Annotated in this window: 43 protein-coding genes and 1 riboswitch (1 of these 44 running past the window's edge); of the genes, 6 read left to right on the top strand and 37 right to left on the bottom strand. The window is 54.0% G+C overall.

Going from position 1 to position 57,671, the window contains the following annotated elements; genetic code table 11:
- A protein-coding gene (locus C5O23_RS05685) for a DMT family transporter (protein ID WP_107031983.1) crosses the window boundary here: on the top strand, positions 1-473 show its 3' end. It extends 484 nt beyond the left edge of the window; only the last 473 of its 957 coding nucleotides appear in the window; the start codon falls outside the window, past its left edge; it ends in the stop codon at positions 471-473.
- 12 nt (positions 474-485) lie between these two features.
- Here the strand turns inward: C5O23_RS05685 and C5O23_RS05680 are convergent, their stop codons facing one another.
- Positions 486-1,682, bottom strand: coding sequence for a C1 family peptidase (locus C5O23_RS05680; RefSeq protein WP_107031982.1), 1,197 nt, complete (start codon positions 1,680-1,682; stop codon positions 486-488).
- A 158-nt stretch (positions 1,683-1,840) separates the two neighbouring features.
- Between C5O23_RS05680 and C5O23_RS05675 the strand changes: the two genes are divergently transcribed.
- A complete protein-coding gene (locus tag C5O23_RS05675; RefSeq protein WP_107031981.1) occupies positions 1,841-2,458 on the top strand; it encodes an outer membrane beta-barrel protein in 618 nt (205 codons plus the stop codon).
- Positions 2,459-2,640: 182 nt separating this feature from the next.
- Here C5O23_RS05675 and C5O23_RS05670 read toward each other — a convergent pair whose 3' ends face one another.
- From C5O23_RS05670 to C5O23_RS05610, 13 genes are all read right to left on the bottom strand, one after another.
- A complete protein-coding gene (locus C5O23_RS05670; RefSeq protein WP_370528414.1) occupies positions 2,641-4,635 on the bottom strand; it encodes a TonB-dependent receptor in 1,995 nt (664 codons plus the stop codon).
- Between the two features lie 65 nt (positions 4,636-4,700).
- Positions 4,701-5,765 carry a glutaminyl-peptide cyclotransferase gene (locus C5O23_RS05665; RefSeq protein WP_107031979.1) on the bottom strand — a complete coding sequence of 355 codons (1,065 nt, stop codon included), beginning with the start codon at positions 5,763-5,765 and terminating at the stop codon, positions 4,701-4,703.
- Positions 5,766-6,059: 294 nt separating this feature from the next.
- Complete coding sequence (locus tag C5O23_RS05660) at positions 6,060-7,832, bottom strand: PKD-like domain-containing protein (protein ID WP_240597699.1); 1,773 nt, start codon at positions 7,830-7,832, stop codon at positions 6,060-6,062.
- A gap of 15 nt (positions 7,833-7,847) precedes the next feature.
- Positions 7,848-8,981 (bottom strand): DUF4465 domain-containing protein, encoded by a 1,134-nt coding sequence (locus tag C5O23_RS05655; protein WP_107031978.1) that lies wholly within the window; start codon positions 8,979-8,981, stop codon positions 7,848-7,850.
- Between the two features lie 223 nt (positions 8,982-9,204).
- Positions 9,205-9,452, bottom strand: a riboswitch (cobalamin riboswitch).
- A gap of 94 nt (positions 9,453-9,546) precedes the next feature.
- On the bottom strand, positions 9,547-11,982 hold the full coding sequence (locus C5O23_RS05650) for a transglycosylase domain-containing protein (RefSeq protein WP_107031977.1): 2,436 nt from the start codon (positions 11,980-11,982) through the stop codon (positions 9,547-9,549).
- 329 nt (positions 11,983-12,311) lie between these two features.
- Complete coding sequence (locus C5O23_RS05645; protein ID WP_107031976.1) at positions 12,312-12,626, bottom strand: helix-turn-helix domain-containing protein; 315 nt, start codon at positions 12,624-12,626, stop codon at positions 12,312-12,314.
- A gap of 166 nt (positions 12,627-12,792) precedes the next feature.
- Positions 12,793-13,380 carry a DUF4230 domain-containing protein gene (locus tag C5O23_RS05640; RefSeq protein WP_107031975.1) on the bottom strand — a complete coding sequence of 196 codons (588 nt, stop codon included), beginning with the start codon at positions 13,378-13,380 and terminating at the stop codon, positions 12,793-12,795.
- A gap of 68 nt (positions 13,381-13,448) precedes the next feature.
- Entirely contained in the window at positions 13,449-14,078 is a 630-nt protein-coding gene (locus C5O23_RS05635) for a DUF4230 domain-containing protein (protein ID WP_107031974.1), read from the bottom strand.
- Between the two features lie 107 nt (positions 14,079-14,185).
- Positions 14,186-15,325, bottom strand: coding sequence for a galactokinase (gene galK / locus C5O23_RS05630; RefSeq protein WP_107031973.1), 1,140 nt, complete (start codon positions 15,323-15,325; stop codon positions 14,186-14,188).
- Positions 15,326-15,366: 41 nt separating this feature from the next.
- Positions 15,367-16,272: a sugar phosphate nucleotidyltransferase gene (locus tag C5O23_RS05625; RefSeq protein WP_107031972.1), complete on the bottom strand. Its 906-nt coding sequence runs from the start codon at positions 16,270-16,272 to the stop codon at positions 15,367-15,369.
- A 3-nt stretch (positions 16,273-16,275) separates the two neighbouring features.
- On the bottom strand, positions 16,276-17,406 hold the full coding sequence (locus tag C5O23_RS05620; protein ID WP_240597697.1) for an aldose epimerase family protein: 1,131 nt from the start codon (positions 17,404-17,406) through the stop codon (positions 16,276-16,278).
- Positions 17,407-17,555: 149 nt separating this feature from the next.
- Positions 17,556-18,737, bottom strand: coding sequence for a MalY/PatB family protein (locus C5O23_RS05615; RefSeq protein WP_107031971.1), 1,182 nt, complete (start codon positions 18,735-18,737; stop codon positions 17,556-17,558).
- A 55-nt stretch (positions 18,738-18,792) separates the two neighbouring features.
- A complete protein-coding gene (locus C5O23_RS05610; RefSeq protein WP_107031970.1) occupies positions 18,793-19,971 on the bottom strand; it encodes a trans-sulfuration enzyme family protein in 1,179 nt (392 codons plus the stop codon).
- A 223-nt stretch (positions 19,972-20,194) separates the two neighbouring features.
- On the opposite strand from C5O23_RS05610, the gene C5O23_RS05605 reads away from it, so the two are divergent.
- Complete coding sequence (locus C5O23_RS05605; RefSeq protein WP_107031969.1) at positions 20,195-21,817, top strand: ABC-F family ATP-binding cassette domain-containing protein; 1,623 nt, start codon at positions 20,195-20,197, stop codon at positions 21,815-21,817.
- Positions 21,818-22,035: 218 nt separating this feature from the next.
- Here the strand turns inward: C5O23_RS05605 and alaS are convergent, their stop codons facing one another.
- Entirely contained in the window at positions 22,036-24,657 is a 2,622-nt protein-coding gene (gene alaS / locus C5O23_RS05600) for an alanine--tRNA ligase (protein ID WP_107031968.1), read from the bottom strand.
- Between the two features lie 177 nt (positions 24,658-24,834).
- Between alaS and C5O23_RS05595 the strand changes: the two genes are divergently transcribed.
- Positions 24,835-25,422 carry a hypothetical protein gene (locus C5O23_RS05595; protein WP_107031967.1) on the top strand — a complete coding sequence of 196 codons (588 nt, stop codon included), beginning with the start codon at positions 24,835-24,837 and terminating at the stop codon, positions 25,420-25,422.
- 71 nt (positions 25,423-25,493) lie between these two features.
- Complete coding sequence (locus tag C5O23_RS05590) at positions 25,494-25,844, top strand: PAS domain-containing protein (protein ID WP_205743428.1); 351 nt, start codon at positions 25,494-25,496, stop codon at positions 25,842-25,844.
- Between the two features lie 6 nt (positions 25,845-25,850).
- Here the strand turns inward: C5O23_RS05590 and C5O23_RS05585 are convergent, their stop codons facing one another.
- Positions 25,851-26,543, bottom strand: coding sequence for an SIMPL domain-containing protein (locus C5O23_RS05585; protein WP_107031966.1), 693 nt, complete (start codon positions 26,541-26,543; stop codon positions 25,851-25,853).
- Between the two features lie 203 nt (positions 26,544-26,746).
- On the opposite strand from C5O23_RS05585, the gene mutS reads away from it, so the two are divergent.
- Positions 26,747-29,365, top strand: a complete 2,619-nt coding sequence (gene mutS, locus C5O23_RS05580) for a DNA mismatch repair protein MutS (RefSeq protein WP_107032018.1) — start codon at positions 26,747-26,749, stop codon at positions 29,363-29,365.
- A gap of 181 nt (positions 29,366-29,546) precedes the next feature.
- On the opposite strand, the gene C5O23_RS05575 is transcribed toward mutS, so the two are convergent.
- From C5O23_RS05575 to C5O23_RS14445, 21 genes are all read right to left on the bottom strand, one after another.
- A complete protein-coding gene (locus tag C5O23_RS05575; protein WP_107031965.1) occupies positions 29,547-32,267 on the bottom strand; it encodes a two-component regulator propeller domain-containing protein in 2,721 nt (906 codons plus the stop codon).
- A gap of 137 nt (positions 32,268-32,404) precedes the next feature.
- Positions 32,405-36,310, bottom strand: coding sequence for a pectinesterase family protein (locus C5O23_RS05570; protein ID WP_107031964.1), 3,906 nt, complete (start codon positions 36,308-36,310; stop codon positions 32,405-32,407).
- Positions 36,311-36,342: 32 nt separating this feature from the next.
- Positions 36,343-38,250 carry a GDSL-type esterase/lipase family protein gene (locus C5O23_RS05565; protein WP_107031963.1) on the bottom strand — a complete coding sequence of 636 codons (1,908 nt, stop codon included), beginning with the start codon at positions 38,248-38,250 and terminating at the stop codon, positions 36,343-36,345.
- A 224-nt stretch (positions 38,251-38,474) separates the two neighbouring features.
- Positions 38,475-41,327, bottom strand: coding sequence for a TonB-dependent receptor (locus C5O23_RS05560; RefSeq protein WP_107031962.1), 2,853 nt, complete (start codon positions 41,325-41,327; stop codon positions 38,475-38,477).
- Positions 41,328-41,665: 338 nt separating this feature from the next.
- Entirely contained in the window at positions 41,666-42,106 is a 441-nt protein-coding gene (gene rplI, locus C5O23_RS05555) for a 50S ribosomal protein L9 (protein WP_107031961.1), read from the bottom strand.
- A gap of 21 nt (positions 42,107-42,127) precedes the next feature.
- Positions 42,128-42,397 (bottom strand): 30S ribosomal protein S18, encoded by a 270-nt coding sequence (gene rpsR / locus C5O23_RS05550; RefSeq protein ID WP_172480316.1) that lies wholly within the window; start codon positions 42,395-42,397, stop codon positions 42,128-42,130.
- Positions 42,398-42,763, bottom strand: a complete 366-nt coding sequence (gene rpsF, locus C5O23_RS05545; protein WP_107031959.1) for a 30S ribosomal protein S6 — start codon at positions 42,761-42,763, stop codon at positions 42,398-42,400.
- A 245-nt stretch (positions 42,764-43,008) separates the two neighbouring features.
- Positions 43,009-44,166, bottom strand: coding sequence for a hypothetical protein (locus tag C5O23_RS05540; RefSeq protein ID WP_107031958.1), 1,158 nt, complete (start codon positions 44,164-44,166; stop codon positions 43,009-43,011).
- 24 nt (positions 44,167-44,190) lie between these two features.
- On the bottom strand, positions 44,191-44,865 hold the full coding sequence (locus tag C5O23_RS05535; protein WP_107031957.1) for an SH3 domain-containing protein: 675 nt from the start codon (positions 44,863-44,865) through the stop codon (positions 44,191-44,193).
- Between the two features lie 211 nt (positions 44,866-45,076).
- On the bottom strand, positions 45,077-45,469 hold the full coding sequence (locus C5O23_RS05530) for a hypothetical protein (protein ID WP_107031956.1): 393 nt from the start codon (positions 45,467-45,469) through the stop codon (positions 45,077-45,079).
- Positions 45,470-45,527: 58 nt separating this feature from the next.
- On the bottom strand, positions 45,528-46,151 hold the full coding sequence (locus C5O23_RS05525) for a response regulator (protein WP_161553555.1): 624 nt from the start codon (positions 46,149-46,151) through the stop codon (positions 45,528-45,530).
- 111 nt (positions 46,152-46,262) lie between these two features.
- Complete coding sequence (locus C5O23_RS05520; protein ID WP_107031954.1) at positions 46,263-48,056, bottom strand: tetratricopeptide repeat protein; 1,794 nt, start codon at positions 48,054-48,056, stop codon at positions 46,263-46,265.
- Positions 48,057-48,058: 2 nt separating this feature from the next.
- Positions 48,059-50,470, bottom strand: coding sequence for a TonB-dependent receptor (locus C5O23_RS05515; RefSeq protein ID WP_107031953.1), 2,412 nt, complete (start codon positions 50,468-50,470; stop codon positions 48,059-48,061).
- Between the two features lie 75 nt (positions 50,471-50,545).
- Positions 50,546-50,872: a hypothetical protein gene (locus C5O23_RS05510; protein ID WP_107031952.1), complete on the bottom strand. Its 327-nt coding sequence runs from the start codon at positions 50,870-50,872 to the stop codon at positions 50,546-50,548.
- A 19-nt stretch (positions 50,873-50,891) separates the two neighbouring features.
- Positions 50,892-51,683, bottom strand: coding sequence for a DUF4296 domain-containing protein (locus tag C5O23_RS05505; RefSeq protein ID WP_107031951.1), 792 nt, complete (start codon positions 51,681-51,683; stop codon positions 50,892-50,894).
- A 47-nt stretch (positions 51,684-51,730) separates the two neighbouring features.
- Positions 51,731-52,366, bottom strand: coding sequence for a lipoprotein signal peptidase (locus tag C5O23_RS05500; RefSeq protein ID WP_107031950.1), 636 nt, complete (start codon positions 52,364-52,366; stop codon positions 51,731-51,733).
- Between the two features lie 42 nt (positions 52,367-52,408).
- Entirely contained in the window at positions 52,409-52,792 is a 384-nt protein-coding gene (locus C5O23_RS05495) for a TraR/DksA family transcriptional regulator (protein ID WP_107031949.1), read from the bottom strand.
- Between the two features lie 55 nt (positions 52,793-52,847).
- Positions 52,848-56,294, bottom strand: coding sequence for an isoleucine--tRNA ligase (gene ileS / locus C5O23_RS05490; protein ID WP_107031948.1), 3,447 nt, complete (start codon positions 56,292-56,294; stop codon positions 52,848-52,850).
- Positions 56,295-56,404: 110 nt separating this feature from the next.
- Entirely contained in the window at positions 56,405-57,019 is a 615-nt protein-coding gene (locus C5O23_RS05485; protein ID WP_107031947.1) for a nitroreductase family protein, read from the bottom strand.
- 28 nt (positions 57,020-57,047) lie between these two features.
- The gene (locus C5O23_RS05480) at positions 57,048-57,485 is read right to left on the bottom strand and encodes a TIGR04076 family protein (protein WP_107031946.1); all 438 of its coding nucleotides are present in this window, start codon (positions 57,483-57,485) and stop codon (positions 57,048-57,050) included.
- On the bottom strand, positions 57,458-57,671 hold a 214-nt coding region (locus tag C5O23_RS14445; protein WP_205743427.1), incomplete at its 5' end, for a hypothetical protein. The genes C5O23_RS05480 and C5O23_RS14445, both read right to left, overlap by 28 nt.

Genomic DNA, 57,671 nt, shown 5'->3' with positions numbered 1-57,671 from the left:
GCTCCGACAGACTGCTCGGCGATCTTCTCGCTTTCGCCTCAACTCTCTGCTATGCTTTCTATCTCGTCATTCTCGAACGCCCCATGCAGACCTATCGTCCGGTCTCCATGCTCCGCTGGGTTTTCCTGATGTCATGTATTCCGGCCCTGTTCCTGCTTCCGTCATTGCCTCACGCCGCAATATTCCATTCCACATCATGGCTGCCCTGGGCCTGCATCACCTTCGTGTTGCTCTGCCCCACATTCCTGTCTTACTTCCTGATCAACCCCGCAGAGAAACTCATTGGCAGTGAACTGGTTTCGATGTATCAGTATTTCCTCCCGGTCGTGGCTACAATCGCCTCGGTGATAATGAAAGTGGCCACAATCCGTTGGTTCCAGATTGTGGCCATGTTGCTTATAATCGCCGGAATGGTGATGACTGAACTTGCTAAACGCCGTCAGCGCCTCCGCTCAGGCTCCTGCAAGCCGTAAGATTTCAAAAAATCAGATTTTCATCTTCTTGGCGATGCTCTTTGGAATAGCCTCGCGGTTCACGAGAATGTCAAGAGTCTTTGCAAGGAAGTAAGGTTCTGACACGTAGAAGAAACCGTCATAAACGTGGTTGGTATCCCAGGAGTTCTTCACCTTGTAGTATTTGTTGCCTTCCTGGTCAACGGCCTTTCCCACTATCACCATGCCGTGGTCATCGGTAGTCTCCTGCTTGTCAAACATTTCCTGACGGAGTTCCTGGGTCACTGTGATTTCCTCGCGCGGACCGGAGATCTTGTTGCTTTCCTTCTCCCGGTCTCTGTCGCTGAGCTTCACCCAGCGGGCGAGTTCGGTTCCGTTCATGTCTTTCTCGGTTTTCTTTTTGGGAATCACAGCGTAGCCGTCGGTCCAGTTGAAGCCGGGTTCGCTGACATCGGCAGCCCAGGCTACGGAATAGCCGTTGTCAAGAGCGTTATCAACTATGGCTTTCATCTCTTCCATAGGCACATTGTGATATTTCTCCCAGAGCCAGTTGTCAGCCACTTCGATAGCGAATGACTGATAGAACGGATGGTGGGTGAATGAGGTTACGGGGATATAGTCGGCCGCGTTGATGCCGAGTGACTGTGCGAAACTCTGCGGAGTGTAGGTCTTGCCTTCATACTCGAATGTTTCGGGCAGTTCGCCGAAATATGCGTCGAGCGCTCCCTTGAATGCCTTTTTCCATACTGGAGACTTGGTTTTGGCTCTGTTCACGGAATTGACCATAGAGGTGAGCACCGAACTGAGTTCGGCGTGCTCGTGCTTCTCGGTCCCATATTGCAGACCGGTGTATGCTTCTTCAGGCACAAGTCCGTAGTTGACCATCACATAAGGCACATCGAGAGTACTGCCGCCTTGGGCGAAGTTGATGGTGCCGTTCATGCGGATATACTTGTCAGCTTTGTCATTGTAGCAGTGGCGCACAATGAACATCTCGCTGAGATCCACTTCCTTGCCTGTCTTGCGGAGGATTTCATCCTCAAGGAAAGAGATTCCGGAGAAACTCCAGCAGGTTCCTGACTTGTTCTGGTCTTTGACCGGAGTGGTCTTGACTAACTTCACATCGGTGAATTTGAAGCCGCCGACGGTGTCGTTTTTCGCCTTGCTTTCATCTGCGAAAGCACCGAAAGCGAGCGAGAGAGCTACTGTGCCTAAAATGTATTTTTTCATGTGTATCCGGTAGTTGGTATTACTGAATTACGTTGTTGGGATGTGATGAATGATTGATGCAAAGTTATGATAAAATTATGTCATATCAAGAAATTTAAAGAAAAAGTTGTAACTTTGCGTTCGTGTTTTACAAAAAAGTCAATTTACTTATAAAGTTTATGAACAGGACACCCCTTAGATTCATTATATTTCTTCTGGCTCTTCTCGGAGCGTTCGGTGCATCGGCCCAGTTCCGCTGGGGTCCTACCGTCGGAGTCAATTTCAACAGCTTCAAGTTCAAGCAGAAAATCCTGACCGTTGATCAGGGCTTTGGAGAATCTGCCGGTATCAACGGCGAAATGATGTTTCCGGGCATCGGCTTCGGCATTGACCTCGGCCTGCGCTATGAACAGCTGGGAGCCTCGCTCAATATGGGCGATTTTCCTATGTGGGAAGACTCTTATGGCAAGGAACGCATCTATATCCACAACATCCAGATCCCCTTCCATCTGAAATTCAAATACACCCGCTTTCAGGGATTCGAGGACTATCTGGCTCCCTTCGTCTTTGGCGGACCGACCTTTGACATCCAGGTGGCATACGGCAAATGTGACGCCATGAAATTCTCCGGCGGAGACCTCGGTCTGACAGCCGGTATCGGAGCCGAAATCCTGAAAAACTGGCAGCTCTCAGCCTCCTACACATGGGGCATGACTTATGCGCTGAAGGCAAAAGTCCTGACAGACTACAGCGCCAAAAACCGCACCTGGGACATACGCGTCACCTACTTCTTCTGATCTCCGACCGGTAAAGCATACTGCTTTTCTCCCATAAAAGTTCTTAAAATATTTCGCACCCTGACGAATGTCGCGACATTCGTCAGGGTGCGTTGCATTTTGGTAATTTCAATCAGAGGTGCTAAGAATCTGGCTGACAGACAGCGATGCCTCGGACTGGCCGGATAACATAGCCGGCCGGATCACTTTTTCTTTCCGAACTTCGGCGTTATGCCGATGAAAAATTCGAAGTTGATGCCGGGCATAGGGCGCGAAAGCACCGAAAGATAGTCTTCGTTGAAAAGATTGTTGACTGCAAGTTTCAGCGACAGATCGACAGGCTTGAACGACAGCCCTTTTTCGAGAGAGATATTGCTCATGAAATACTCAGGAAGATGTCCGGTGAGGGTATAGTCGTTGCTCGACATGGTGAACCGCTCGGAATACCAGCACCATTTATAAAGAAATCCCCACGAACGCCATGACAGCCGCCCCGTCAGCGATGCCGAATGCTTCGGCACGTATGGCAGCTGCTTGCCAACCGACTGGTCGGCAGGTGACATCTTTTCTCCCTCATTGATCGACGGGGTCCACGAATATGACCCGTTCAGATCGAGAAACCATCCCTTGAACGGCTGAACGCCGAGATTGCCGGTGACCTCAACGCCATAGGCATGCACCTCCTTGACATTGCGGGGTGAGAAAAATCCCTTGGTGGTCGGCAGCCATATTATCCAGTCGTCGATACGAGAGTCAAACCAGGTGACACTTCCGCTCAGGCTGTAGACTTCCTTCTTGCCTATCTCGAAGCTTGCGCCAAGATCATAGGTGAAACCGTGCTCATTGCGCAGGTCAGGATTACCACCCGGCAGGAAATAGAGGTCGTTGAGAGTCGGAACGCGGTAGTTGCGTGAAATGGAGCCCTTGAGAGTGACGTTGCCTTCAGGCAGCACAACCCCGTCAATGAAAAATGCCGGAATCAGAGGCGACCAGTCGGAGCCGAACATCTCTTCGCGCACCACCACTGACATGCCCAGCCTGTCAATGGGCTGCCATTTGGCTGAGGCAGATCCCGAAAGCTCTATGCGCCCTTTGTCATAGCCTACTATCGCCTTGTCGCCGTCCTGGAGTATGATGTTTTTGTCCTGACTGCGCACAAAGTGCTGGTGAGCCGAGAGATTGGCGGTGAAAAACCACTTGCGGCTCGGAGTGTATTCACCCTCGGCCTGCCCGTAGATGGTGTTGACCTTGCTGCGTGAGCGGGTCATCGAGGCCCAGTTGCCCTCGGAGACTTCCCGCCGGTAGTCATAGGCCATCCATGTGTGGATATAGCCACCTTTCAGCCCGGCTTTCCATTTGGAGCGGGTGTGGTCCCATGACAGCACACTGCGGAATGTCTGTTCCCGCTGGCGGTTTTCAAAGTCTGCCTCGTTGCCGTAGTCGGTGGTCAGCATCGGCAGTTCGCGGTTCGAGTCGATATACCACGCATTCAGTCCCAGACGGTCACCTTTGAGCGTATTGTAGTAGACCTCTTGCAGAATGTGGGTGTCTCTGAACGCTCCGCTGCGGTTGCGCTCCTTAGGGTGATACTGGCCTATTATGTTGTGGTCATCGTCATAGATATTGACCTTTTTGTCGTGGTTGATATATTTGTAGTCGTTTGGCGACGAGGAGTGGACTGCGCGGGTCGACACATGCCATTTGTCGCTCCCGTAGGTCAGGCGCGCGAATTCATCGAAGGTGCTGAACGAACCGATGCCCTGTACATACTGCACGTTGAAGCCCTCAGGAGTGTCAGGCTCGGTGGCGAGTTTCACCAGACCGCCCAGACCGCCGCCGGTTTCGTTGACCGACGATGTGCCGTGGAGCAGCGATGCCTGGTCTATGAAATAGGAGGGTATGGTCGAAAAGTCGGTCATGCCGAGCATCGGATTGTTGATGCGCATACCGTTCCATGTCACCTGTGTATGGCTCGGAGAGGTGCCTCTGAACGCCACCGTCGAAAGGGTGGCGCGGCCGTAGCTTTTGACGAATATTGAGGAGTTGAACGCAAGAATGTCGGCCATCGAAAGGGCTATGTTCTCTTTGAGCATGGCGCTGTCGAATGTGGTCTTGGTCACGCCGATCTCTTTCATAGGACGTTTGGCTCTGACCACCACCTCGCCGAGCTTATAGGAACGCTGCGCGAAACCGGGCATGATTCCGGCGAGCAGCAGAAACAATATCAGAATTTTTTTCATAGATGCAATCCGGTAAGTAACTGTCATTTCCAGCAGAAGGCACCCGGTGTTATGCCTACATAGAATTCATCGATAAGCTCACCCTGCGGACTGTAGCGGTAGATCATTCCTTGTTGCTGATAGTCTATGGCATCCGCCACATAGACTTCGCCGTTGAAGGGATTGACTGTAAGTCCGTAGTATTTTGTGTCGCGGTATTCCAGAAACGGTCTCACCGGCAGACGGTCTGCGGTGACATCCATCCTCCAGATGTCATTGTTGATCCAGTAGAGCGTATCGCCTGTGCCGTTGAGCTGCACCTCCGAAGGCCAGTCGCCGAATTTGAACTTGAACTGCTTCTCGATGGTGAACGTCGCGGCATCGATGCGGTAGAGCGACGGTGCCTCATGGCCGTAGGGGCTGCCTTCATAGCCGCCGTCAGTCACGGTCCACATCTTGTCATATCTGTCAAGCACCAGTGATGTAGGCTGGATGCCTACGGTCAGCTGGTCGACCACCTGATCAGTTTCGGTGTCGATCTTTATGATGCGGTTCTGGTAGCTCCAGCAGTTGCAGTACACATATTTGCCGTACTGCACCATCTGTTCGGTCGATCCGCTTTCCATAGTCATGTCAGGCACCGTGATATAGCCGGTGATTTCATATGTCTTCGGGTTGACGATGAAGATACGGTTGTCCCACAGCTGTGTGACATAGGCCTTCTCATCGCTCAGAAAGTGGATATAGCGCGGTGATGTCAGATTCTCTATGCGTCCGGCCTCTTTGAAGGTGTTGAGGTCTATGGCGAAGATGACGTGTGAGTTGTTGACCACTATCCACCCCTTGTTGTCATAGATGCTCATCGACTGGGCCACATCGCCGAGTTTCATGCCGTTGGCTCTGAAAAATACCTCGTTCTGCACGGTGTTTGTGGCCGGATCGTAGTAGCTCAGAGTGGCGTTTCCGTACTGGAAGTTTCCTTCATTGGTTATGAAAAGGCCCGATCCGGTGACATCGAAGTCTTCCGTTTCGCCGTAGTCCCACTCCATACACCCGCCCAGGGCCAGAGAAGAGAGTACCAGAATGAATATTGAGAATGGTTTCAGCATTGATTTCACTGTCATTTGTCTTGTGTGCGTTTAAGCGCCGCAAAATTACTTCTTTTATGCGAGAATGCCAACTGCCTGCTGTCTGCGGCGCGGATGATCGGAGGTCCCGCCGGGCTGACGGATGCAAGGGAATCTTTTTTGTCTGGTCGTTTTCAGGCCAGAGTATCCTGAAAGTCTCAGACGGCGGGAACACTGTCATTCCCTTGCGTCCGTCAGCCCGGCAGGGCCTGCCGGTCGGCAGAAAAAAGAGTAAAGTTTGGAGTTATGGTCTAATGGTTCAGGCTTCTGTCATGCCTACTGAGGCATCAGCGAGAGGTCCTGAAAATTGAACACTTCGGTAGAGACTTCTCCGAGCCATCCGGATTTGGAATTGACTCCGGTCTGTACCTTTATGAAGTCGATATACTGGAGATTTATATGCGTCAGGTCCGGATACATCGCGTTTTCGATCAGGAATCCGTTGCGCTGTCCTTCGCCGCCTGAGCCGTTCGGGCCGCCGAGGTCGTCACTGCCTTTGTTGTCGGCATAACCCCAGCCGAATGCGCTGTTGTCCCAGAAACCGGAACTTGGGTCCTGAGAGGTCCGGGCTGCCAGGCAGGTGCCGTGGAGGGTATATGAATCAGCTTCGATCCAGGCCGGATAGTAGTAGTCCTGACGGTGGAAGGCGCTTAGATAGTCCACACAGCCGTCGCCACCGTAGTTGTCGGTCCACTGCACATTCATCTTCGGCCCGGCAGGGCGGTAATAGGTCACTGCATAGTCCTGACGTGTGCCGGCGTTTCCGGTCTCCGATCCGCGCAGTTCATACCATTCATCATCGGGAAGTCCGTTGCCGTTGACATCCTGCATGACATAGATCACACCGGGCTCGTTGGAGCCTCCCGATCCGGTTGTAGCGTTGAAAAACGCATTACCCATGACGGCGAAATCAAACTGCCCGTCTCTCTTGCTGATACTGTGGTCGAAACCGACTATTATATAGCCTCCGAACCCTCCGAGAGAGACAAAGGCTTTCTTGGCAAGTCGCTCCGAGGCCCACGCGTTTGCCTGGGCAAGTGTTGTCTCATTGCCGGTCATTCCTCCGGTTGAAGTCTCGCCTATGAACTGGCCAGGAGCCGGAACCCATTCAAACACCTTGGTGCTCTCGGCCGAACTTCCGGCTGAAGCTCTGCGGCAGCGCTGCGCCTCTGTGGCATCCACGCAGACCACTTTGACCGATGCGCTTGCCGTCTCGTCGACCGTCAGGCTGACAATATATTCGCCCGGCGCATCGGGGGTGAAGGGGAAGGTCCGCGCAGTGCATTCGCTTGCCACTCCGTCAACCGTCCATGAGAATTTCCGGGCCGCAAGATTTTCGATTAGCGGACTCAGAAACACGGGGCGTCCGGCAAACGTGTAGCGTGTGGTTGATGTCTGGAAATATGACGGTGTAGGGAATGATAGGCTGTAAGGCAGCTTGTCGGCCACACATATGCTGATCTCCACCGAATCTTCGCCATCGGCGTTCCAGGCTCTGACTGTCAGCTTGTAATCACCCGTCTCCCCGGCTTCGAAGCGGTAGTCCATATCCGAGCCGACTTCCACACCGTCGAGTGTCCAGCTGATCTTGAAATCCGGGCTGTCACTGTTGCTGATCTCCGGGCGGAACACATATTCCGATCCCACGGCGAGCGTCAGAGAGTTGCCTGCAAGAGGAAGTGAAATTATCGGAGCGGCCGGATCGACCACGTCCACTCTCAGGTCTTCGCTGGAACTCCCGGCCTTGTTGCTCACGGTGACGGTCACGTAATATTCGCCCGTCTCGGTCCACTGCCGGGTGAATTCCGCAGTGGTCGCGGCCTCGGTGCCGTCTACAGTCCAGAGATACGAGGCACCCTCGGCATTGCGGTAGGCCGGAGCTATCGTCAGTTCGTCGCCCGCATTCACCGTATAGATTCCGCTCTCGCTGTCAAGGATGATATGCGGTTTCGCCGCGTTGTCATTCTCGATCACCTCGTCGCGGTTGCATGAAAAGAGCATAGCCCCCGCCAGAAGTATGGCGGTGGCTGTGCCCGTTCTTTCTATCATTCTGTCCATATTATTTTATTCTTCGAAGCGTACTGCCACGTCATCATAGGCGAAATAGGCAGGCTGGCTGAAGCCGTAGCCGTTGTCCGATGATCCGGTCACGTTGAACTCAACTTTAGCCACTTTGCCTAACTCGGAAAGGTCCCAGCGGGTCCAGTCGCGGACAATGTAGTCAGGCCCGTTACACATATAGAACTTGCTTTCGCCTGCCTTGCTGCCATCGGCTGCATATCCTGTAGCTACGATCTGCACCCAGTCGTCAGGACCGATCTTGGCGGTGAGGCCGTTGCCGGAGATATAGCAGTTCATGGCATATGTGGAGTTCATTACCCACATATGATCTATGATGCGGGCTTTGCCGTCGGCAAACTCAATGGCCGGGAGTCCCTCGTTCATATTGAACTGCGAGCCGTCAAGATATCCGTAGTGCATGGCGAAGTTGCTTGATCCGTTGTGGCCTCCGGCACCATAGACTGAGAGCTGGTGTGAGAAATCGCCGTGGCTCAGATCTGTGTCGGCATAATTCGAGATGGCGTGGCCGCCGCTCCAGTAGCAGTACATGTCGAAAGCCGGCGGCATGGAGTGGCGCAGTTCGGTATTGTTCTGGTCATACCAGCTGTATGGATCGTCCATGCCATAGCCGTCAGAGCCGTAGAGCAGCTCGCCTCCATACTGCTTGCTGTCAATGAGGTCGCTCCAGGTCGAGATTGTCTTGTTGCAGTATGGGAGTGTGAAAGAATTGAAGTGCGCGTCTGCGTCCTCGAAAGTCAGGAAGCGCAGTTCGTAGGTCGACACCTCGATCGCTGCCTCTGCCTCGATTTCGTCTTCTGACATGGTCGAGATGATGATGTTGCCTTTGCAGGTAACGTCGCGCTCTTCGTCAGAAGGTGCGGTGACGGTCAGAATGCCATCCGAGTAGTCAGCCGTCCAGCCGGTCGGAGCCGAGATGGTGATTTGGGCGATGTTGCTGGCATCCACGCTGTAGGTCTTGCTTTCGCCACGGTTGAAATCCTGGACTCCTTCGCAGCCGGTGATGACAAATTCCGGAACCAGGGGTTCGGGTGCGTCTTTGTCGTCAGAGCAGCTGGTCATCGGAAGCATACAGGCCAGTGCGACGATGCACGGCAGGTAGAAAAACTTTGTAGTCATGTTATCATTTATTGGTTAAAAATGCCGAAAAGAAAAATCCGCGTCTTTTCTGCGGTTTTGCGCGCGAAAAGATGCGGATAGGATGATGCAATTGATTACATTGTTTTTCTCTTTCCTGCCTTCGGCTCTGATCATGGTGCCGTGTTCTGACTCCCTGCCTTGTAGCCGCCGATGGTTGCTGAAAGAGTGGATTCCTGTCTGTAAATTCCCGCAGACGCAAAATTCATATGTCAGGAAAATGGCAGGTCTTCTGACTTGTTCCGGCCTGTCTGCGCCTTCTCGTCCTCCCTCGGAGCCTTTCAGCTCTGTCAGGTGTGGGGCAATGGCTTTTGCAGCAGACCTTTCCATCCGGATTGAATGGAGTGGAACTTACAGCAGCGGGTACTGTTCCGGATTTGCACCGGATTCCCTTTTGTGCTCGTTGTCTGCGTGACTCTTCACGTCCGAGCAACCATTTTCGCCGACAAAGGTAACGAATTTCGTCAACTTTGCAAAATTATTTGACAAAGGGCCGCATTTTCATGCAGCCCTCTGTCAAATATACTCGGATTGTCAGTCGAAGTAATCAGTCAAAGACTCCTTCCATCGAGGTGTCTTCGGCATTGTTGTCGGCATCCACTTCCTCGTCATAATAGCCGTAGAACTCTTTTTCACAGAGATCCACTCCGGCCGGGAAGTCGAAGCGGGCGCTCTGACTGTAGTTCAGGCTCTTGTCGGCATAGACTTTTTTCATGAAGCGGCCATAGATCGGGAGGGCCATAGCGGCACCCTGGCCGTAGGCCATAGTGTTGAAGTGGATGAAGCGTTCCTCGCCGCCGACCCAGGTGCCGGCCACAAGCTGCGGGGTGAAGCCCATGAACCAGCCGTCGGCATTGTAGTTGGTAGTTCCGGTCTTGCCTCCCATTTCGGCGGTCAGTCCGTAGCGTGAGCGCACTCGGTGGGCTGTTCCCTCGTTGACCACATTGAGGAGCATCGAGAGTATGCGGTAATAGGCTTTCTCGCTGATCACTTCGGTGTGGCGCGGAGAAAATTCCGAAATTATATTGCCGTTGTTGTCGGCTATGGCGGTCACAAACATCGGGTCGACTCTCATGCCGTTGTTGGCAAAGGCCGAGTAGGCGGTGACCATTTCCTTGACCGAGACATCGGCCGGACCGAGACAGAGCGACATCACCGGAGGCAGGTCGGCAGTGATACCGAAATTGTGCATTGTTCTGACGAGCGATGGGGGAGAGAGCTGAGAGATCAGGCGTGCCGAAATCCAGTTGTTGGAGTTGGTGAGCGCCCAGCGGAGATTGACCATCTCGCCGACGCGCGCCGATCCGGCGTTTCGCGGAGCCCAGACGCGGCCGCTTTCGTCAGTGATCACCGGCTGGGTGTTGGAAAATTCATCGCAGGGGGTGAAACCTTCTTCCATCGCATAGGTGTAGAGGAAGGGCTTGACAGTAGAACCGATCTGGCGGCGTCCGGTCGACACCATGTCATACTGGAAGTAGCCGAAATCAGGACCTCCCACATATGCTTTGATGTGGCCGTTGAGCGGATCCATTGCCATGAATCCGGTGCGCAGGAACATCTTCTGGTAGAGCACTGAGTCGAGCGGTGTCATCACCGTGTCAACAGAACCGTGATAGGTGAACACCTTCATTTCGCGGGCCGTGTTGAACGCCCTGTCTATCTCCTCGCGCGAGGCGCCGGCCTTTACCATTGTGCGGTAGCGGTCGGTGTTTTTCATCGCGTTGCGGATCAGGTGGTTGCGGCGTATTTCCGACAGCTCGGCGCGGTCAGAGGTGTAAGGCGCTCCGCGTGTTCCGCGCTTTTCGCGGAAGAATGCCGGCTGGAGGTAGCCGCCGAGGTGTTCGGCCACAGCCTCTTCGGCATAAGCCTGCATGCGGGTATCGATTGTGGTGTAGATTTTCAGACCGTCTGTATAGATGTCATATTTCGAGCCGTCAGGCTTGGGATTTTTCTCGATCCAGCCGAAAAGCGGATTGGTTTCCCAGGCAATCGAGTCATCTACGTATTTCTGGGTTTCCCATGATCGGTAGTTCTGCCGTTCGGGCTTGTGGGCGCGCAGCATGCGGCGGAGTTCTTCGCGGAAATAGGGCGCGATTCCGTCTTTGGCATCCACGCGGTTGAAGTCGAGGGTCAGCGGGAGCGCCGACAGAGAGTCAAGCTCGGCTTTGGTGATCTTGCCGGCTTTTTCCATCTGTGCCAGAACCACGTTGCGGCGCTGCCGGGTGCGCTCGTTCTGCCTCACGGGGTTGTAATACGATGGATTTTTCACCATACCTACCAGTGTGGCGGCTTCTTCTATCTTAAGATCCTTAGGGGCCTTGCCGAAGTAGACGTGTGCGGCTGATTTGATGCCCACAGCGTTGTAAAGGAAGTCAAACTGATTGAGATACATCTTGATGATCTCCTCCTTCGAATAGTAGCGTTCGAGTTTGACGGCGATCATCCATTCGATGGGTTTCTGCATGGCGCGCGACAGGAATCCGCTGCTTGACGGCGAGTAGAGCTGCTTGGCAAGCTGCTGGGTCAGAGTCGATCCGCCGCCTGCGTTCTTGTTGCCCATGAGCACGGTTTTGAACAGAACTCGTCCCAGGCCTCGCATGTCGATGCCCGAATGTTCCTCGAAGCGCACGTCTTCAGTCGAGATAAGCGCATCGATTACGTGTGGCGACACCTCATCGAAGTCAGCATAGACGCGGTTGCCGGTGCCTACGAAATAGCGCCCGATCTCTTTGCCGTCAGCCGAGTAAAGCACCGAGGCAAAGCGGTCAGTCGGATTTTTAAGCTCTTCAACGGGAGGCATGTAGCCTATCACTCCGTTGTAGACAAGGAAGAGGAAGAAAAAGACTCCGATAACGCCGAGAGCGAAGACAGTCCAAAGCGTGGCTATCAGTCCGCGGTGGCTTTTCGCTTTCTTGGCCTTGCCGTTTCCGGCTCCGTTTTCGTTTTTTCTTTCGTGGAGAGTATTCTGATCAGTCTGTTGCATGGAGATTTTGTAGAGGGGCGGGAAGATCCCGATGACTGGTTGTTGAGTGTAATATATTAATAAATATATGTACGCGCGCGTAAGAGAATCCGGCTCTTGCTTGACTTCGCTGTACTTCAGTCTGCAAAATTAATAATAATTCGGCGAAATGCAAAGCAGCTTTTCAGTCTCTTCAGCCATCACTGCCCGCAGGCCGTCAGATATTTTTACACCGGCAGCATAAAAATCAAGGCTGGCTCCTTGATTCCCGTTCCCTCCGACGTGCTCTAAGTCACAATTTAATATGAGAGGTGAGCAAAAATCACGCACAGCAAAGTCAAATAATCAAATCAGTTCACAAAAGTTGGTATGAACTGGATACCGAGAACGGCTGCGATGCGGAAGAAGCTCGACAGTTGAATGTCGGCTTTGCCGTTCTCGACGCGGGCGATGTAGCTCTGCTCGCGACCGAGTTTTTCGGCGAGCTGCTTCTGTGTGAGGTTGAGTTCCTTGCGACGTTCACGGAGCATATTACCATAGAACCACGCGAGAGATTCCTCGTTGAATTGCTCGCGCGAGGGAGTGCCGGGTGCGCCATATTTCTCATCAAGCATTGAGTTGGCGGTTGAGAGTTTGGCTAACTTTTCGGGGTTTATCTGTCTCATAATTCCAGGCGTTTTATATACGATGCGGACATATTGCCCGTTGCGTTCCTCAGAATTCATGGCGCAAAGATAACTAATTAGTAATAATTAGACAAATGAAATGAGCGGAAAGTTCACGGTGAGCGAATTATACTACCGCACCGCAGGCCGTCATGTTTTCGGCTGTTCAGGGCTTGAAATAGCCTCCGGGGGCAGGATCAGAGATCTCAACCGGAGATGCCGACATGGCCGAGAGCATCTGTGAGAGCGTTGCGGCGGCATCGGCCCGCGCCTGGCGCACATAGCCTTTGGCGTAGATTTTCCGGCGGAAGTTGTCGATGACCTTGCGCTTGATGTCGTTTTCTTCGGCGGTGGTGAATCTTGTCGAGCCGAGAAGTTTTTCGTTCCAGGTGTCTATCACCTCATATGATCCGGGCAGTGTCGATTCGTGGATCTCGACAGTTTCCGGCGGCAGTGTCACTATTATGGTGTCGCCTTTCATCCGGGTGGCGGCGCTGTCGAGGTCAAAGGAGATGAAGCCGCTGAGAGTGGTGCGGGCAAAAATATGGCGGGTTCCGATGTGGGCTTTTATGGGCACGTCTTCAATAAATTCGACTGTGCATAGCTCCATTGCTGGCTTTATTTCGGTGACAAGGGCCTGCTGTATCTTGTGGGTCGAGGCCTCAGGGGAGTTTTTGAATCGGATGGCGAGAAAAATTACGGTGGCTGTGAGCGCCAGAAGTACGGTCCAGCGCAGTATGCTGAGTAGTTTCATAATATCAGTGTCTGTCAGTCTTTTGATGAGTGGCTAAAAGATTGAACCTAAAATTGTTTCTGAAATATCTAATCTTTGAAACGGATGCTGACATCTATGCCCTGGCTCCGGCCCCATTGGGTGAAGTAGGTCACGGCCTTGGTTTTGGCAAGTTCGGTCAGACGTGAGGTGAACGCCGGGTTCTGTCTGACCTCTTCTTTGAGCAGACGGTTCATTTCTTCTTTCAGCGCTGCGCGTTCGTCTGCATTGATTTCGGAGCGCAGTCCGGTGACTCGATAGTGCTCTTCGCGTATCTCGGCATCGCGGCCTGTGAATTCGATTTCGATGGCCGGAAGTGTGAGCTGCATGCTTTTGCCGTCGGCGCTAAGGCTGATGTCGGCCGGCGTGAGTTTTTCAAGATCAATGTAGGCGCGCAGATATGTGTCATATGAATAGGCGGCTTTGCGTGATCCGGGTTTGATGGCGGCAAGCAGTGCTGAGGCGGTCTGTTTCAGGCCTTGGGCTTCGCTCAGCCGGATGTCATCTATGGTGGCCATCTTTGAGAGAGTCATGCGGCCTACAACGAGTTTCTTTACTGCACGGAGTTCTGAATAGTAGGTGCGGTCCGGATCTGACGGTTTCTCGCGGCAGCCGCTGAGGCTTGTGGCAAGAAGGGCCGACAGGAGCATTAAAGTCAGTGTTATTCGGGCTTTAATCATTTTGCTTGGTTCTTCAGTGTGTGTCTGTTATTAAGATCGGGTTGTATAAAGGTCCCGCATCAGTGTGCACACCGGGCACACTGATGCGGGGACCGGTTTGGGGGTGCTTATTCCACGCGGCGGGCACCGTCGGAGATTACTACGTCGTAGATCTTCGGCTGGTGGCCGTAGCGGGCGTTGAATTTTTCAGTGACTGTGGCAATGAAGTTGTCATAGATGCCGTCGGCCACGAGGTTGATGGTGCAGCCTCCGAAGCCGCCTCCCATGATCCGGGAGCCGGTCACTCCACATTCTTTTGCTATATCGTTGAGATAGTCGAGTTCCTCGCATGAAACTTCATAGTCTTTCGAGAGGCCGTGGTGGGTGGCATACATGAGTTTGCCCACGGTCTCGATGTCGCCGCGGTTGAGGGCTTCGCAGACGTCGAGCACTCGCTCCTTTTCTTCGATGACGAATTTTGCGCGCATGTAGTCTTCGGCCGAGATGTCGGCCTTGACAGCATCAAGCATCTCCATGTCGGCGTCGCGGAGGGTGTCGATGTCCAGACGGCGGGCCACGTTCTCGCATGACTGGCGTCGCTTGTTGTAGGGTGAGTCAACGAGCTCATGCTTGACCACTGAGTCGACAAGCACCAGGCGGTAGCCGTCGAGTTTGAAGGGGAAATATTCGAATTCGAGCGAACGGCAGTCGAGGCGGATCAGGCAGTCTTTCTTGCCGAACACCGAAGCGAACTGGTCCATGATGCCGCAGTTGACACCGCAGTAGTTGTGTTCGGTCGACTGGCCGATCTTGGCGAGTTCGAATTTGTCGATAGTGTTGCCGTTGAAGAGGTCGTTGAGTGCGAATGCGAAGCATGATTCAAGTGCTGCTGACGATGAGAGGCCTGCGCCGAGGGGCACGTTTCCCGCAAACACCGCGTCGAAGCCTTTGACCGAACCGCCGCGCTTGATGGTCTCGCGGCATACGCCGAACACGTAGCGGGCCCACTGCTGCGAGGGGGCATCGGCTTCGTTGAGTCCGAACGATGCTGACTCGTCGAGGTCTATCGAGTAGAGGTTGACCTTGTCAGTGCCGTTGGGACGGATGTCGGCCATGATGGCTTTGTCGATGGCTCCGGGGAATACGAAGCCGCCGTTGTAGTCAGTGTGCTCGCCGATGAGGTTGATGCGTCCGGCTGAGGCATAGAGAGAGCCTTCGCCTCCGAAATGCGATGCGAAAGCCTCGCTGACTTTGGTTTTGAGTTCCATGATGGTGTTGAATGTGTATTGGGTTTGTGAGAGATTTTTGATCAGAACATTTTGTCCGGATAGATGCCTTCGGCGTGGAGCTGGGCGAATTTCTCGACCACTCCGGGACGGTCGGCGGCATAGGTTACGCCAAACCAGCGCGAGTCTGTGTCAAGCACTTTGACGGTGGCTTCGCCTGAATGGATGAGAGTGTCGATCACGAGCGGAATGAAGAACTCGGCCTTCGGAGTGTTGAGATCCTTGTCAAGGAAGGTGCGGAATTCGCGCTCGGAGTAGTCGAAATAGTCGGATGTGAATCCCCAGAGGTTCATTGACACGGGGGTCATCGGGTCGAGGGTCTGCTCGATGCCGTTTTCGTCAGTGAAGACGATGTCGCCGTTGGGGGCGTAGGAGATGGCGGTGCGTTCTACCACTCCGGTCAGATTGCCGTCAGCGCCTTTGGAGCATACGCCGCGGGCCACGGAGCCGTTTTCTGTCATGGTGTTGCCTACGCGGAAGCCTACCATCGAGTAGTCGCCCTTGCGGTCGCGGGGACGCATGAGGTCTTCGGCCATCACGCGGAAGGCATCGCGGCCGTAGAAGTCATCGGCATTGATCACGGCAAAAGGTTCGCTGATGACCTCGCTGCCCATCATCACGGCGTGGTTTGTACCCCAGGGCTTGGTACGGTCAGCCGGACATACATAGCCTTCGGGAAGCTTGTCTGTTGCCTGGAATACCACTTCGACCGGAATGTGGCCTTCATATTTTGAGAGAATCTTCTCGCGGAAATCTTTTTCGAAATCTTTACGGATTACAAAGACAACTTTGCCGAAGCCGGCCTGGATCGCGTCATAGATTGAGTAGTCCATGATGGTCTGGCCCTGGGGGCCGAGCGGATCAAGCTGTTTGAGACCGCCGTAGCGGCTGCCCATGCCGGCAGCAAGTACAAAAAGGGTTGGTTTCATGACTCAGAGAGTTGTGAATTTAAAGATTATTGTTTCGTTATATTTTTCGTTGGGATTGAGGCGTGAAGTGGGGAATTTGGGATGGTTGGGGGCATCAGGGAAGTTCTGACATTCGATGGCCACGCCGTCATAGTCGCTGTAGGCGCCTGATGAGATGCTTTCGGGGCAGCCTGCGAGCCAGTTGCCGGTGTAGACCTGCATGCCGGGCTGAGTGGTGGAGATGCGGAGTTCGCGGCCCGAACGGTCGGAGCGCAACACGGCAGTCTCCTGAAGCCGGCCCTTGGAATATCCGTCACACACCCAGCAGTGGTCATAGCCTTTGCCTACTTTGAGGGGGTGGAAGTCGGCGTCGATGTCGCGCCCTATGGCTTTGAATTCTGTGAAGTCCATCGGAGTGTCCCTGACGGGCGCGAGTTCTCCGGTGGGAATCTGGGTGTCGTCGGTGGGCAGATAGCGGGAGGCCTTGAGCCTGAGCTGATGGTCAAGCACTGAGCCTGCATTCTCACCATCGAGGTTGAAATAGGCGTGGTTGGTGAGATTTATGACTGTCGGCGCGTCAGTATCGGCCTGGAGCTGGAGGGTGAGTTGATTGTCATCGCTCCAGGTGTAGGTTGCTTTGACGTCAAGATTGCCTGGGTAGCCTTCTTCGCCGTCGGCAGCGCGATAGGTGAATTCCACACTGTTGCCGTCGGCGCGGCTTTCCCAGATGCGGTTCATGAAGCCTGTCGGACCGCCGTGGAGGGCGTTGGGGCCGTTGTTGACGGCCAGTGTGTAGTCTTTCCCGTCAAGCGAGAAACGGCCGAGGGCTATGCGGTTGGCGAACCGGCCGGGTACCTTGCCGGCGCAGGGGCCGTCGGCGAGATATGATGCGGGATTCTTGTAGCCGAGCGCCACGTTGGCCAGACGGCCTTCGGCGTCGGGAACATTGATTGCCAAAATGCCTGCTCCGAGTGACGACAGTGTCACCGAAGCGCCTGATTTGTTCGTAAGAGTGTAGAGTGTGATTTCTCCTGCGGGAGAGTTTGCTTTTGAGATCTGGATATTCATGTAATAGGAATTGATGAAGCCGCTGACGGCATGCCCTGAGGGTTGTTTGTCTGTTTCTTTACGGCGGTCTCCGGCAAGGAGAACCACCTATTTATAGTTATTAAATGCAAATATAGTAAATATTCATCGTCCTGCCAATACCGCAATCCCAAAAAACCGGCCCCGGCTGTTAAAAATAGTTCATCCGGCCTCGGTATGGAGCCGGGCCGGATGAGTTGTGATGTGAAGAGGGGTGTTCAGGCTTTTTCCATGATCGCGTTGCGGAGGCGGTCAAGGGCTTCGCGGATCACGGAGCGGGGTGAGGCTACATTGAGGCGCATGAAGCCGCGGCCCTCGCGGCCGAACATCTCGCCGTCGTTGAGCGCAAGACGTGCGCGGCGCACAAATAGGTCTGTCAGGCCGTCGTGGTCAAGTCCGAGACTGCGGCAGTCAAGCCATACAAGGAAACTGGCCTGCGGGCGCAGTGGCCTGATCTGAGGCATGTTGGCCTTGCAATAGTCAATGACGAAGTCGATGTTGCCCTCGATGTAGCGTAGCATTTCTTGCCTCCATTCCTCGCCCTGGCTGAAGGCCGCTATGGTGGCTATTGGGGCGAAAAGGGTCGGTTCGTTCAGTTCGTTGGCTGTCAGCCAGCTGAAGAAGCGCTGGCGGATCTGCGGGTCGGGCACTATGGCGTAGGAACTGACGATACCTGCTATATTGAAGGTTTTTGACGGGGCGCCGAATGTGATGCTGCAGGCTGCTGCTTCGGGGCTTACGGATGCAAAAGGAATGTGGCGGTTGTCCCAGAGCGCCATGTCGGAGTGGATTTCGTCGGATATGACGAGTATGCCGCGGCGGTGACAGAAGGCGGCGAGGCGGCGGAGGGTCTCGCGGTCCCAGGTGATGCCGGCAGGGTTGTGGGGGTTGGAGAGGATGAGCAGACGGCATTTTTCGTCAGCGACTTTTTCGAGATTGTCGAAGTCCATGCTGTAGCTGCCGTCGGGGTTTTCCTTGAGCGGGTTGAAGACCACTTCGCGGCGGTTGCCTTCGGGCGTGAGGCGGAATGGGTGGTAGACCGGGGGCTGGATGATCACTTTCTCATCTTCCCTGACGAAGACGTTGATCACCATGCCGATGCCTTTCACTATGCCGGGTATGTAGGTGATCCAGTCGCGTTCCACCTCCCAGCCGTGATGGTCGGCGATCCAGCGGATCACGGTGGGCCAGTATTCGGCGGGTTCTACGGTGTAGCCGAAAAGTGAGTGGTCGAGTCTCCGGCGCAGGGCGTCGGTGATGAAGCCGGGGGTCTCGAAATCCATGTCGGCCACCCAGAGCGGCAGGAGATCGGGGTCGCCGTAGCGCTCTTCAAGTACGTCGAATTTCAGTGCTCCGGTGCCTTTGCGGTCAACCGGGCTGTCAAAATTATATTTTCCCATTGTTGAGTATGTGCGTGAAGTCAGAGGGCGTTTTTTACAACCTTTTTTATTTCGGTTATGACTCCTGCAGGGCCTGGCGGATGTCATCGAAGAGGTCGTCGACATCTTCGAGACCTATTGAGAGGCGGATTGTGGTGTCGAGAATGTCCATGTCGCGGCGTTGCTCGTCGGTGAACGGTCCGAAGATGGTGCTCGCCGGGTGGATGGCGAGAGAGCGGTTGTCAAAGAGGTTTGTGGCGCGGCGTATGAGACGGAGATTGTTGATGAAGCTGAAGCAGGCATCGCGGTCGGCGAGGTCGATGGTGAGCATTGCGCCGGCTGTGGGACCGAACTGGCTGCGGGCAAGATCGTGATAAGGGTTGTCGGGCAGCCCTACATAGTTGACGCGCCTGATGGCCGGAAGTGTGCGGAGACGTTCGGCGAGGGCCTGGGTATTGGCCGACTGTATGCGGTAGCGGGCGTCGAGATTTTCCAGTCCGAGAGTCTGCATGTAGGCCGCATGAGGGGTCATGTATGCGCCGAGGTTCAGAAGCATTTCCGAACGCATTCGTTTACCGAAACCCTCGCAGGTGCCGTAGTCGATCACCAGACCGCCTATTGATGTCGCGCCTCCGGAGAGATATTTGGTGCTTGAGACTATCTCGATGTCGACGCCGAGCGCGTGGGAGTCGAATTCTGTGAACGGTATGGCGGTGGTGTCAGCTATAAGCGGAATGTTGTGGCGATGGGCAATCTCGGCCAGCGCGCGGAGATCAGCCACCTCCATCTGCGGATTGGTGATGATTTCGAGATAGATGCAGCAGGAGTTTTCATCGACAGTCTTCTCCACTTCGGCAAGATCGGTCAGGTCGCAGAGGCGGGCTCCTACACCGAAGCGGCTGAGTGTCGAGGTGATCAGCGCGTAAGTGTTGCCGAACATGTGGCGCGATGTGACGATGTTTTTGCCTGCTCCGGCCACGGCCATCAGCGAGTTGCTGATAGCGGCCATCCCGGAGCTGAATGCAATGACATCTTTGGCTCCGGTGAGATCCTTGATCTTGTTTTCGAAATATATGACGGTCGGATTGGTAACTCTCGAATAGTCCGGGGCCGAACTGCGGCCGCAGAAAGCATCGGCCATCACGTTGGCGTTGTCAAACTCATAGGCGGCGGTGTGGTAGACCGGCATGCTCAGAGAATTGTAAGCGTCAGGGCTCTGGAAACGTGTGTGGATTGCTCGTGTCTGTTTTTTCATGACATATGTGTGATGAATTTGTCGCAAAGATAAATATAAAAAATGAAAAAACCTGCAAACAAAGTTCACTGCGACAGCCGTTACTTTGACACTTTTTGCCATATCGGCAGACGCTATCGCATACCCGGTGGAAAATCATTAGTTTATGTGGAGAAAAATTCGTAACTTTGCACCCCGAAAAATCAGAATCAATCATTCTCGAAGAGTTTATATAAAAAATTAGATGATAGCTGTTAACAATTTAGGAATCCAATTCGGCAAGCGTGTGCTCTTTCAGGATGTGAATCTCAAGTTCACTCCGGGCAACTGCTATGGTATAATCGGTGCGAACGGAGCCGGCAAATCGACTCTTATGCGCATTCTCAGCGATCAGCTTTCGCCCACTCACGGCACTGTGAGCCAGGGTCCAGGCGAGCGCATGAGCGTCCTTGAACAGGACCACTTCAAGTTTGACGACTGCACGGTGATGGAAACCGTGCTCCGCGGCCACACTGTGCTCTGGGATATCATGCAGGAGAAAGACGCTCTCTATGCCAAGGAAGATTTCTCTGATGCCGACGGCATCCGCGCCTCTGAACTGGAGGAGAAATTCGCCGAACTCGAAGGCTGGAATGCCGAAAGCGACGCTGCGGCCCTCCTTAGCGGTCTCGGCATCAAGGAAGACAAGCACTATACTCTCATGCGCGACATGAGCGGTAACGAGAAAGTCCGCGTGCTTCTCGCCAAGGCTCTTTTCGGAAATCCTGACAACCTGCTGCTTGACGAACCTACCAACGACCTTGATCTTGACACCGTGGCATGGCTCGAAGACTATCTGTCGAAATTCGAAAACACTGTGCTTGTGGTCAGCCACGACCGTCACTTCCTTGACTCCGTCTGCACCCACACTCTCGATATCGACTACAACAAACTCACCCTCTTTGCCGGAAACTACAGCTTCTGGTATGAGTCATCACAGCTTGCCCTGCGCCAGCAGCAGCAAGCCAACAAGAAGGCCGAGGAAAAACGCAAGGAACTTCTTGAATTCATCCAGCGCTTCAGCGCCAACGTGGCCAAGTCGAAGCAGACCACCTCGCGCAAGAAAATGCTCGAAAAACTCAATGTCGAGGAGATCCAGCCCTCATCGCGCCGCTATCCCGGCATCATCTTCACCCCCAACCGTGAGCCCGGCAACAAGATTCTTGAAGTCAAGGGTCTCACAGCATCGATCGACGGCGAGATCCTTTTCAAGGATGTCAATTTCCAGGTGGAGAAGGGCGACAAGATCGCTTTCCTCAGCCACGACCCGCGTGCGATGACTGCCCTCTTTGAGATCATAACCGGCAACCGCAAGGCTGACGAGGGCACCTATGAATGGGGCCAGACTATCACTACCGCCTATCTGCCGCTCGACAACTCTGCCTTCTTCAACTGCGACCTCAACCTCGTTGACTGGCTTTCGCAGTTCTCCAATGACAGCTCAGAGATCTATCTCAAAGGCTTCCTCGGCAAGATGCTGTTCTCAGGCGAGGAGGTGCTCAAGAAAGCATCTGTGCTTTCCGGTGGAGAGAAGATGCGCTGTATGATAGCCCGCATGATGATGGCCGATGCCAACACTCTCGTACTCGACTCGCCAACCAACCATCTTGACCTTGAGTCGATCCAGGCCTTCAACAATACGCTTCAGGCCTTCAAGGGCAATCTGCTTCTGTCAAGCCATGACCATGAGTTTATCCAGACTGTCTGCAACCGCATCATCGAGCTTACTCCAGGCGGTACGATCGACAAGATGATGGACTATGATGACTATATCACCGACGAGAAGGTGCTCGCCGCCCGCGAAAAGCTCTACCCGCAGAAAGCCTGATCATCTCTTCCGCAGGCCGTCACTGACAAAATAGAAAACCCGCAAGCGTGATCTGAATCCGATACACGTTTGCGGGTCTTTTTTTCTGCCTTCATGCAAGGATATGAATTGTTTCCCGGCAAGTCTGTAGATAGCGGTCAGGCAGTAGAAAAAACGCTTCGGACCACAGTCGGTCCGAAGCGTTTTTTGTGATTTTTATCTGCTGATGCAGGATGTGCTTATTTGCAGATGGCCTGGTGCATTGCCTGGAATGCCTGGGCTATGCCGTCTTTGTCTTTGCCGCCTGCCTGGGCGAATCCGGGCTGGCCGCCGCCGCCACCCTTGATGGCTTTGGCTGCCTCACGTACAATCGCTGAGGCGTTGAGGCCTTCCTTGACAAGGTCATCGGTGAAAGCCACGGTGAGCAGTGGCTTGCCTCCCATGTCGACTGTGGCTGCGATAAACGCAGTCTTTTCAGGTGACTGCTGGCGCACTCCGAAGGCAATTCCTTTGACCACATCGGGCATACGGACACCGGTGATCGACACGAGTCTGATGTCATTGACGGTCTCGGCTTTGGCAATGGCATCGGCTGTGAGGTTGCGGATGCGTTCCTGGAAATATTCTTCGGCCTGCTTGCGCAGTTCGGCATTTTCCTCGATAGACTTGCGGAGAGCCTGGAGCACGTCAGGGGCATTGTGGAGCAGTTCGCCGACTTCACGCATGTTGTCTGAAAGCTGGTCGATCATGTCTTCGGCCACATCGCCGGTCACTGCCTCGATACGGCGGATGCCGGCGGCGATGCTCGATTCGGAAATGATGCGGATCATGCCGATATTGCCGGTGTTGGGCACGTGGGTGCCGCCGCAGAGTTCTACTGAGTCACCGTATCTTACCACACGCACTTCTTCGCCGTATTTCTCGCCGAAGAGAGCCATTGCGCCCATTTCAAGAGCTTCGGCTATCGGCATGTGGCGGTGTTCGTCAAGCGCGATGGCCTTGCGCACGTTGGCGTTGGCTATACGCTCTGCCTTGCGGAGTTCTTCAGGAGTGACTTTCTGGAAGTGAGAGAAGTCGAAGCGGAGCATTCCGGGCGACACGTAAGAACCTTTCTGTTCCACGTGTGAGCCGAGCACTTCGCGGAGTGCGGCATGGAGCAGGTGGGTGGCGGTGTGGTTACACTCGGTAGCGCGGCGGTTGGCTTCGTTGATGCGGGCGGTGAATTCGGCTTCCACGTTGGCAGGGAGTTTCTTGCTCAGGTGAACTGCCTGGCCGTTTTCGCGCTTCGTGTCGTAGATCTCGATCTTTTCGTCGGCCGATTCGAGCCATCCGCTGTCGCCTACCTGTCCGCCCATTTCGGCATAGAACGGAGTGGTGGAGAGCACTATCTGATAGAACTCCTTGTTTTTCTGAGTCACCTTGCGGTAGCGGAGTATGCGGGTGGGTGCTGAGGTCACATCGTAGCCCACGAATTCGGTTTCGCCTTCGCTGACGGTCACCCAGTCTGTGGCTTCTACAGCAGCTGCGTTGCGGGCACGGGTCTTCTGGGCTTCCATCTCGACGTCGAATTCCTTTTTGTCGAGAGTCATGCCGTTTTCCTTGAGTATCAACTCGGTGAGGTCGAGCGGGAAGCCGTAGGTGTCATAAAGCACAAAGGCTTCTTTGCCCGAAATCTCGTTCTTGCCCTGCTTGCGGGCGTTTTTGATGGCCTCGTCGAGAATGGCGATACCCTTGTCGAGAGTGCGGAGGAAAGAGTCTTCCTCTTCTTTGATCACCTTCATGATGAGCTCTCGCTGGGCTGCGATTTCAGGGTAGGCTTCGCCCATCGAGTCGATGAGGGTGTTGACAAGCTTGTACATGAACGCCTGCTTCTGGTCAAGGAAGGTGTAGGCATAGCGGACGGCACGGCGCAGGATTCGGCGGATCACATAGCCGGCCTTGGCGTTGCCGGGGAGCTGGCTGTCGGCAATCGAGAATGCGATTGTGCGGACGTGGTCGGCAATCACGCGCATGGCCACGTCGATCTTGACGTCTTTGCCGTATTCCTTGCCTGAGAGCTGCGCAATGCGGCTGATCAGCGGAGTGAACACGTCTGTGTCATAGTTTGATTTCTTGCCCTGGAGAGCCATGCAGAGACGTTCGAAGCCCATGCCGGTGTCGATCACCTTGGCTGGGAGCGATTCGAGAGAACCATCGGCCTTGCGGTTGAACTGCATGAACACGAGGTTCCAGATTTCGATCACCAGAGGATTGTCTTTGTTGACAAGCGATGCGCCGTCAGTCTGAGCGCGTTCTTCATCGCTGCGGAGGTCGATGTGGATTTCCGAGCAGGGACCGCAGGGGCCTGTGTCGCCCATTTCCCAGAAGTTGTCGTGTTTGTTGCCGTTGATGATGTGAGATGCGGGGAGATGCTTTTCCCAATATCCGGCAGCCTCGTCGTCGCGAGAGAGTCCTTCGTCAGGCGCGCCTTCAAACACAGTGGCATAGAGGCGGGCCGGGTCGAGCTTGAGCACGTCCACGAGATATTCCCAGGCCCAGTCTATGGCTTCCTGTTTGAAATAGTCGCCGAACGACCAGTTGCCGAGCATTTCAAACATTGTGTGGTGGTAGGTGTCCATACCCACTTCCTCAAGGTCATTGTGCTTGCCTGAAACGCGGAGGCATTTCTGCGAGTCGGCCACTCGCTGGTATTTCGCGGCTTTATTGCCCAGAATGATATCTTTGAACTGGTTCATGCCGGCGTTGGTGAACATCAGGGTGGGGTCATCCTTGATCACCATCGGGGCGGAGGGCACGATGTGATGGCCCTTTGAGCGGAAAAACTCTTTGAAAGATTCGCGTATTTCCTTAGCTGTAAGCATAATTTATGGTGGTTTATTTGATATTTTCAGATATTTTCGGGCCTTCCGGCCAAACAACCTGCAAAGATACGAAATTTTTTTGCTTGTCTCCGCATTATCGCACTAAATACGGGCGGGGCGGGTGTAACTTTGTGCGTAAATTTAACCGTACAAGTGTACAACCTCTTATAATGCGCTATGAAAATACCTGCTTCTGCCACAAAGGGCAAAAAATGTGCGGCCGCCCACCGCCTCCCTGTCTCGCAAAAATTTTATAATGAGATTTCAGCCCGCATCAGATCGTCATTCGCATCTGTAAGCCCGTCAGATGCTCTCGCTGAGTCGGCGATATGCTGCGTGGAGTCATATCTGCGCGAGGGTTTGTTGCCCTCCGGCGCGGTGGTTGAATCCGTGCGGCTGATGTTTGCACTGCTTCGGCCGGAGATAGACAAAGCTATGGCCCGTTCGGCGGCGGCCCGCAGGCGCAGGCGCAAGCCGCAGACTGACGCGACTGTCACTGGCGGTGCTGAAAATGAGCCGTCATCTGAGTCAATATCCGATGCCATTCCTGAGTCTGTCAGGGAAATGGCTGGCTCTGATTATGATCCTGAAAAACTTGCAAATATTTTCAAAGCCCTTTCGCGCCCCTTTGATGAAGACGAGGAGCATGAAGACGATGAGGAGGCCGGAGATGCCGCTCCGGCCGTCATGCTCAACCGCCGCCAGCGTCGCCGTCAGGAGCGCCTTCAGCGTAGGGATGCCCGCAGGTTGGCAAAGAGACGATGAAAAAAACATCGGCAGTGCCGGGCTATATATTCGCGGCAAATCACTACTTTTGCGGTAAAGTAAGAAATGTCATGGAAAATATTGAAAAATCGCTGCCCGACTGGGCTTTTCAGATGAACTGTGCCGTTACCGTGTGTGATGCCGACGGAGTGGTGGTCTATATGAATGAAAAGGCACTCGAAACATTTTCGAAACACGGAGATATGCGTGGCCGCAATCTCATTCCGTGTCATAATGAAAAATCAGTAAGCATGATCCGTCATATGCTTGCCACCGGTGAGTCAAACGCATATACGATTACAAAAAACGGTGTCCGGAAGATGATCTACCAGACACCGTGGCGCGTTGAGGGACGGATTGCCGGACTTGTCGAGATCTCGATGGTGATTCCGGCTGAAATGCCCCATTATGACAGAGGCTGAATCTGATCAGTCCTCAAGATAATAGACAATCGTAGAGACTACGCGGACTTTCTTGATGAAGGGAGTCGAGGAGTCGCTGTCGTCAATCGAGAACTGTCCCTGCGATGCAGTCTTGATTTTTCCCACACGGCTGTCGCTGTCGGCTGCAAACTGGTCGGCTGCCGAGCGAGCGTTTTTGGTGGCCTCGGCTATCATTTCAGGCTTTATGGAGTTCAAGCCTGTGAACTGATAGTTGATATAGGAATTGGAGAATGCTATTCCCTCTTTGAGCAGTTCAGACTGGCGGTTGAGCAGCTCGCGCACCTTTGCCACCTTGGTGGTAGTGACGGTCACCGTGCAGTTGATCGAATAGTTGTAGCTGAACGAGTCGGAGCGGTAGCGGTTCGAGGTGGCGTCATAAGCGTCAGGCGGATTGACTGAAATTTCGTCATCGCTGATACCGTTTGAGGTCAGGAATTTCACGATTTTGGCATTGTTGCTGCTGACCTGGTCATAGATGGTCTGAAGATTGTTGCCTGCCAGTGAATAGGTGATGGGCCAGGTGACGAGATTGGCTTCGACCTCACGTTCGGCGAGTCCGCGCACTGTCACTTCGCGGTCGCGGAAAGCGATGTTGTCAATGCCTGCTTTCAGGCAGAAACCGGAAATCACCATGCCGAGGGCTATGATGCCGGCTGAGATAACAGAAGATGATTTCATAAATGCAGATGAGTTAAATGTTAAGTTGATAATATTGATGTTTGAATTTGTGAGGATGGCAAAATTAGCATTATTTGCCGGATCACGCCAATAAAGAATGGAAAAATTTGTAAATTTGTAGTTCGATTTTCCTCTATACTGATTTCAAAATAAACGGACGCGAGGGTTATAAGAAAAAATCCTTGCGCCTGACAACTGATGATATGGCAAAAAAAATAGCTGAGACCCCGCTGATGAAGCAATACATGGAGATGAAGAAGAAACATCCCGATGCCATTCTGCTTTTCAGGGTCGGTGACTTTTATGAGACTTTTTCCGAAGATGCGATAGCCGCGTCAGAAATTCTCGGCATAACCCTTACGCGAAGGGCCAACGGGTCGGCCCAGTATGTGGAGCTTGCCGGATTTCCGCACCACGCTCTTGACACCTATCTGCCGAAACTCGTCAGGGCCGGCAAGCGGGTGGCCATATGCGAGCAGCTGGAAGATCCGAAGACCACAAAGAAGCTTGTCAAGCGCGGCATCACCGAACTGGTCACCCCCGGAGTATCGATCAACGACACTCTGCTTGACCATCGCGAAAACAACTTCCTCGCGGCTCTCAACTTCGGTAAGCAGACCATCGGGGTGGCCTTTCTCGACATTTCGACCGGCGAATTTCTCGCAGCCGAAGGTTCGGCTGACTATATAGAAAAACTTCTCGGCAATTTCGCTCCGAAAGAAGTGCTCGTGGAGCGCGGCAACAAGAAACTGCTGGCCGACAGCTTCCCGGAACACTATCTTGCCTTCGAGCTCGACGACTGGATTTTTACCGAAGACGCCGCAATGGACCGTCTGCTCAAACAGTTCGAGACAAGTTCGCTCAAGGGCTTCGGAATCAACGCTATGCCATCGGCTGTCGTTGCCGCCGGTGCCATTCTCCACTATCTTGACATCACACAGCACACCCACATATCACACATAACCTCGATAGCCCGCGTGGAAGAGGAAAAAGCCGTCAGGCTCGACCGGTTCACAGTGCGGAATCTCGAACTCGTCCAGTCGATGAGCGATGACGGCAAAAGCCTCCTTGACGTGATTGACCGCACTGTAAGCCCTATGGGGGCGCGACTGCTGCGCCGGTGGGTGCTCTTCCCGCTGAAAGACGCGAGAGAGATAAACCGGCGCCTCGATATCGTGGAATATTTCTTCCGGGAGCCTTCAGAGCGTGATGATCTTAAAGACGCTCTCGCCCAGATAGGCGATCTGGAACGCCTGATCGGAAAAGTCTCGGCCGGGCGCGTCAATCCCCGCGAACTGATCCAGATGCACCATGCCTTGTCGATGATCGGGCCTATAAAAGAGATCTGCCTTTCATCGGGCCAGCCCGCGCTGGAAAGCATAGGCCGTCAGCTCAATCCCTGCGCCGAAATGGCCGCACGGATAGAGCGCGAGATAGCTCCTGATCCGCCTACGGCCATCAACCGCGGACCGGTGATCCGCGAAGGGGTCGACAGCGAGCTTGACGAACTGCGCGAGATTGCCTACAAAGGCAAGGACTATCTTCTGCAGCTTCAGCAGCGTGAAAGTGCGCTGACAGGAATCCCCTCGCTCAAGGTGGCATATAACAACGTGTTCGGCTATTATATCGAGGTCACCAACACTCATAAAGACAAGGTGCCCCCCGAATGGATCCGCAAGCAGACCCTTGTGAACGCCGAGCGCTATATCACAGAAGAACTCAAGGAGTATGAGGAGAAGATTCTTGGCGCACAGGACAAGATAGCTGTCATCGAGCAGCGCATCTACACCTCTCTGGTCCAGGATCTCTGTGAATACATCCCCGCCATTCTTCTCGATGCCCAGATGGTGGCGCAGCTCGACGTGTTCGGCTCGTTTACACGTGTGGCTCTCGAAAACCGTTACAACCGTCCGGTGGTCGACGATTCTCTTGAACTCTCACTTGTCGAGGCCCGCCACCCCGTGATTGAGAAAGAACTGCCTCCCGGCGAGCCTTATATCACCAACTCGGTCTCCCTGTCGAACAACGGCACGCAGGTGATGATGATCACCGGCCCGAACATGTCAGGTAAATCGGCTCTCCTGCGTCAGACGGCACTGAATGTGCTCCTGGCCCAGATCGGCAGTTTCGTGGCAGCTGACAGCGCTCACATAGGCATTGTCGACAAGATTTTCACCCGTGTGGGCGCGAGCGACAATATTTCGCTCGGAGAGTCGACTTTCATGGTCGAGATGAACGAGGCGGCCTCTATTCTCAACAACATGAGCCAGCGGTCGCTGATACTCTTCGACGAGCTCGGACGCGGTACTTCGACCTACGACGGCATTTCGATAGCCTGGGCCATCGTGGAGCATATACACGAACACGGTGGCATCCATCCGAAAACTCTCTTCGCCACCCACTATCACGAGTTAAATGAAATGGAAAAAAGTTTTAACCGGGTGGTCAACTATAATGTATCGGTGCGGGAAATCGACGGCAAGGTTGTCTTTCTGCGCAAACTCGCCCGCGGGGGCAGCGAACACAGCTTCGGTATCCATGTGGCAAAACTCGCCGGCATGCCCCAGACCATTGTCAGGAGGGCCGATGAAGTGCTCCGCCATCTTGAAAAAGTCAACCGCGAGAGCGACGAGCAGGTGAGCCGAAACCTCTCGGCTGTAGCCGATGAGGCTGAAGGAATGCAGCTGTCGTTCTTCCAGCTTGACGATCCGGTGCTTGCCCAGCTCCGCGATGAGATCCTCGATCTCGACATCAACAACCTGACCCCTATGGCGGCTCTCAACAAGCTCCATGACATCCGCACCATTCTCACCGGAAAATAAGGAGTAGGAACGGCACTGGCGTTCAGTCACGATGCAAGCGCATCGCTACATTGCTCCCCATACTTAGACCCCGTTCCCCGGCCATAACAAATATTGGGGGAACGGGGCCTTATTCCATGATCTGCGAGTACTGTAATGAAATTAGGTAATCGCCATTGAGACAATTGTATAGGTGCGGCGGTTATTCAGTCCGGTGTTCGCGGCGGTAGGCTGTGGGGGAGGTTTTGCGGGCGGCTTTGAAGCATTTCCCAAAGTAATTCAGGTCGGAAAATCCGCAGTCGAGGGCTATTTCCTTGATCGGGCGGTCGGTTTCGCTCAGCAGGGTGGCCGCGCGGCTGATGCGGCTTTCTTTGAAGAAGTCGGCCGGCGTCACGCCGAGCAGCGATTTCATCTTACGGTTCAGGCTGCTGCGGCTTGTGGCTGTAGCGGCTGCCATGTCGTCAATTCCGGCATCGGGGTTGCCGAGGTTCTGATTGATGAAGTCCATGACGCGGCCCATGAAAGCCTCATCGGCGGGGCTGAGGGTTGCGGTCGACGGCTGTTGCTGTTGCTGCGGGGCGCTGTCAGGCGGAGTGGAGAACTCGGCTGATTCGGTGTGGCTGTCGACGAGCCTGAGATAGGCGGCGAGCAGTTCTTTCTGCTTGCGTTTCATCCTGCGGATGTAGACTATGGTCCAAGTGACGCTCACTATGATCAGGAGGATGGCGAGGATGTAAAGCACATAGGCCGCGGGCGTTTCCCAAAAGGTCGGAGTGACGATCAGGGTCAGAGTTCGTGTGTTGTCAAGCCAGTTGCCGGAGCTGTCGGAGGAGCGGACATGCAGGCGATATTCTCCCGGATCCATGTCGAGGAAGGTCACCGAGCGGTTTGTGCCGAGGTTGTTCCAGTCGCTGTCGTCCATCGAGAACTGATATTGCAGATCTTCGGTTGAGCCGTAGTCGAGTGCGGCGAAATTGATAGTGATATTGCGTTCGTCAGGCGAGAGGATGATGCTGTCCGTGCGGGCCGAAATCAGGCTGTCGGGGCGGTTTTGGAGGGCTACGGAGGTGAAGATGACCGGAGGCACGGGGCGCAAGGCTGTGTCCGCACGGTCAAGGTTGACCGAGATCGCTCCGTCTTCAAGTCCCAGAAGCCACCTGTTGTCGCCGAGCCGTAGCGGAGCGGCCTCGCTGAAGTGCATGTGGCGGTGCCAGAATGATGCGGGATAGGTGACGGTGCGGCCTGAAAGCGGATCAAGGGTGTAGATCATCTTGTTACTGACCACGAGAATGTCGTCTGCACTGCCTGTCGGGGCAAGCGAGAGGGCAACGTCAACGGGCATACCGGTGCGCGTGTCGAAGTGGACGAAGCGCGCGCTGTCGGAGTCGGCTGAGATTTCGGGCGGGAGCATGTTGACACCGTCACTTTCAGTTGCGATGAAGAGCCGGCCTTTGGCATCGGGGAGTATGTTCATGACGGCGATGTTGCCGAGTGAGGAGTCGTCGCCGGGACGGCTGACATGCAGGCGGAAAGATGTGCGGTCGAAGCGTTTCTCAGCGGGAAGGCCCACGGTGAGAAATCCGCCGGTGGTGGCGGCGGTGATAAGGCTGTCGCCTATGATGGCGAGCCGGCGCACACGGACGGCATTTTGCGGATAGTCGGCAAATTGACCGAGGTGGATGAATTCCGGGACAACCGATGTAGGATTCAGGACACAGTCGATGCCTTTGCGCATGGTTGCAAGCCACATGCGGCCCTGACGGTCGAAGATGATGTCATAAATATCGTTGGCCGCGGGTGTCAGGCCCGGTTTCGCCAGATCGTGGCGGAAGTTTGTGACAGAATAAGCGTCGGCTGACTGCGGTGTGAGCCTGAACAGGCCGTCGGGTTTGCTGCCGAACCACATGTTGCCCTGCGGGTCGGCCGACATTGAGTAGATCGGAGATCCGAAGCTGACGAAAGAGTCGTGGAGATGTCCGTCACTGCCGAGATACCTGGGCGCGGCGCTGAGATCAGAGTAGACTGCCACGGCTTTGCTGTCGCTGTAAGAAATCCAGATACGCCCTTTCGGATCGCGGACGCAGCCGCGGACAATCGAGGGCTCAGGATGCGCGAGATAGGTGTAGGGGAGTTGGCCGAGGGTCAGGCAGAAGGCGCCGTCGTTGCTGCGCAGCCAGATGTTGCCTCTTGAATCAATGGTACAGCAGGTCAGAGAGCCATCAGGAGCATCGATGCGGGCTATCGTGGAGTAGGGGCCTGCGGCAGAGGGGGCAGAGAGGACCGTGCCGTCGCGGGTGATGAGCCAGGCGGTGCCTGTGGAGTCGGCGCGCGAGTAGAGGAGGTCTTCGTTGCGATAGCCGCCGACATTGCCAAGTTTGCGGGTGCCGGGCGAGTGGTATTTCAATTTCGGACGCTCGTCAGTAAAGGCCGCCGATTCGACCGGGTTGGAATCTGACAGCAGGATATATCGGCCGTCGGCGCATTTCAAGACGGTCCGGCCGTCAGTAGCTGTCTGTATCTGACTGACATCGAAGGCCGTGGCGAGTTTCTTTTCAAGCTGTGAATGAATGTCGGTGAAACGGTGGGTGGAGAGGTTGAAATACAGAATTTTGTCGTCGATACGGCACCACAGACCGCCTGTCGATGCGGGTTTGATGTCGCGGAAGCGTTCGGAGTAGGAGCGTGCCTCGTCGTCGATCTGCGGGCGGATGTGTTCGAATTTGTAGCCGTCAAAGCGGTTCAGACCGTTCCATGTGGCAAACCACAGGACTCCGTCACTGTCTTTGGCAATCTGCTTGACCTGACGCTGCGACAGACCGTCGTATTCATCATAGTGTCTGATATGGCAAAACGGAGTCGCGGCAAAGGCGGCAACTACGGCTGTAAGAATCAGAAAAGTGATGAATGACAGGCTGCGTTTCATATCGCAAATATAATGCTTTTAATCGAATCGGCAGTTTGAAAAGCAACAAAAAACAGAGTGCGATTCCATCAACGGGCCGCACTCTGCTATCGCGTATATGAATGTGTGTTTAAAATACTATCGCTGTTCGATAAATTTTAGAAAATAAGCTTCTCAACTTTGATGCTTCCGTCGCTGCAAAGACGGCGGACGATGTTCAGACCTCTCGCGGGAGCGTTCAGACGGCGACCCTGGAGATCGTAGATCTCGATGATCTCGCCTTGGCCGTTTGCGTCAGCTTCAATTTCGCTGATTCCGGTCACAGAACCGTTGATGACGGCTGCTTTGGGGCTGAGACCGCCGAATTCGTTGACAGCCTGGATTGAATAGCCGCTTTCATTGGCACGGCTGACGGCCGGGTCGACTGTCATTGAAGTTTCAGTTGTGAATCCGATGACTTCATCGCCCTTGGTGATGAGATAGCAGATGGCATAGGGCACGGCATCCCATGAGATCACGCCATTGCTCAGGCCGGCTGAGGGAGTAGCGCAGGATTCGGTCTTGATGACGGGTTCCCAGTTGTCGGATCCGGAGAGGACGTTGCGCACGGTGTACTGTGCCGCCTCTTCGTCAGTGAGCGAGTTTTTGGCTTTGCCGTAGACCTTTTCGCCGTTGTCCATGTAGTAGTATGTGTCGCGGCGCTGTGAGAGATCGAGGGGATTGCCGTTGGCGTCAACAGTGTTCCAGTCCGCCCAGATTGCGGGGAGTCCGCCCATAGTTTCATACCATCCGGTGGCGGGGATCGTCACCTCGGCGCGGGTGTTGAGGAAGACGGTCTTGGGGTAGTTGTGCCAGGGACGGCCGAGCCATACGGAGGTTTCCGAGGGCACACCGGGAGCTGTGATTGTACAGTTGTTGAAGACATAGCCCCATTTTACGTCCGTTCCGTGAGAGGGAGCCACGATGTAGCCGCCGCTCTTGCGGTTGATGTAGAGGATGGTATTGTCAATGAAGATGTCACCGCTGTTGTAGATGAAGTCTACAGCACCTTCGATGAATGAATCGCGGACATAAGCGCGGTAAGCTGAGGTTGACGGAGTGATCCAGGTGTCCTGATAGGAGAGCATGGCTACGTTGTTGAAGATGGTGCGGTCGCCGGTGGTGTTGAGGGCGAGAGCCTGAGGACCTTCTTGACGTTCGTGGCCGTAGGAGTTTTCGAGAGTGATGTTTTCGAATAAACAGTCGTTGGAATTCACGACTACGGTGGCACCTACGCTTACATGGAGGGCATTGTCACCGCCGCAAAGCTTGTCGTCGAGGATGACGGTTTTGTCACGGTCCTGGCCGATGATGTGGAGCATGGGCTTGGATGCGGGGATGTCGACGTGTTCGTTGTAGTTACCGTTTTTGACGAAGATGAGCCAGGGTTTCACGCGGTTGGCGGGAGCGGCATCGATGGCATCCTGGACGGTTGCGTAGTCACCGCTGCCGTCTTGGGCTACGATAGCGTCAAAGAGACGTGTTTCGGGCTGCGAGCGCTCCATTGTGGTGAATGTCAGAGTGGTGCCTGCGAAGGCGTTGCCGCTGCGGTCGGTGATGGCTCCGGCGGGAACGGTGAACGTATAGGTGGTGTTGTAGTCAAGACTGTTGTAGTTGTAGACGATGCTCTTGCCGCTGAGGGTAGGAGCGATGGTCTCGCCGTTGAGAGTGGCGTTGCCGGTGCCGGTCAGGACTTTTTCGTTGAAAGTAAGGATGATTGAACCGGTTGCGGAAGCTCCGTCAGCTCCGTCGGCGGGGATGGTGCTTACGAGTACGGGGGGAACATCATCGTTGGCGCTTTCGCGGTCGGCGAGGATGTAGAGTTCGGCGATGCTGAGACCGTCATTGTCGCTGGTGTTGCCGACGAGCGGAGAGGTGCGGTCAGGCATGAAGCGGATCCAGACGCGTTGCTGTCCGGCAGCTTCGGCGGGGAGGTTGAACTCGTTGGAAGTCCAGCCTGATTTGAGGTTGTAGGTGCCGAAGGGGTTGAAGTTCTGGCCGTCGGTGCTGTACTGTGCGTTGATGACGGTATAGGAATTGTAGGAGATGCCGAGGGCGGCAGAGAGGACGAGGTTGGTGTAGCCTACGGACGAGAATGACACTTCAAAGTAGTTCTGCTCCGAGAGGTTTTTCCAGATGCGTGCACCCCATTTGCCATTTTCAGCGCCGTTGCCGACACCGCGTGTGAGCCAAGAAGTGGTCTTGCCTTCGGGGTTGCGGAGGCTGAGCAGGCCGGCGTTGTCGCTTTCGGCTTTGTAGTCAGCGGCGCGCTCGCTTGCAGGCTGGTCGAAATAGAAGTCCCATCCGACAATGTAGTCGTCGGCCGAGAACACGGCGGTGAGGTTTTTCTCGCCGTCCATGCGGATTTCACGCGAGGGAGCCGTGGTGTTGTCTTCCCAGTTGTTGAAGGTCAGGATGCGGTTGTTGACAGTGGTGAGCCGGACATCGGTGCCCTCTTCGTAGTAGTGGACGCCATCAACTACGTTGCCTTCCGGGGCGAAAAGCACCTGATTGACATTGGCACCGCCCTCGATTTTGAGGTTGAGGGGGTAGACGTTATTCTGGTCGAAATTGGCGGTCAGCTCAGTGTTTTCGCTGATTTCAAACGAGTAGGGGTTGGCAGTTGAGACTGTCTTTCCGGAGGCATCGGTCCAAGAGGTGAAGTGATAGCCGAAGTTTTCAGTGACAGAGACCGTGAGGGCGGTTCCGGCATCGAATTCAGCTCCGCCGGGGGTGGAGGAGATGGTTCCGGCTGCGTGGATAGCGGATTTCAGGCTGAGAGTGTAGGAGGGAACTTCTTCGATCGCACCGCTGATTTTGCCTGAGAGTCTGATGTTTTGGAAAGCATATTGTTTGCTTGCATCAAGGTCCTTGATGTAGATTCTGATAAGGACAGGCCCGTCAGTGGCAGGCAATGAACTGAGATCGTATTCGCAGAGCGAGTAGTAGGGCTCGTTTTTGACGAGTGCGGGAGTGATATTGGTGGCGACAAGAGACTCGGAGCCGTCAACCGTCACGCCAACGTCAAATTTGCCGCCGTTGGTGCCTACGCGGCTTGCCTGAAATGATAATTTTCCGGGCTGGAATTTCAGACCCTTTTTGGGACGGATGATGAATGAAAGAGCGTTGGCTTCATCATTTGCCGTGTTTTTGCCGACAACGGGTTCGACCATCGTTGCCGAGATGCCGCCATCGGTACGGACACCCTTGATCAACAGGTTACTGCCGATCGAGAGACTTGCAACCGAGGTTGTGCCGTCAAGCGAGGCAACTGCGTTGAGATCGCTTGCAGGGCCCTTGTCGAAAGGCCATGAGTAATCTATGTCAGAGTCGACTGTGGTGGCGCCGGCTTCCTCGGCGGCGGTCACTGTGAAATAGTCGAGATTCCAGTTGGTTGTGCCTACTGTGGGGAGCAGACGGACGATGACATTGTCTTTGTTGTTGGCTGAGATTGATACGCTTGCTTTGTTATATATGTACCAGGCCGCGCTCGTGTCGTTCGTGCCGCCGTCGAACCATGAATTGCCTCCGTCGACTGACATGATGAGCTTGACGGGAGTTACAACATTGTTGCCCGGAGCCATTGCATAGTCGATGCTGATGCCCTTGTAGCCTTTGGTCGGGAAAGAGAATTCAAAGTAGGCTTTATGCTGCGAGGGATCGGTGTAGTCAGAGCAGTTATTTTCAGCAGAGCTGTTGTCGATGCGGAAAACGTAGTTCTGATAACCTTCGCAGAGCTGCCAGTAGCGGTTTTCGCTGTAAGCCGACATAGAGTAATCGGCTGAATTGCCTACGGCTTCGTCAGGACGCAAGACTGGGACTTGGTCTTTGAACCAGTAGTGGCCGATGGCAGCCCAGGCATTTCCGTTGGGAGTGTAAATTTGCTGAAGGCCTTCGCCTGCGGCTTTGTCATAGCCACCGTCGAAAGTCCAAGAGGCGAGCGTGGTCTGAGCAGAAACGCCCGCGACGGTTCCGGCAGCTATAAGGGCCGCAAGAGCCAATTTCTTTAAATAGTTGGATGACATGGAATAAGGTATAGATTTGGTTATGATGCGTATCAGAGGATCACTTTTTCGGTTTTGACAGAGCCGTCGGAGTAAAGGCTGCGGGCAATGTAGAATCCTGACGAGGGATTACTGACACGGCAGCCCTGAAGAGTGTAGTAGCTCGTCTCGACAATTGTGCGGTCGCCCTCGATTTCAGCTATGCCGGATTCGCCGGAGGCAGTGGCCCAGCCGTGGAAGCGGATGTCGGAAAGGCAGATGGTCTTTCCGGTGGCTGCGGAGTTGTACCAGGGGTAGAAACGCAGACGGAGCGACTTGCCGCCTTCAAGCGAGATGATGGGGCGGACGGTGCCGTCGAGCATAGTGTTGGCGGGCATACTTTTCTTTTCATAGATGAGTTTGGTGTCGGAAAAATCATCTTCGGTAGAATAGTAGACGTGGACACACATTCCGTTGCCGCCGCAGCCACACATGTAGTAGCTGATTTCGTCGATGTTGAGTGTGGTTTCAGGCATGGCTGTGATGCCGAATTCGATGTAGCGGGTAGAGACCTCGTCGATTTCGCCGGCGGGCCAACTGTCGCCCTGAATGACATTGCGCTGAGTCTTGCGCGAGGCCTCGAAGCCGGTGCCTTCGGGCCAGACGGTGTTGGCGTTGGGGTTGGAGTATTTCTGCAAAGTCATGCCTACCCATGATTCCGGGATGACGGTGGCGGGTCCTGAAAGAGTGTAGCTGTCATCTTTTTCAAGGCGCCAGTAGGCGGTGACTTCGGTGCCACCTGAGAGCTGGACGGCAGAGGCGGTGACGGGGATCTCTGTGGACTTGCCTCCGGCGCTGACAATGATTTTCGCATCGTTGTTGTCAGATTCAAGAGTCATGCGGACAGAGAAGCGCCTGATGATGGTGCCGCCTTCGTAACTGACGCTTGCACTTTTGCTCCATTCGGTCAGATCGGTCGAGACTTCGGCATTGCCTTCGGCTGTGACGGTGAGCTGACCGGCTGCGGGAGTGAGGTCAAAGGCTGTCACCATGAGTTCCTTGGTCAGAGTCTGACCTACATAGCCCCGGCCGAGGTCGGCGGCAGAGGGGCTGACGCTGAGGTCGGAGGTGAGACGGATGTGCTCGGACATGACACCGGCTTCACGGCAAAGGCCTGCGAAGCGGCGGGCGATCAGGGCGGCACCTACGGCGCTGAGGTGGGTGGAGCCGTCGCCGTCACTGAGAATCGAATGGCAGTCAGAGTCGCCGTAGCTGAGATAGAGGTCGGCTGTGGCGGTAGTGAGGTCAATGAAGGGAACGTTCATCTCGTTGGCAACCTGCTCCATCTGCCAGACATAGTCCATAGAATTGTCAGATGCAGCTACTTTCTGAGAGGTTAAAACGCCGCTTGAGGTCAGTTTCGAGAAATTGTCACCGAGGTCGTGGCGGCCGTTGCGGCGGATGTCGTTGCCGGAGAAGTACATGCGGCAGATCGGGCCGACAAGGATAGGGATGCAGCCGGCATCGCGCGTCTCGGTGACGTATTTGCGGAGATATTCTTTATATGTGGTCGAGGGGTTGGTGCCACGGTAGTCTGTTGCGGCAGCCTGAGCGTCATCGCCGATGGATTTGTAGTAGGCAATCAGTTCGTCGCCGTCCATGCCCTGCGTCTTTTCATCGTTGTGAGCGAACTGGATGAGGACGTAGTCGCCGGGCGACATCTGAGTCTTGACAGAGGTCCAGAAGGCGGCTTCCTTATAGAAACTTTTGCTTGAAGCGCCGTTTTTGCCGCGGTTGTTTACTTCGATTCCATCGAGGAACTGTTGGAGATACTGACACCACCCTCTGGTGATGGTGGCCGATTCGTCGTAGTTGGCCATAGTGCTGTCACCGATGGTGTGGACCTTTTTCGCAGCATCGGCCGACTGAGATCCTCCAAAGATCAGGGCGGCTGCCGCGAGCAGGGATGCAAAATTTTTCATGGACTTATTGAGTTTGAGATATTGATTTGTGATGCAAAAAATGTGCAATTGTAATAGTGCAAAATTATCTCAAACTGACCTCAAAGGAGGGTAAAAAAGATTCAAAGCAGTGGTGATAAAAGGTAAAATCGTGTCAAAAGCATTGATTTTTAGCTCTTGACACGATTTTACGGTTTGATGTAGCCTGTAAGGCGAAACTTTTCTGCTTTGTCAGGAAAAATTTATCAGTTCCTGCGACCGGGACCGCCGCCGGGTCCTCTGCCGGGCCAACCGCCGTGGCCTCTCATGAAATCGCCTCCGCCTGCGGCCGAAGGTTCGTTGCCTTTGCCGAAGGTGTTGAAGCGGTAGCTCAGAGTCACCATGAAGTAGCGGGTGAGTGAGTTGTAGCGGGTGTCATCGATATAGTTGGCGGTGACGTTGCGGCGGATGTTGTTGCGCTGGTTGAGAAGGTCATAGACTTTCACGGCGAGAGTCAGAGCCTTGTTGCGCAGGAACTGCTGGGAGATGGTGGCGTTCCACATCCATGTGCGTGTGTCGTAGCCGGCGGCATAGCCTGAGGTGGCCGAGTAGTTGATGTCGGACTGCAGGGTGAGTCCCCAGGGAGTGTAGTAGGTGCCGTCGAAGCGTCCGCCGTAGGTGTGTACTGTCTGGTCAGCGTTTTTCTGAACACTATTGAAGGTGGTTTCCATTGAATAGCGCGGGCGCAGTTCGAGTTCGAAATGATCGGGTCGGAAAGTGATGCCCGGACTCTCGTTGATTCTCAAGGAGAGCGAGGCGTTGCGCTGGCCGTTGTTGAAACCTACCGAGCGGTTTGCGTTGACGAAGACGTGGTTTGAGAGGCTCCATTTCTTGTTGCGCAGGGGCATGGAGAACATGTTCATCACGCGGCCGCTCCAGACACCGTTGACGTTGGCATAGGTTGTTTCGCGTGTACCGTCATCCTTGATGAGCGATTTGGAGATTATGGAGTTCTGTGTAATCTGGAAGTCGCCCATGAGCATGATGCTTCGCTGCGATTCGGTGTTGAAATCCTGGAAGCGGATGTTGACGTTGTGGGTGAACGATGGGTCGAGGTTTGGGTTACCCTGGATGATGTTGGTCGGGTTGGAGATGTCGGCCACGGGCTGCAGCTGGGCCATAGAGGGCTGAGATGAGCGTCCGCGGTAGTTGAGCTGGATGGATCGGCGCTTGCTGAATTTGTAGCGGTAGCGCAGGAAGGGGGCGTAGTTCCACACCCAGCGGTCTATGTTTTTGTCGGAGTTGTCGAGGTAGATCGACTTTGACATCTGCGGCACCAGTGAGAGGCCTGCTTCGAGAGTTGAGTTTTTGGTGACTTTCTTGTAGCCGAGACGGATGTTCTGGTTGAAGGAGTTGTTGCGGTAGCGGTTTGAGTAGTCCGGATCGGGTTCGATTGTGGTCAGGGTGCCGTCGGGGTTGAGGGTTACGGGGGGCATGATGTCACCGTATTCGTAGTCCTCAGGGATGTTGTAGACGAGTTTGTCGGCGTTGTTCCAGCGGTAGTTCATGCGGTAGCTGAAGGTGAGGAAGTTGCCGTTGCTGACGTTGCCGAGCGGTTCGGTCCAGGTGAACTGGCCCATCACCTGGTTGCTCCAGGTGTGGTTGTCGTTGTATTGGTCGAGGAGGTCTGATGTGTCCTGGGAGTTGTCGGCGTCTTCGTCCATGATATAGCGGATGAAGTCGTTGACCGATGTGCCGGTCTCGATTACGTTTGAGTATTTGTATTGTCCGGAGATCGAGAACGCGCGTCCGCGGTGGCGCTTGAAGTTGTGGGAGTATATGAGGCGTCCTCCGAATTCATATGAGTCGCCGTCGCTGCTGCTGCGGGCATTGTTTTTACTTGCCTGCACCATCGAGGAGTTGAAGTAGTCTGTCAGCTCGTGGTCTTCAGATTTGTTGAAGTTGAGCGAGAAGTTGGGGCGGAATTCGAGGGTGTTGAATGAGTCTGGTTTCCAAAGCACACGGAAGTCACCGCGGAAGTTGTTGCCGCGGTCGCGGACGGATTTGTTGATTTTCGAATATGTGGAGTAGTCTTCGAAAAGATACTGGCGTTCCTGTCTGGTGATGGTCTTTGCATCGGTGTTGCTCCACATGATGTCGCCGCCTACGCGGATGATCTCTTCCTTGCCCACGTTGAAGTTCAGGCCGAGTGCTCGCGATTCGGTGATGCCGTTGTTGCCTCCGAAGCGGCGGAAGCGGCTGCCGTTGCTGTCAGTGAAGCCTATCTGGTTGGTGTTGTTGAAGTTGCCGAGGAGTGTTACCTGGTTTCCGTTCCAGAAACGGTTGAGGTTGAAGGAGCCGGTGTAGCGGTCATCGGTTCCGTAGCCGGCTTCGGCGGTGCCGAACCAACCCTGGTTCATGTCTTGTTTGAATGTGAGGTTGATGACAGTCTCGTCTTCTCCGTCATCGACTCCTGTGAGCCGGGCCATATCGCTTTTTCGGTCAACTACCTGGAGTTTGTCGATGAGGTTGGCGGGAAGGTTTTTGGAAGCTACCTGGGGATCGTCGCTGAAAAATTCCTTTCCGTTGACAAGGAATTTGCTGATGGTTTTTCCGTTGGCTGTGATTGATCCGTCGGTGCCGACCTCTACGCCGGGAAGGCGTTTGAGAAGGTCTTCAACCACGGCGTTTGGCTGTGTGTGGTATGAGTCGGCGTTGTATTCAACGGTGTCTTCCATCACTTTGATGGGGGTCTTTACGGCTACCACGCTGACTTCGCCGAGCATGTGGGAGGATTCTTTGATGCCGAGCACTCCGAGGCGGAGGTTGGAGGCTCCGACGGTGACTGGTTTTTCGAGATCGGCATATCCGATGTAGCTTACGGTGAGAATATATTTTCCGGCTTTTATGCCTGAGAGTGTGAATTTGCCGTCGATGTCTGTTGTTGTTCCGGCTATGAAAGTGCTGTCTTTTGCAGCAACGAGTTTGATGGCTGCTTCAAGGAGCGGTTCCTGTGTGTCGAGATCTTTCACTATGCCGGTGATGTTTGCGGCTAAGGAGGTGGTGAATGAAATCAGAAGGAGGGTGAACAGCAATGTTAAACGGTTGAAACGTGTCATTCTTTTCAGTTCTCTTTTTCAGTTCTGTTGGTTGGTGGATTATTGTTGACTGTCAATTCTGACCGTAAAATTACTCAAAAGTTTAATCGGGCGGAGGCTCTTATCTACCTACAGGGTGCTTTAGACGATGAATCGGGGAAAAAGCCGGAGTTGTTAAAATGTGTTATCTGCCGGTGTCTGCTGTCAGCCGTCGACAGCCGACAGCCGACACCGGGGAGGGTGGGATGCCGGAGTCTGCCTGACGGTGATTTTCAGAAGAAATCAGGCGGCCCTATGAACAGCATAGGGTCGCCTGATATTTTTATGCTTTTTCCGTTGAAGGGTTTGCTGAAGGATGATTATTCAGAAACAACTTCGAAGGGCACGTTTACAGTAACATCGCGGTGGAGCTTGATGATAGCTGTGTAGTTGCCGACTTCTTTGACGGGGTCGAGCGAGATTAGCTTGCGGTCCACGTTGTGGCCGAGTTTTTCGAGAGCTTCTGCAATCTGGATGGCGTTTACAGAGCCGAAAATAGTGCCGGTAGAAGAGGTCTTGGCACCGATGGTGAGCTTAACGTCCTGAAGAGTGGCTGCGGCGGCTTCGGCTTCAGCCTTGATGCGGGCGAGCTTGTGGGCGCGCTGACGCTGGTTTTCAGCAAGAACTTTAAGAGCTGATTCGGTTGCAATCACGGCTTTGCCGGTCGGGATAAGGTAGTTGCGACCATATCCGTTCTTGACTTCGACTACATCGTCTTTGTAGCCAAGGTTGGCGATGTCTTCTTTGAGAATGATCTTCATAATTCCTGATAGCTTTTAAAGTTATTTCATCAAGTCGGTAACGTAGGGGAGGAGGGCAAGGTGGCGGGCGCGCTTAACGGCCTGAGCCACACGACGCTGGAATTTGAGCGAGGTGCCGGTGATGCGGCGGGGAAGGATTTTGCCCTGTTCGTTGAGGAACTTTTTCAGGAATTCGGGATCCTTGTAGTCGATGTATTTGATTCCGCTTCTTTTGAAACGGCAATATTTTTTCTTCTTAACGTCTACCGACAGGGGAGTGAGGTAGCGGATTTCAGATGCTTGTGCCATGATTTAGTTCTCCTTTGCTTCTTCAGTGACTGTGGTTGTTTCTTTAGCGCGGTTGCTGCGACGCTTTTCAGCGTATTCAGCTGCATACTTGTCGAGACGGAACACGAGGAAGCGAAGCACGCGTTCGTCGCGGCGGAATGCGGTTTCAAGTTTCTTGACGAGGGTGGGATCGCCGTCGAACTCAACGAGTGAGTAGAAGCCGGTAGATTTCTTCTGGATGGGATAAGCAAGCTTGCGAAGGCCCCAGATTTCTTCGTTTACGATTGATGCGCCGTTGTCGGTGAGCACCTTCTCGAATTTTTCTACCGCTTCCTTCATCTGCTGGTCAGATAAAACGGGAGTTAAAATGAAAACGGTTTCGTAATGCATTTTGGTTGATTAATTATAGTGATTGGTGTTTGTTTCGGTCCGCCGGAAATTCGGCGGGCACACTTTTTCGGCTGCAAAGGTAGTGATTTTCCAGTAACCGGCAAAATTTTTCTGATAAAGTTTGTGCGCAATTGCGTTATAAGATGCAAGATAAGTAACGACTGTCCGGCATGTAGGCTGAACAGTCGTTACATAAGCTACTATCGGTGCGGGTTATTGGTATTCTTCTTTGAGTGAGGCTGTGATTATTTCATTTTGGTGAATTTCAAGCCAGAGAAATCAAAGGTTGTCGGTGACAGGAGTGTGATGACGTTTGGTTCGTTTTTGGGAGCCGGTTTTGGCCGTGCGTCCGGGTCACGAACGCCATTACGGACGGTAACTGTGATTTTGTCAAATACTACGGTTTTCCCGACCACTTTTCCGGAGTAAATGTATTCGAAATGATAACCCTTACAGTTTCCCGGTGCGATATCCTGAGCCATGTTCATTATAACTGTGCCGTTGCCTCCGTCTGTGAATGTGGCACTTGCTACCATCACGCCGGTTTTACCCAGTCCCAATTTGGCCAAAGTAGAGTTTGCCCTCCAAATACTTCCGTCGTTGCTGACAAATGTGTTGAAAGTGTCGTCTTTCTTGTCTTCCGGAATCGTAGTCGTAGCGGGGCGTTTCTCTGAAGCCTGTGGCTTGGCGGTGGCGACAGGTTTCTGAGCCGTTGCCGGAGTATCGTCATCAGGCAGTTCCCGTAGGCGTTTGATAGCGTCGGGCACACCACCGGGGTAGGTACAGATAGTTATTATTTCTTGCACAAGGCCTCCGTCAGCCGTAAATGTTTCCGTTTTTTCTTTGTCGGGCTTATCGCTATTGTCATTGTCTTTATCTGGCAAAAGGCTTTTGACAAGTGTCAATTTATGGCCGTCGGGGCCTATGAGCCGGTCGAAAGTGGTCAGACCATAGGTCACGAGAGAGCCATCGGGCTGAGGAATGATAATGGCCTCACCTTTTTTCCCTAAGGTGTTTTCCCACTCAACAAGGATGATGCCTTTCTTAAGGCGGGGATTGGTTATGCGAAATTCTTCGGAACTTGAAAACAGCATGTGGTGGCGATATTTGCCGAACCCCGGAGCCGTTGTCCCCTTGAATTCGCGGCTGAGTTTTTTGGCCCGCATGAAATCGCTCGGAAGCAATTTGAATTCAGACCTTTTTGTGGTGAATGTCTGAGTGAAGTCGGGACGTGAATTTATGAAATCCAGTTCCAGATACATCTGATGCTTGCTCATGTCTTCCTTGTCATTCATTTCATAGATGCCTGCCAAAGGGATTGAAGCAGAAGCGCCTGTTGCTGTGACAGTCATGACGGCAATGCACAGTGTGCGGAAGGCTGAGTTCAGAGTTGTTATTTTCATATTAATTTTTTATTTTTATATTTATTATTCGCCCCAGTCATCTGTGTCAAAGCCGGAGCCGGAGTTTGCGGGCATGTAGAGTTTTCCGTTGACGTAAACTCCGTGATGGTCAGCGATGTCTTCCCATACGATGATTGGCGATTCGAGTTTAGTGCCGTTTTCTTCGCCATATTCCACCTGTTCGTCAAGAAGCAGGTAGCCGTTTCGGGCTACACCTTTATAATAAGTCTGGTAGCCTCTGATGCGGCCGTCGGTGTAAACGGTAGATTCTGACAGAAAGGCTCTGACATCATCTCCGTCGCCAACTTTCCAGAATGACCATCCGAGAGATTGCTCGCAAATGTCGGTTGTTTCGGTGTTGACGAGATAGGCTTCGTCGACTTCCTGTTCGGCGAGTTCGGGTGCGAGGAGGGGGAATTTTGAACGGGAGAAGGCAAGGGTGTCGAGATAGCCTTCGGTGCCTGTGGCGATGTTGCGGACTTTAACCCATCCGTCGGCCGGAAATTCCGTGAAGCGGAAGATTTCGCCCATTGATGCAGGGGCTATTGTTTCTGATTTTGCGTCGGGCGAAGATTTCAGTTCGATTCCCGCCATCTTTACGGCGACATAGGTTTCGGGAACTTCTTTCGAGCATGAGGCTGTGAGCATGGCTGCTCCGACGGCAATAATTAATGTTATTTTGCTGAATACTGATTTCATGGGGTGAAATGAATTGGTTTATGATTCGGAATAGGGGTATTAGATGCTGTTTTTTACAGTTTCTTAGAAAAAATGAGGTGATAATAGGACGTTGTTGTGAAATGCCCTCTAAAGTGATCACCCCCTGATTTGAGTCTAAGATCAGGGGGTGTAGCCTTGTGGCTGTGGAATATATAATGATTAAGTCAGGTTAAAAAAATCAGGTTATTTATTATTGCTTTTTTATCATTTCTTCTTTGACGCGTTTAATAAGCGCTTCATATGCTTCGACCTGAGAGTCGGAAACCACCCGTTTGGTAGCGGTTGCCATAGATTTCGCTGTGCCTGAGAGTCTCATGAACATACGTAATGAGGCGCGATATTCGTCACGCTGCTCTTCGGTGAGCTTGTCCCACTCTTCGGACCCTGATTTGGGTATGTCTGAGTTAAAGCAATAACCTTCCATGAGGTCGAGCATTTCGTCAAAATCCTGGGGTGTAAGGCTTTCGAATTCCTTTGAATCAAGTTCCTGGGCGCGTTCAGGGTCCCAAGAAGGACCACCGCAGGCGGTCAGGACAGTGCATGACAGACAGATTGCTGCGAGATAAGATAGTAATTTTTTCATGTGATGAGTGATTGATAAGTTTTTATTGATTGTGTTGGGTGTGGCGATGGATTGCAGATCAGATGCGCGATGTGGGGAGCAGCCCGTGGTTGACAGCGTTGAGTACTAATTCAGCGGAGTTGCGTGCGTGGAGTTTGCTGAGGAGGTGGCGGCGGTGGGTCTCGATGGTGTTGGAACTCAGTCCCATTTCTGCGGCAATGTCATCAGTCTTTTTGCCTGAGGCTATGAGACGGAGCACTTCGAGCTCCTTGGGGCTGGGCATTTCATAGGTTTCAATCAGGCGTCGCAGTTGCTCGGCCCGTTTGCAAAAATATGTGTCGCCATCGGCCACACGGCGGATTGCGGTGGCAATTTCGGATGAGAGCACGTCTTTGAACAATATTCCTTCGACTCCGGCATCAAAATAGTCTTTGATGATCCACAGTTCCTCATGGATTGTGTTTACGATAATTTTGATGCCCGGACAGATCTGACGTATTTTGCGAAGAAGCGTTATGCCGGGCGCGTCTGGCAGCTCGACATCGAGCAAGCATAGATCATAGGTGCGGAATGACGTCTGGGAGAGGGCTTCGGCTGCGGTCATGGCTCCATCCACATGACATTCCTCTCCGAGAATGTCCTCAATGAGATGGCGCATTCCGCGGAGCACAATATCATGGTCATCGACCAAGAGGATTTTCATATCAGATTTTGCCATAGGGGGTGGTGAAAACGTTGTCTAAATATTTCACACCACAAAATTAGGCAAATGCGTTGATATATAAATCACGGAAATCCGTGAGTGCGGTCGATTTTATTTAAAAAATTTGACGGATATGTGGTTGGTTCCGTTTTTTTCGAAGAAGTTCAGTGTGCCCTGAAGAGCTTTCACACGGCGGTTGAGATTTTCAAGGCCGAGTCCGCCGGATGTGACTGCCGAGGGGTCAAAGGGGGCGCCGTTGTCGGTGATGTCAAGAGTGATTTCTCCTTCGGATTCCGCCAGGCTTACCGTTGCGCAGGTGGCTGTGCTGTGATGGCGCAGGTTTCCGGTCCATTCCTGGATGATGCGGTAGAGGTTGATTGATTTTTCCGGGTCGATGTCAATTGCGCCGGCAGAGGGCTGGTAGCTGACGAATCCTTCGCTTTTCTGGGCGTAGGCGGCTATGAGCTGTGTCAGAGAAAGGCCGTTGAAGCGAGGGGGAAGGAGCTCGTGGGATATGGAGCGGACTTCGTTGCGTGTGGTGCGGATCATTTCTGAAAGTTCTCCGGTGTCACAGCGGCCTGCGGCCAGTGTGAGCTCAATGCCGAGAAGATCGTTGCAGACTCCGTCATGGAGTTCATGGGCGAGGCGTCCGCGTTCCTGTTCGATGCCGTCGAGTCTGGCGCGGATGTTTTCGACTTCGATTTTCCGGCGTCGCGCACGTAGATATATTATCAGTAGGAGTGAGGCTATTATCACTCCTGCCGTTATGAGAGCGATGATTGTGTCGCGCCGCGATTTTTCGGCTTGCAGGTTGGCTATGGCGAGTTCTTTTTCGGCGGTATGATAGCGGATGTTCAGGTCGGAGATCTGATCGTTGATGTCGCTCTGGTGGATGCTGTCGGCAATGGCGATGGCTGTCTGGTAGGCTTCATCCATTTTTTCAATGTCGCCCAGTCCTTTGTAGTTGAGGGCTATGCGTTGCCATAGGCGGTCGAGCGGTATGAAGGGGCGTGAGTCCTGCATGGCCAGAATTTTCTTCTGGATGTCAAGGCTTTCTCGATAACGGCCCATGTCTGTGAGTATGACAAAGCTCTGTTCGAGGAAGCCGATGGATTCGACTGAGGCTTCCGGGACTTTGTCGAGCACTGCGTTTCCGCGGTCAATGTAGTATCTGACGGAGTCGGGGTGGCCGAGACGGTTGTGCATGGCGATTATCGGGGCATAGGTCTTAAGCATGTAGCGCGGGATTCCTTTCTTTTCGGCTACTCCGATGATGTAGCGTTGGGTCTGGAGGCCCCGTTCGTGGTGTCCGGCAAGGAAGAGGGCTGATCCGAGCGATGATGCTGCATATATCTGAGTCTGGATGTCGTCTGTCAGGCGTGCTTTTTCGAGCCCTTTTTCCGCAAATGATACGGCTTCGTCAAGACGGGCCTGGTTTGCAAACAGGACGGCTATTGAGGTGAGTATGCTGGCTTCAAGATCAGGCGAATCGCTCGATTGAAGCATGGCGAGTGCCTGCTTGTAGCAGATCAGGGCTGAGTCTGTCTGCTGGTTGACGCGATAGGTCACACCGAGGTCAGAGAGGGCGTTGACGCAGGCTGTCGTGTCGGCTACTTCTTCGGCTGCTCTGAATGAGGCTTTGAAGTCGGCTATAGCGGCTGCATTGTTGCCGAGGGTGAAGTGGGCATTTCCTCGTATGGCCAGCAGATATGACTTGTGGCTTGATGCTTTGGCGGGCATTTGGGCAAGCGCATTGTTACACAGGATAACGGCGCTGTCAGGGTTGACGTTGACGTAAGAGTCGATGTGCTGAATGGTCTCTTCGTCGATCTGAGCGGCCAAAGGCAAGGGCGCAACGGTTGAAAGGAGTGTCAGAAAAAACAGAAAGGTCTTGGTGCGGTTCATATTCAGAAGTCGATTGTGAGCCGTAGATTTATTTGACGGCGGGTGAGGTAGTTTGGAACGGCATACTGGATGTTGTTGACATCGGTGACCCAATAGTAGGAGGCTACGTTGGAGATGTCAAAGAGGTTGAAGAGGTCGAGCCCGAACCAGACGCTTTTGATGTGGCGTCCGAAGCCTGAGCGTGATTCTCCTTCTTTGAGTTCGGGCAGAAGGGCGTAGGATAGGCCTATGTCGACACGCTTGTAGGCCGGCATACGGAAGTAGCCCTTGTCGCGTGTGGAGCGGGGTGCGGTTGATGGCAGTCCGTCCATGAAGATGCCGCGCAGGGCGAATTTTAGGCGTGGAAATTTCGGGAAATAGTCAGTGAAGAACATGCCGAAACTATAGCGGCGGTCAGTAGGGCGTGGCACTTTTACGCCGTGGAGGTTTTCGCTTGTCTTCATGAGCGAGAAGCTGATCCAAGAGTCGCTTCCTGGCACGAACTGTCCGAAGAGTTTCATGTCGATGCCGGCGGCGTAGCCTGAGCTTTCGTTAAGGCCGGAGTAGACGATCTTCAGGTTGTCTATTTCGTAGGGGACGAGGCTGGAGAGGGCTTTGTAGTATATTTCGCCTGAGAGCTTGAAGGGGCGGCTGAGGGCGCGGAAGGTGTAGTCGGTTCCGGCTATGAGGTGGAAGCTCCGCTGCGATTTTATGCCGGAGTTGAGCAGGATGGTGCGGTTGCCTTTGTCATCGATGACCGGCATGCGGTATTCTTTGTAGAACGGTGACTGGTAGTAGAGTCCGGTGGAGAATCGGATGGCCCATGATGGGGCTTTGTCGGGGATGAAGCCGATGTTGAGGCGCGGGCTGAGGAGCAGTTCTCTGTTGAAGCTCCAGTAGCTGAGGCGCAGGCCGGCGTTGACGGTGAGGAAGCCGGCGGAGGTGCTGAGCTTCCATGCGTCCTGGGCGAAGGCCGAGAGGCGTGTGGAGCTGAGGTCGTGGCGGGAGTCGAGGTTGTAGACCATACGGAGTTCCGAGCCTGTGGCGGGGAGTGAGAATCCGGCAGAGTCGCGCAGCTCCCATTCGCGGCTGCGGTCCATGATTTTTTCGCTTTGGAGGCTGATGCCGTAGGTGAGGGTGTGGCGGGGGTTGAGAGCTGACTGTCCTTTCAGGGCGATGGAGAGTACGGAGGCTTTGAGGCGGTTGCGGGCGTGTTCGTGATAGCGTCCTACGCCGAGTTCGCCGCCTACATCGGAAGTGCCGGCCTGGTCAAGCCAGTATTCGCCGGAAATGTCGTAGGCCACGAGTTCGTCTGTCAGATAGCCTGATGCGAGTAGCTGCAGGTTGGTGCCGCGGTTAATGCGGTAGTCGAGAGAGAGGGCTCCGAAGTAGGTGTCGAAGCGGTCTTTTTCATGACCGTCGAAGTAGACGGTGAATTTCTTTGCATCGGCTGTCGTTCCGAAGGTGGTGGTGCGGTTCTGAGGTGTGAATTTATATTGGTTGAGACCGATGTTGCCGAGGAAGGATGCTTTGAGTTTTTTGGAGAACTGCCAGGTCAGCGATGTCTGGTAGTCGAAGAATGCCGGGTTGTATTCGCCTTTTGTGTCCATTGATCCAAGCAGCGAGGAGTTACGTTTGTAGCGGATGCCGTGGAGCTGGGAGAATTTTCCTGATGCTTGGCCGACGGTGAGCGAACCGCCCATGAGGCTTGCGCTGAGCGAGCCTTCGAATGACTGGGGCTGGCGGTAGGTGATGTCGAGGACAGATGACATTTTGTCGCCGTATTCGGCTGGGAAGCCTCCGGTCGAGAAGCCTATGGAGCCGACAAGGTCCGGATTGATGATGCTGAGGCCTTCCTGCTGGCCTGAGGTGATGAGCTGCGGGCGGTAGACTTCGATGCCGTTTATGTAGACGGAGTTTTCGTCATATGAGCCGCCGCGGACGGAGTACTGGGCTGACATTTCGTTTGATCCGGTGACGCCGGCCATTGTGGTGATGAGGCTTTCTACGCTGCCTCCCTGTACGTCGGGACTTTTGCGGAGTTCTGTGGCATCGATTTTGCCGACCGATCCGGTCTGCTTTTTGAGTTCGGTGACTTCGACCTGCTGGAGCATTTCGGTGCTCAGTTGGAGGCGCATGTTGAGGGTGACGTCGCCTTTGGCGTCGATGAGCGCGCGGGTGGCTTCACGGTAGCCTATGCAGGAGAAGTGGATGTGAATGGTGTCAGCGGCCGGGCATGACAGGGTGTAGTCGCCTTCGAGTCCGGAAGTGGTGCCGATGATGGTTCCGCCTATGCGGACGGTGGCGAATTCAACGGGTTTGCCTTCGCTGTCGGTGATTTTGCCGTGGATTTTGACTTGTCCTTCGGTGAGGAGGGCAAGCAGGGGGGTGAGGAGGAGCAGGAGTATCTTAAAACGGAGTCCGTGGCCGTGCATTATGCGGGATGTGTTGGCTAAAGATGATTGGTTGTCTTATTACATAACGCGGTGGTGCGTGAAAAATTGTGTGTGTCAGAACTCTATGGTGATGACTCCGGCTGTGTCAGTGGCGGTTACGGGTGGAACTGAGGTTGCAAGCAGGGTCAGATAGGCGTCGAATGCTCCCGGAGCTGAGATGTGGTCGGGCGGGGTCAGTGACTCAGGCAGCCTGTAGGCGGCGGGGACTATGACGGCGATGCCGTTGAGGTCGATGGTCGAGTGGATTTCGCCTTCGAATGGTTTGACAATCGGTGGAATGTCCGTCTGTGGCTCGGACGGGTAGCGGACTATGGCGTTGCGTGTGATTCTGCCGTGGGCCACGGCAGCGTGGACTCTGACTGATATTATGGTCTGTGGCATGATGTTTTTAAACAACCTCTTAGCGTATTTTGACGGTGTGCTGAGCCTGACGGGCTTTGACGTTGTCGTTGCGGCCACGGGTGCGGACGAGGGCTATGGAGTCGATATAGGAGATTTCACCCCGGCCTGCGGAGTAGTGGATGGTGCCGTAGAGGTTGGTTGCAGTCTTGGCAGAGTCGAGGACGAGTGTGAGCTGTTTGCGGCCCTCGGAGCCTTGGTTGAGGGTGACGTATTCGGCGGTGCCGTCGTTGTAGGTCACGGCGAGGGTCATGAACAGGGGCGAGTGGGGGTTGAGCGGACGGGCATAGAGGGTGTAGCGGTCGCCGCGTTCCCAGTTGCGCTCTGAGTTGTAGGTGAATGAGATGAAGTCAGAGGGGTTGCCGGCGGTGTTGCGGCGCATGAGCGGTCCGCGCCAGATGTTGACAGAGTCTCCGTCAGGAGTGTCGCGCTGGATTCGGCCGGCGGTTTTTGCTCCGGATTTTTCTACTTCGGCTATACGGGCGTTGAGGATTTCAATGGTCTTGTCGTAGACCTTGACATATTCGGGGAGGTTGTTTCCATACCAGTATAGCGAGGTGTCGAGATCGGCGGTCGTGACTCCGTGGATCTCGCAGATGGATTGCATGAGTGCTCTTTTGACCGAGTCGTTGCGATAGGCTGCTCCATTGGCATCGACTACGGCTTCGCCGGTGTGGAGATCGGCCATGATCTCGGCCATTTTGTCGGGCGATATGACATAGCCGGGAGTTTTTCCGCAGGCAACGAGGAGCAGAAGCAGTGTGGAGACGATGATCAGGGGAAGATGGCGCACGTCGGTGTTCAGAGGGGGGTGAAAGGTGGAATGGTAGGTGGTTGATGTCAGTGTCTGACAGGGAGTTCCGCGAGGGCTTTCGGGCCGAGGATGTAGCGGTGGTAGAAGAGTATGAGCGCTATGATTCCGCAAGAGATGGCGGCATCGGCGATGTTGAATATCGGCTGGAAGAAGAGGAACTCCTGCCCGCCTACGAATGGGATCCAGTCGGGCCAGACGAAGCTGAAGAGCGGGAAGTAGAGCATGTCAACCACCTTGCCGAGGAAGAGAGGAGCGTAGCCTCCGGCTTCGGGGAAGATGGTGGCGACTTGGGGTGGCATAGGGTTGTTGAAGATCAGTCCGTAGAACACGCAGTCGAAGATGTTGCCTGCGGCTCCGGCTGTCACAAAGGCGAGGCACATGATGTAGCCAGCGGGGACTGAGCGCAGCGCCCTAATGCGTATGATGTACCAGATCAGGAAGCCTACGGCAACGATGCGGAAGAGTGTCAGGGCGAGTTTGCTTCCCAGCTCCATGCCAAAAGCCATGCCGTTGTTTTCAATGAAATACAAGTGGAACCAGGAGAAGATCTGCAGGTCTTCTCCCAGATAGAAATGAGTCTTGATCCATATTTTGACAGCCTGGTCGATCAGCACGACAAGGATGATGATCATGGAGGCTATTGCGGTACGGCTTTTGAGCATCGGGCTTTAAAGGGGGTGCGTTAATAAAATCAGTTGAGCAGATTACTTTTTCTTCTGCGAGTTTTTGGCTTCAACGCTTCGGGTGGCGTGGGGGACGGCGCGTAGACGTTCCTTTGGTATGAGTTCGCCGGTTTCACAGCATACGCCGTAGGTCTTGTTCTCGATGCGGATCAAGGCGTTCTGGAGGTGCTGTATGAACTTGCGCTGGCGCTGGGCAAGCTGGCCGGCTTCTTCCTTGGAGAGGGTGCTGGCACCCTCTTCGAGGATTTTGAATGTCGGCGATGTGTCGGCAGTGTCGTTTCCGTCAGTGTTGTTGATCAGGCCGCGCAGAGAGTCATACTCTTTCTGAGCCTTTTCAAGCTTCTGGAGGATCAGCTCCTTGAATTCGAGGAGCTCCTCGTCTGTGTAACGGGTCTTTTCACTCATTGGATCAAGTGTTGCGTAAAATAGTTTTAGGATATAGATTTACGAAGTAAGAATCTTATTTGTCAAGCGAGATGAGCACACGTGCGGTTACGTCGTCCATCGAGAGTTCCTCAATGCCTTCGGCAGAGTCGGCGAGCGGAACGATTTCGAGAGAGGTGGCGAGCACCTGACGCGAAATGTAGTCGGCGAAGTCACGGATGGCATCGTCGGTGTCGGCTCCGGGAGCGAAGACGAGGCGGATGCGGTCTGTGATGTCGTAGTTGCGGGCCTTGCGGATGTTCTGGATGCGGTTGACGATGTCACGGGCTATGCCTTCACGACGGAGTTCGGGAGTCACGGTGACGTCAAGGGCTATAGTGAGGCTGCCTTCGTTTGCCACGAGCCATCCGGGGATGTCTTCGGAGATGATCTCCACGTCTGAAAGCTCTACTTCGGCGGGGGTGCCGTTGAGGTCGAACGACAGATGTCCGTCGCGTTCGAGAGCGGCGATCGATTTGGCGTCGAGGTTCTTGATGATCTCGGCTGCGGCTTTCATGTTTTTGCCGAATTTCGGGCCGAGTTTCTTGAAGTCGGGCTTCACGCTCTTGACAAGGATGCCTTCGTCATTGCCTACGATCTTGAGGTCTTTGACGTTGATTTCGCTTTTGACAAGGTCCATTATGGCTTCGACGGCGGCGCGGCGCTTTTCATCGGCCACGGGCACCATGATGGTGTGGAGCGGCTGACGCACTTTGAGGTTGACTTTGCGGCGCAGTGCGAGGGCCATCGAGGTGATGTCCTGGGCGAGTTTCTGGCGCTCTTCGAGGTCGGGATCGATGAGCGATGGATCGGCCACGGGGTATCGGTCGAGGTGGATGGAGTTTTCAGAGCCTGTGAGGTCGCGGTAGAGGCGGTCGGCGAAGAAGGGGGCGAATGGCGCCATGAGGAGGGTGACGGTGTGCAGACAGGTGTAGAGGGTCTGGTAGGCTGCGAGTTTGTCATCAGTCATGTCGCCGCCCCAGAAGCGCTTGCGGTTGAGACGCACGTACCAGTTGGAGAGGTTGTCGCCGACGAATTCGCCGATTGCGCGGGCCGCACGGGTGGGCTCGTAGTCGTCAAGGGCTTCGGTCACTTCGCGGATGAGGGTGTTGAGCAGGGAGAGTATCCAGCGGTCGATCTCAGGGCGCTTTTCAACGGGCACCTGCGGAGCCGAGGGGTCGAAGCTGTCTACGTTGGCGTAGAGTGCGAAGAAGCTGTATGTGTTGTAGAGGGTCGAGAAGAGCTTGCGTGAAGTCTCCAGGACGCCTTTTTCGTCATATTTGAGGTTGTCCCACGGCGATGAGTTGGAGATCATGTACCAGCGCACGGGGTCGGCGCCATACTGGCCGATCTGGCCGAAGGGGTCGACGGCGTTGCCGAGGCGCTTCGACATCTTGTTGCCGTATTTGTCGAGCACGAGGCCGTTGGAGATCACGGTCTTGTAGGATATGGAGTCGAACACCATGCCTGCGATTGCGTGGAGAGTGAAGAACCATCCGCGTGTCTGATCGACACCTTCGGCGATGAAGTCTGCGGGATAGACTTCGCGGTTGTCAAAGGCTTCTTTGTTTTCGAACGGATAGTGGATCTGAGCGTAGGGCATTGAGCCTGAGTCGAACCATACGTCAATGAGGTCTTTTTCGCGGCGCATGGCTTTGCCGGAGGGGGAGAGAAGGATGATGTCGTCAACGTAGGGACGGTGGAGGTCGATCTTCTCGTAGTTGTCTTTGGTGTAGTTGCCGGGAACAAAGCCTGCTTTCTTATAGGGATTCTCGGTCATGAGTCCGGCTTCGACAGCATGTTCGATTTCGGTATAGAGCTGTTCTACTGAGCTGATGCAGAGCTCTTCAGCGCCGTCTTCGGTGCGCCAGATGGGGAGCGGAGTGCCCCAGTAGCGGCTGCGCGAGAGGTTCCAGTCCTGGAGGTTTTCGAGCCATTTTCCGAAACGGCCGCTGCCTGTGGAGGCGGGTTTCCACTTGATGCTGTCGTTGAGTTCCATGAGGCGTTCGCGCACGGCGGTTGTTTTGATGAACCATGAATCGAGCGGATAGTAGAGCACCGGTTTGTCGGTTCGCCAGCAGTGGGGATAGTTGTGGGTATGCTTTTCGATCTTGAAGACCTTGTCAGTGGCTTTGAGTTCCATGCAGATCTTCACATCGAGAGTCTCGGTCTCTTCGTTCGCTTCGGGATCGTAGGCGTTTTTGACGTACTGGCCCTGCCAGGGGGTGTAGGCTTCGATGTCTACCATCTCTTCAACAAATTTCGGGTCGAGGTCTGAAAGGAGGTAGAAACGGCCTGTCAGGTCGACCATCGGCCGGATGTTTCCGTCGCGGTCGATGAGATGGAGCGGGGGAATGGCGTTCTGCTTTGACACACGGAGGTCATCGGCGCCGAATGTGCCCGCGATGTGGACAATGCCGGTACCGTCTTCGGTGGTCACATAGTCACCTGGTATCACGCGGAATGCGCCTTCGCCGGGATTGACCCAGGGGAGGAGCTGTTCGTAGTTGATGCCGACGAGATCGAGGCCTTTAACCTGGGCTGCGACTTCATAGGGTATCAGCTTGTCACCTTTAGAGTAGCTGTCGAGAGGCAGATCCTTGGCTTTTGCGTTGAAGAGCGATCCCATGAGGGCATCAGCCGCTACTACGGTCACCGGTTTGCCTGAATAGGGGTTGTAGGTGCGTATTATATTATAGGTGATGTCCGGACCGACAGCGAGAGCAGTGTTGGAAGGAAGGGTCCAGGGGGTGGTTGTCCAGGCGAGGAAGTAGGGAGTTCCCCACTTGAAGAGGATGTCGCGGTAGGGCGCGAGCGCGGGAGCGTTGTCATCAACTACGCGGAACTGGGCCACGCAGGTGGTGTCTTTCACGTCGCGGTAGCATCCGGGCTGATTGAGCTCATGTGAGCTGAGGCCGGTGCCGGCGGCGGGAGAGTAGGGCTGGATGGTGTAGCCTTTGTAGAGATAGCCTTTTTTGTAGAGTTCGCCAAGGAGCCACCACACGCTTTCGATGTAGCGGTTGTCGTAGGTGATATAGGCGTTCGGCATGTCGACCCAATAGCCCATACGGCGGGTGAGGTCTTCCCATTCGCCGGTATATTTCATGACTTCGCGGCGGCATGCGGCATTGTATTCGTCGACAGAGATCTTCTTGCCGATGTCTTCTTTGGTGATTCCGAGATTTTTTTCCACACCGAGTTCCACAGGTAGACCGTGGGTGTCCCATCCGGCTTTGCGTTTCACCTGGAAGCCCTGCATGGTCTTGTAGCGGCAGAAAATGTCTTTTATAGTGCGGGCAAGTACATGGTGTATGCCCGGCTTTCCGTTGGCGGAAGGAGGACCTTCAAAAAATACGAACGAAGGACAACCTTCACGCTCCGACATTGTGCGGGCGAAGACATCTTCAGCGCTCCACTTTTCGAGCACCGAGTCATTGATTTCCGGCAGGTTCAAGCCGCTGTATTCAGGGAATCTTTTTGACATAGGGTTATGTTTTTGCTAAAAAAGCTATCTGTTGTTATATATTTACAGGTGTTTTCAGAAAATTTTTGCAAAAGTACAAATTATTTCCCGAATAACCTAAAGGGATGGTTTTACCATTTGTTATAGTGTATATTGTCGGCTTTGTATTTGTCTTTCGGAGTCTGCTCGCCGTTTGGGTAGCCGAGCATTACGAGGCTGAGAGGTATGATCTCGTCAGGCATTCCGAAGAGTTTTTTGACGAGGGTGACACGTTCGCTGATAGGGTAGCAGCCACACCAGACTGCGCCGAGGCCTACGGCATTGGCGGCAAGAAGGATGTTTTCGGTAGCGGCCGAGCAGTCCTGCACCCAATAGTCTCTGCCTTCGCCTTCAAGAGGATTGGAGAGGTCACCGCATATGATGATCGCTGCCTGGGCCTTGGCTGCGGGTTTCCAGTTGCCCTGGGCGAGAGAGTCGAGTGAGGCACGTTCGGTAACGACAAGGAATTTCCAGGGCTGGCGGTTGCGGGCTGTAGGAGCGGCCATGCCGGCGCGGAGAAGAGTGTCGATCGTAGCTTCTGAAATCGTAGCCTCAGTGTAGTCGCGGACACTTGTGCGGGTCATTATGTTTTCAATGGCAGCATCTTTTGATGATACGGTGCATGAGGCTGATTCGCAATTGGTGGAGTTGCTGCAGGCTGAGAGAACAAGCGCTGCCAGGGCTGTGAAAACAGAGAGTTTTTTCATTTACGGAAGAACGTGAGAGATAAACAGGTTAAAAGTTGTTGTCGTTGTTTATGTCGATCCTGACTATCACAGGGCGTGTGCCGTCAGGACAAGAGATGACCATTGTCTCCTCTTTCAAAGATGGCTCGCATGAGGTCTGACTTATGGTGGTGCAGACGGCAGACCACAGGCGCGGACAGAAGTCGGCGGGACAATGGTCGCCGGCGCGGAAGCTGAATTCATCGCCGCTGCTGAACGAGCGGCACGGCCCCGCGTCAGGATCGTCAAGGAAGATGGCCTGCAGATCCTGATGGCATTCCCGCCGGAGCACCGAGATCAGGCATCCGGGCGAGGGCATGGAAGCAAGAGACGATCCGGAAACGGACTGAGAAAGTCGCGGGCTTGCAGACGCGACAGCCGGTACAGCTCCAAAACCGAGCGCACCGGCGGCAAGTGATGCTATTTTACAGAAATGACGGCGATCCATTCTATCTGCAAAGTTAAATCATTTCCGCGAGAGTAGGGAGCAAACAATTGTGAAAATAATGAAGATTCCAAATCGAAGTGCAAAACTTTGAGATGGGCATTAGTCATTCTCCTCTCTCCTTCTGGCGAGGGGATGCCCAAGCGGCGGGGGCGGCCTAAACCGCCCCCAAGAGCGGACAGCAGCAGA

Origin of the sequence: Duncaniella muris (assembly GCF_003024805.1) — a bacterium.
In the GTDB taxonomy this organism is placed as follows: domain Bacteria; phylum Bacteroidota; class Bacteroidia; order Bacteroidales; family Muribaculaceae; genus Duncaniella; species Duncaniella muris.
The sequence above is the reverse complement of the archived record's forward strand: the minus strand, read 5'-3'. Positions and strand labels throughout refer to the sequence as shown.

What these genes read in the sequence shown, in the direction of transcription:
- C5O23_RS05585 (WP_107031966.1), bottom strand. Translation starts at nt 26,543, where the DNA reads ATGAAATCATCTTCTGTTATCTCAGCCGGCATCATAGCCCTCGGCATG.
- galK (WP_107031973.1), bottom strand. Translation starts at nt 15,325, where the DNA reads ATGGAACTCAAAACCAAAGTCAGCGAGGCTTTCGCATCGCATTTCGGA.
- mutS (WP_107032018.1), top strand. Translation starts at nt 26,747, where the DNA reads ATGGCAAAAAAAATAGCTGAGACCCCGCTGATGAAGCAATACATGGAG.
- C5O23_RS05575 (WP_107031965.1), bottom strand. Translation starts at nt 32,267, where the DNA reads ATGAAACGCAGCCTGTCATTCATCACTTTTCTGATTCTTACAGCCGTA.
- C5O23_RS05535 (WP_107031957.1), bottom strand. Translation starts at nt 44,865, where the DNA reads ATGAAATCAGTATTCAGCAAAATAACATTAATTATTGCCGTCGGAGCA.
- C5O23_RS05510 (WP_107031952.1), bottom strand. Translation starts at nt 50,872, where the DNA reads ATGCCACAGACCATAATATCAGTCAGAGTCCACGCTGCCGTGGCCCAC.
- C5O23_RS05615 (WP_107031971.1), bottom strand. Translation starts at nt 18,737, where the DNA reads ATGGGAAAATATAATTTTGACAGCCCGGTTGACCGCAAAGGCACCGGA.
- C5O23_RS05635 (WP_107031974.1), bottom strand. Translation starts at nt 14,078, where the DNA reads ATGATTAAAGCCCGAATAACACTGACTTTAATGCTCCTGTCGGCCCTT.
- C5O23_RS05645 (WP_107031976.1), bottom strand. Translation starts at nt 12,626, where the DNA reads ATGAGACAGATAAACCCCGAAAAGTTAGCCAAACTCTCAACCGCCAAC.
- C5O23_RS05570 (WP_107031964.1), bottom strand. Translation starts at nt 36,310, where the DNA reads ATGTCATCCAACTATTTAAAGAAATTGGCTCTTGCGGCCCTTATAGCT.
- C5O23_RS05525 (WP_161553555.1), bottom strand. Translation starts at nt 46,151, where the DNA reads ATGAAAATCCTCTTGGTCGATGACCATGATATTGTGCTCCGCGGAATG.
- ileS (WP_107031948.1), bottom strand. Translation starts at nt 56,294, where the DNA reads ATGTCAAAAAGATTCCCTGAATACAGCGGCTTGAACCTGCCGGAAATC.
- C5O23_RS05670 (WP_370528414.1), bottom strand. Translation starts at nt 4,635, where the DNA reads ATGCCCGGTTTCGCGCAGCGTTCCTATAAGCTCGGCGAGGTGGTGGTC.
- C5O23_RS05515 (WP_107031953.1), bottom strand. Translation starts at nt 50,470, where the DNA reads ATGCACGGCCACGGACTCCGTTTTAAGATACTCCTGCTCCTCCTCACC.
- C5O23_RS05660 (WP_240597699.1), bottom strand. Translation starts at nt 7,832, where the DNA reads ATGATAGAAAGAACGGGCACAGCCACCGCCATACTTCTGGCGGGGGCT.
- C5O23_RS05480 (WP_107031946.1), bottom strand. Translation starts at nt 57,485, where the DNA reads ATGGATCGCCGTCATTTCTGTAAAATAGCATCACTTGCCGCCGGTGCG.
- C5O23_RS05595 (WP_107031967.1), top strand. Translation starts at nt 24,835, where the DNA reads ATGAAAATACCTGCTTCTGCCACAAAGGGCAAAAAATGTGCGGCCGCC.
- C5O23_RS05605 (WP_107031969.1), top strand. Translation starts at nt 20,195, where the DNA reads ATGATAGCTGTTAACAATTTAGGAATCCAATTCGGCAAGCGTGTGCTC.
- C5O23_RS05500 (WP_107031950.1), bottom strand. Translation starts at nt 52,366, where the DNA reads ATGCTCAAAAGCCGTACCGCAATAGCCTCCATGATCATCATCCTTGTC.
- C5O23_RS05675 (WP_107031981.1), top strand. Translation starts at nt 1,841, where the DNA reads ATGAACAGGACACCCCTTAGATTCATTATATTTCTTCTGGCTCTTCTC.
- C5O23_RS05650 (WP_107031977.1), bottom strand. Translation starts at nt 11,982, where the DNA reads ATGCAACAGACTGATCAGAATACTCTCCACGAAAGAAAAAACGAAAAC.
- C5O23_RS05540 (WP_107031958.1), bottom strand. Translation starts at nt 44,166, where the DNA reads ATGAAAATAACAACTCTGAACTCAGCCTTCCGCACACTGTGCATTGCC.
- rpsF (WP_107031959.1), bottom strand. Translation starts at nt 42,763, where the DNA reads ATGCATTACGAAACCGTTTTCATTTTAACTCCCGTTTTATCTGACCAG.
- C5O23_RS05565 (WP_107031963.1), bottom strand. Translation starts at nt 38,250, where the DNA reads ATGAAAAATTTTGCATCCCTGCTCGCGGCAGCCGCCCTGATCTTTGGA.
- C5O23_RS05485 (WP_107031947.1), bottom strand. Translation starts at nt 57,019, where the DNA reads ATGAAAAAACTCTCTGTTTTCACAGCCCTGGCAGCGCTTGTTCTCTCA.
- C5O23_RS05610 (WP_107031970.1), bottom strand. Translation starts at nt 19,971, where the DNA reads ATGAAAAAACAGACACGAGCAATCCACACACGTTTCCAGAGCCCTGAC.
- rplI (WP_107031961.1), bottom strand. Translation starts at nt 42,106, where the DNA reads ATGAAGATCATTCTCAAAGAAGACATCGCCAACCTTGGCTACAAAGAC.
- C5O23_RS05520 (WP_107031954.1), bottom strand. Translation starts at nt 48,056, where the DNA reads ATGAACCGCACCAAGACCTTTCTGTTTTTTCTGACACTCCTTTCAACC.
- C5O23_RS05665 (WP_107031979.1), bottom strand. Translation starts at nt 5,765, where the DNA reads ATGCTGAAACCATTCTCAATATTCATTCTGGTACTCTCTTCTCTGGCC.
- C5O23_RS05530 (WP_107031956.1), bottom strand. Translation starts at nt 45,469, where the DNA reads ATGAAAAAATTACTATCTTATCTCGCAGCAATCTGTCTGTCATGCACT.
- C5O23_RS05655 (WP_107031978.1), bottom strand. Translation starts at nt 8,981, where the DNA reads ATGACTACAAAGTTTTTCTACCTGCCGTGCATCGTCGCACTGGCCTGT.
- C5O23_RS05495 (WP_107031949.1), bottom strand. Translation starts at nt 52,792, where the DNA reads ATGAGTGAAAAGACCCGTTACACAGACGAGGAGCTCCTCGAATTCAAG.
- C5O23_RS05680 (WP_107031982.1), bottom strand. Translation starts at nt 1,682, where the DNA reads ATGAAAAAATACATTTTAGGCACAGTAGCTCTCTCGCTCGCTTTCGGT.
- C5O23_RS05590 (WP_205743428.1), top strand. Translation starts at nt 25,494, where the DNA reads ATGGAAAATATTGAAAAATCGCTGCCCGACTGGGCTTTTCAGATGAAC.
- C5O23_RS05560 (WP_107031962.1), bottom strand. Translation starts at nt 41,327, where the DNA reads ATGACACGTTTCAACCGTTTAACATTGCTGTTCACCCTCCTTCTGATT.
- C5O23_RS05640 (WP_107031975.1), bottom strand. Translation starts at nt 13,380, where the DNA reads ATGAAACTACTCAGCATACTGCGCTGGACCGTACTTCTGGCGCTCACA.
- C5O23_RS05625 (WP_107031972.1), bottom strand. Translation starts at nt 16,272, where the DNA reads ATGAAACCAACCCTTTTTGTACTTGCTGCCGGCATGGGCAGCCGCTAC.
- alaS (WP_107031968.1), bottom strand. Translation starts at nt 24,657, where the DNA reads ATGCTTACAGCTAAGGAAATACGCGAATCTTTCAAAGAGTTTTTCCGC.